Raw genomic sequence first — 54,947 nt, forward strand, 5'->3', positions numbered from 1 at the left:
AGACCGCTGAGGCCGCTGAGGAATTCGGCCTGCCGACGCTGTTTTATGCGCTGATCGCGCTGGCGCTGCCGCTGCGCCATGCCGATCTGGCGATCGTGCTGCTGTCCTGGGTGTTCGTGGTCACCCGCTTCGTCAATGCCGGGCTTCTCCGGGGCGCGGACGGCCGCCAGCGCTCGCTTGCCTGGACCGCCTCGGCGCTGGTGCTGCTGGCGATGTGGTTGTATTTCGCGTTGAAGATGCTGCTTCTTCTCTAGCTTGGATTGTTCAATGACCCCCGCCGCCCGGCTGTCCGCCGCCATCGACATCATCGAGACCATCGAGGCCGACAGGGCACCGGCGGCCAAGGCCCTGAAGGACTGGGGCACCAGCCACCGCTTCGCCGGCTCCGGCGACCGCGCCGCCATCGCCGGCCTGGTCTGGGACGTGCTGCGCCGCCGCGCCTCCAGCGCCTGGGTGATGGAGGACGACAGCGCCCGCGCCCGCGTGCTCGGCATGCTCAAGCTCGAGCGCGGCCTGGATGTGCCGACCATCGGCGCGATGTGCGACGGCAGCCGCTTTGCGCCGCCGCCGCTTACCGACCAGGAGGAGAAGGCGCTGGCCTCGCGCACCACCGAGGGCGCGCCGTCGCCGGTCGCGGGGGACTATCCCGACTGGCTCGACCCGTATCTCGCCGCCGTGTTCGGCGACGACCGCGTCGCCGAGGCCATGGCGATGGCCAGCCGCGCGCCGCTCGATTTGCGCGTCAACACGCTGAAGGCCAAGCGCGAGAAGGTTCAGGCCTCGCTGAAGCATCTCGGCGCGGTGCCGACGCCGTGGTCGCCGATCGGCCTGCGCATCACGCTCGGGGCCGATGCGCGCAATCCCGGCATCCATGCCGAGGAGGATTTCATCAAGGGCGCCATCGAGGTCCAGGACGAGGGCTCGCAACTCGCGGCCTTGTTCACCGCGGCCAAGCCCGGCGAGCAGGTGATCGATCTCTGCGCCGGCGCCGGCGGCAAGACCTTGGCGCTGGCAGCGATGATGGGCGGCAAGGGCCGGCTGATCGCCACCGACGACGACAAGCGCCAGCTCGCGCCGATCCATGAGCGGCTGTCGCGCGCCGGCGTCCACAATGCCGATGTCCGCAGCCCGAAGGGCGACGCCGACCCGCTCGCCGACATCAGGGCCTCGGCCGATCTCGTCGTCATCGACGCCCCCTGCACGGGCACCGGCACCTGGCGCCGCAACCCCGACGCCAAATGGCGCATGCGCCCCGGCGCGCTCGAGATCCGGCTGAAGGACCAGGCCGAAGTGCTTGATCGGGCGGCCGGTCTGGTCAAGCCCGGCGGCCGCATCGCCTACATCACTTGCTCGGTGCTGCAGCCGGAAAACGGCGACCAGGTCCGCGGCTTCGTGGCCCGCCACCCGGAGTTTTCCATCCAGCCCCCCGACCAGACCGCCACCGTCCTCTGGGACAAGGCCGAAGCCTTTGCCGAGGCCGCGCTGAAGTCGGACGAAGGCTGGCTGATGACCCCCCGCCGCACCGGGACGGACGGGTTCTTCGTGTCGGTGCTGAAGAAGGCATAAGCTCTCTCCGCCATCCGAGGTCTCTCCGCGTCAAAGCTCTTTCCTCCGTCATTGCGAGCGCAGCGAAGCAATCCAGGGTGGCGGACGGGACTCTGGATGGCTTCGCTGCGCTCGCAATGACGGGGGAGGTGGTCGCGCCACCCTCGGCTATCGTCGGGTAGGCAAAGGCGCGGCCCCTTCGTCTCCACACGCGAGCTCGCAATGGCGCCGTGCCCTCCGTCTCACCGCGGCGGACGCCGCCCGACGGTGGGCACGGCGCGCGCCAGTGTGGTCCAAACGCCCCATCGTGCCAGGGCCTTTGCCCACCCCTACGGCCCCATCTCTCTCCGTCGTCATGCCCGGGCTTGACCCGGGCATCCACGTCGTTCCAACCGCGTCGATCGACGTGGATGGCCGGGACAAGCCCGGCCATGACGGAGATCTGGGAGGGGGCCTTTCAGTCAACGACAGACCGGTGAATCGCCCGCTGGCAAGGGTTGCGAGTCCCCCCGCCGCGGCGTAATTCCTTGCCATGACAGCCCAGCCCGACACCCCCGCCAGCGCCGCCGCCGAGACCTCCGTGGCCGCGCTCCACGATAAGATCCTGATCGTCGATTTCGGCAGCCAGGTCACGCAGCTGATCGCGCGCCGGGTGCGCGAGGACGGCGTGTATTGCGAGATCGTGCCGTTCCAGAAGGCGGAGGCCGCCTTCCGGCAGATGCAGCCCAAGGCCGTGATCCTCTCCGGCGGCCCGGAATCGGTCCACGAGGCCGGCTCCCCGCGCGCCCCGCAGCTGATCTTCGACTCGGGCGTCCCCGTGATGGGCATCTGCTACGGCCAGATGACGATGGCCGCCCAGCTCGGCGGCACCGTCGAAGGCGGCCACCACCGCGAGTTCGGCCGCGCCGACGTCGAGGTCAAGACATCGAGCCGCCTGTTCGATGGCGTCTGGCAACCGGGCGAGCAGCACCAGGTGTGGATGAGCCATGGCGACCGCATCACCCAGATGCCGCCGGGCTTCTCGGTGGCCGGTGTCTCGCCGAACGCGCCCTTCGCCGTGATCCAGGACGAGACGCGCAAATATTACGGCCTGATGTTCCACCCCGAAGTGGTGCACACGCCTGATGGCGCCAAGCTGATCCGCAACTTCGTGCGCAACATCGCCGGCCTCGGCGGCGACTGGACCATGCACGCCTTCCGCGCCGAGGAGATCAAGAAGATCCGCGCGCAGGTAGGCCAAGGCAAGGTGATCTGCGGCCTCTCCGGCGGCGTCGATTCCGCCGTCGCCGCCGTGCTGATCCACGAGGCGATCGGCGACCAGCTGACCTGCGTGTTCGTCGATCACGGCCTGCTCAGGCTCAACGAGGCCGAGACCGTCGTCGACCTGTTCCGGCACCACTACAACATTCCGCTGGTGCATGTGGACGCCTCAAAACTCTTCCTCGGCGAGCTCGCCGGGGTCACCGACCCGGAGCAGAAGCGCAAGACGATCGGACGACTCTTCATCGACGTGTTCGAGGCCGAGGCCAAGAAGATCGGCGGCGCCGATTTCCTGGCGCAGGGCACGCTCTATCCCGACGTGATCGAGAGCGTCTCCTTCACCGGCGGCCCCTCGGTGACGATCAAGTCGCACCACAATGTCGGCGGCCTCCCGGCGCGCATGAACATGAAGCTGGTCGAGCCGCTGCGTGAGCTGTTCAAGGACGAGGTCCGCGTGCTCGGCCGCGAGCTCGGCCTGCCCGACGTCTTCGTCGGCCGCCACCCGTTCCCGGGCCCCGGCCTCGCCATCCGCTGCCCCGGCGAGATCACCGTCGACAAGCTCGACATCCTGCGCAAGGCCGACGCCATCTACATCGACGAGATCCGCAAAGCCGGCCTCTACGACACCATCTGGCAGGCTTTTGCGGTGCTGCTCCCCGTCAAGACCGTCGGCGTCATGGGCGACGGCCGCACCTACGACTACGTCGTCGGCCTGCGCGCCGTCACCTCGACGGACGGAATGACGGCGGACTTCTATCCGTTCGACATGAAGTTCTTAGGGAACACCGCGACGCGCATCATCAACGAGGTGAAGGGCGTGAATAGGGTGGTGTATGACGTCACGAGCAAGCCGCCGGGGACGATCGAGTGGGAATAATTCGCGGCTAGCCAGAGCTAGCCGGATCTACTCAAATCTACGCCCTAACTGACTGACACGAAAAATAAATTCCGCCGGCTCCTATCGCGGACTATCGGTGGACTAAGGTCGCCAGTGCCGGACTGTTTGACGGCATCGGCTTCCTTATTGCCACCCCGTTTTGTTCGATACCGTCAGCTCGAAATGAGCCCTGACGGTATTTTTTTTGGTCCAACCAATTGAAATGGCGTCGCTTTCCTTCAGATCCGCGGCCGAAACCGGCGTGACGGTATCGAACCCAGAAGGCGGACAAATGCTGACCGATGCTGCGCTTAAGCACCTGAGACCAAAGGAAAAGTCCTACAAGGTCACCGATCGGGACGGCATGTACGTCCTCGTCAGCACGAAGGGCTCGATCTCGTTCCGGCTCGACTACAGGATGAACGGACGCAGGGAGACCATCACCTTCGGCAAATACGGTCCGGCCGACCTGTCGCTTGCACGAGCAAGAGAACTCTGCATCGACGCGAGGCGCGCCATCAAGGAGGGGCGTTCGCCAGCCATCGAGAAGCAGCGCGCCAAACGGCGCCTGATGGAGGCCAAGGCATTCGGAGAGTTTGGTGAGAAGTGGCTCACGGCGGCTCCGATGGCTGACAGCACCCGGGCTATGCGCCGTTCAATCTTCGAGCGGGAGCTGCTGCCGCCCTGGCGCAAGCGACTCTTGTCCGAAATCACGCCGGACGATTTGCGAAAGCACTGTGCGGCCATCGTCGAGCGGGGCGCGCCGGCAACCGCCATTCACGTCCGCGACATCGTCAAGCAGATCTACGGCTTTGCGATTCTGCACGGCGAGAAGGTCGCCAATCCTGCAGACGACGTCGGGCCATCTTCCATCGCGCAGTTCGTCCCTCGCGATCGCTCGCTGTCGCCCTCGGAAATCCGCATCATGCTCAAGCAGCTCGAGCACGTTCCGACGCTGCCGACAATCCGGCTGGGCGTCAGGCTCTATCTTCTGTCGATGGTGCGCAAAAGCGAATTACAGGATGCGACCTGGGACGAGGTCGACTTCGAGAATGCCGTCTGGACCATCCCGAAGGAGAGGATGAAGCGCTCGAAGGCGCACAATGTGTACCTCTCGCGACAAATGCTCGATATCTTCATTGCGCTGAAGACCTGTGCCGGCAACTCGCGATATGTGCTTCCATCTCGATATGATGCCGACAGCCCGATGTCACGGGCGACTTTCAATCGTGTCACCACCGCGGTCGTCGAGCGCGCCCGCAGCGAGGGGCTGCCGCTCGAACATTTCACGGTCCACGACCTCAGGCGGACAGCGTCGACGCTGCTCAACGAGCTCGGCTTCAACAGCGATTGGATCGAGAAGTGCTTGGCGCACGAGGATGGTCGCTCGTCGCGCGGGGTCTACAACAAGGCGGAGTATGAGTTGCAGCGCCGGCACATGATGCAGGAGTGGTCGAACATTATCGACGCGTGGGTCGGGGGGCAAAAGTACGCACCAACCCTCATTCCGCCTTCGATGCCGATCTTCGAGCCTGATCCTGCTCTTTGACCGGACGGCTTCGTCGCAGTTTCACGTCTGGATGTGGAGCGCGGGTGAGGGGGGCGCTCCGGCGCAGCAAAAGCCAGGCTTCCACTTCGCTTAGGTCCCACACGACGCAGCGAGGAGAGAGGGCGAAGCGTCTCGGGAATTCGCCGCGCTGCTCCATTTCGTAGATGGTGCTGTCGGCGAGAGGAACCATTTCACGGAGCTGATGCCGCCGGATTGTTCGTCTTAGTACCGTGCCTTCCCGGTGAGCCATGAGCGATCCCCTCTCTGCCAAACGCAGCAACTGAATTCGATCCAACTCGAATGAACAGCGATACCTTTATCGGTGCAGCAATCGGAAGTGCCTGCCAACGAACGAAAGCAATCGGCTGCTCTAGCGGGTTCGAGGCGGGAGAATCACCGGACTTCATCGAACTCGGCTATTGGACGCCATCCGATCGGATCTGCGATCCATCGCTTGATTTCGGATTCATGCCAACCGGCCCCGTTGGTGCTGATCTTGAGCCGGGCTGGGAACGTGCCCTCGGCGATCTTGCGGTATATCGTCGACCGGGACAGCCCGGTCCTGGCCAGGACGGTCCTTATCCGGATAATGCGGTCTGGTTCGCGCATGGCCTCGCTGCCTCTTGCTGGCTGTTCCTGACGCCTTCTGAGAGTAGACAGGCCAACAGTTGCAGGTGGACAAGAGGATTTAGCACGTCGCCAAGCGTGGAGTAGAGCCGGGGGCAAAAAGGATGGGTCAAATTCCGATGCTCCGGCCTCTGCCGAGATCGATGCCGTGAGTGAAGGCCAGCTCCTGGCCGAGCCGGCGACCTGATTCGAACGCGATGCCAAGGTCGTTCTTGCGGCTGGCGAGGATGGATTCCAGCTGTGGATCGCGTTCGAGGCTTTTGGCCATGTCGCCCATCGCCGAGCGCGTGGCCCTGTAGCCGGACATGTCACCGGCCTGATACTGGCGCTGGCTGGTCTGGCCGAGCTTCTGCCAGCGCTCCACGAAGCGATCGGCGCGGCGGCTCGGATCGGTGCGCAGTTCAGTCTCGAGCTGGAGCGCGCGGACCGCGCGGCTGACTTGGCCGCCAGCCGCTTCGCGTGCCAGTTCCGGGTTCTTCCTGTAGGCGGCTTCGGCATCGTGCGAGCCATAAGGCCGCACCTCTTCGAACGCCTGGCGAGCCGTCTGCAGCTCTTTAAGTTGCGCAGGGTTGACCCCGCCGCTCGTCTCTTGCGCAGCGAAGATCGCATCCACGGCGCGGGCATGGCGCACGAGCGCCCGGGTCCGGACGCGACGCGCTTCCGCTTCGGGATCTTGCGCCACGTTCCTTGCCGGCACGTCGGCTCCACGCCGGTCGGCTACTCTGCTGCCCGCTTCCCTTTCCGGCGATGCCTGCTCCGGCTTGCGTCCGCCATCCGGCCCGGGGGCATCTGCGTGCGAGCGCAGGCCGTCGAACATCTCGCGCAGCTTTTCCGGCACGATCTTGCGCACGATCTCGGCCACGCACTCGCGGAACGTGATCCCGCGCCGCTCGGCATAGCTCTGGACCGGATCAGCCCGATCGTAATCCGAGGCCATATCCTTGGCGCGATCGCGCGACAGGGCGCCGGTGAGCCGGTCCGCATTGGCAAAATCGTCGCGACCATAATTTAGCTCCACCCCGTCGCGGTGCCGCGACAGGGCGACATAGCTGCTGTGGGCATCCATGCCGGGCGTCGCCAGCACATGGGCGCGGTCGACCGTCATGCCCTGTGCCTTGTGGATCGTCGCCGCATAGCCATGGTCAATCCGGTCGTAATCCTTGAGGTCGAAACGCACGGATCGGCCATCGTCGGTCTGCACGGTCATGGATTGTGCGCTGACCTGCTCGATGGTACCGAGCGTGCCGTTCTTCACGCCAAGCCCGCGCTCGTTCTGCAGGAACATGACGCGATCTCCGCTGGCGAAGGTTCTCGCGCCGCGCTCGACCGTCACACGCGCCTCATGCCCCAGATCGCCGGCGGCCCGCATCCGCGCGCGTGCCGCCTCGTTGAGCTCCCGAACTTCGTCATTGGTGTGGGTGAGAATGATCCGGCTGCGATCGGGCGAGGCCTGCCGGTCGCGGTCCCAGCGCTCGATCAGATCGCCGCGCGCTTGTTCGCGACTCTCGGCCTCATGCACCATGCCCTGGGTCCGGTAGGCTCCGAGCGCTTGGGCCACTTTGCCGGTCGCCAGATCGCGCGTGGCGTCGCGCTGCCAGTCCTGGTGCTGACGGCGCACCTCCCCGATTTCCGCCCCGCCGTGACGCTCATAGATCGAGCGGAACGCTGCGCCCGCCTCGATGGCCTGCAGTTGTTGCGGATCGCCGACCAGGACCACCTTTGCGCCAGCTCCAGCAGCATGCGACAGCACGCGCTCGAGCTGGCGCGTGCCGACCATGCCCGCCTCGTCGATGACGAGCACATCGCTCGATTTGAGCAGATCACGGCCTTGCTCCCATCTATGCTCCAGGCTGGAGATGGTGCGGGACACAATGCCCGATCCGCCTTCGAGGTTTTCCGCGGCAATGCCGGACAGCGCCACGCCCCGGACCTCGAAGCCTGCCGCTTCCCAGGCCTCGCGCGCCACCCCCAGCATCGCGCTCTTTCCCGTCCCGGCATGGCCGACCACGACGCTAAGACCGTCTGCCTTTGTGACTCGCGCCAGCGCCGCGGCCTGCTCGGACGACAGGACCAGGCCGCGCGCTTCCGCTCGCATCACAGCGCCTTGGCGAGCCGCGTTACGGACCTCATGGCTCTCCCGGTCCGCTAACAATTCAGCGGCACGGTGCAGGCGCTGTTCCGCCTCGATCATCGCACGCGTTGTGAATCGATCCTCGCCGCGGGAGTCTTTGCCCAGTTCGACCAGATCCGGCGCTCCCTGCATCGCGCCCATGACCGCATTGAACTGGTCGAGCCCGTCACTATGCCGATGCGCGAACTTTGCTAGGTCTCGGCGTGTGAAGGTCGATTGCTGCCGTGTGATGGCGTCCAGTCCAAGCGAGGGATCGGCGATGATCCGCGCGCCATTGTTGCGTGCGATCTCGCGGTGCATCTCGGCGCGGTCCGCCTCACCACCTTCGCCTGCGAAGCCCCGAACCTCGATGCGTTTCGCGGGTGCGCCGATCTGGCTCTGCGGCTCCAGCGCGATGCCCTGGGCTTCCAGACTGCGATGGTCGATCCGCGCGTCGATGTCGAGCTCGGCCAGCCGCTCGTTGGCAAGCTCGGCCCAGCGTTCACGCCAGCGCTCGACCAACTCGGTGCGGTTCCAGTCCCGCACCTTCTGGCCAAATCCGTTCTCGTCGACCGCGCGCATCGTCAGCATGACATGGGCATGGGGCTTCGGCATGCCGTCCTCGGCCCTGTCCCAGTGCACATTGAGGTCGGCGATCATGCCGAGACCCACGAACTCTCCCCGTACGAAGTCCCGGGCCAGCTCGATGCCGTGCGCCTCACTCATCTCGCGCGGAAGGGCGAATTCGACCTCGCGGGCAAGCTGCGCATCTTTCCGGACTTCGGACGCTTCGACAGCATTCCAAAGCCGCTCCCGATCGCTCCACGCCTGTGGCGCGTTCTCCGGCAGGATTACCTCGGAATGGACGACACCGCGTTTGGCGGAAAAATCCTGCTCCCGGCCGAGCCGCTCGTCGCGCAGCCGCGAGCCCGAGCGGTAGGCCGCCGCAGCCACCGCACTACTCCCGGCCTTCCGGCCAATGACTTTGACGTGAAGATGATAGATCGCCATCGCGATCCAATCACTGGCACAGCGAAGCGCACGTCGGAACGACGTATAAGCGCGCCCTCCCTCGAAAAAATCTCGGGAGGGACTACGCCGTCTCAGCGCGTCCTGACGACCTTACAGCATTGTGCTCGGCACTCGACTATCATTTCTCCATCGACAAGATGGAGGCGACCATGCGCAAACCCAGGGACTTTGATGCGGACTTGAAAGCGCTCGACGACAAGGTACGCGGGCTGAAAACTCGCAAAGTGCGCCAGCTCGGCGAACTGGTTATCGCGATCGGAGCCGACGCTCTCACCGTTGAAGAACTGGCCGGCGCGCTGACCGTGCTAGTCGAAACGAAAGAGGCCGGGAAGAGGGAGGCATGGGCCAAACGCGGGGCCGCGTTTTTTCAAGGCCGGGCGCGGCGAACTGCGCCAGCAACTGATCGCAACATGGCGGGCGCTGCAGCGCAACCGAGCGACGCGCAACCAGCATCAGGCCGCAAGGGCGCGGCATGACATGCGCTCGTGGCAGGTCGACCGCCGCAAGCGCACGCGGCATCTCATCGAACTCGGCGGCCCCGTCGTCAAGGCTCGCGTCGTGGAGCTGACCAGTGATGATCGCGCCACTATCTACGGCGCACTGCTCTGGATGGCCGACAAGCTCCAAAGCGATGAGGGCGAAAGGGCGCGGACGCTCTGGGCTGCGAAGGGGAAGCAAACGCTCGAAACAACTGAACCGCGCCGTAGCAAAGCCGATGCCGTTGGCGGTTGACCGCGATCTTTGGCCTATGCGCAATTGCCTTTCCGGGAGTCAAACAAGTCGGAGAGTGAAGCTGCCAAGGCTTGCTATCAGAATGGCCACCAATTTCATGTCGAGCGATCGAGCATTCTTGAAGTCAAAACATCGTTCGTGATCTCGAAGCGGTCGCTTGCGCCATTCAGTAGGAGAGACGATAAGTGCAAGAAATTCGGCTTCTAATGATCTTCTCTCGCCATCCGATATGATACGGCCCCATAAGTGCTCACTGCATAAGGAACAGCGTAAGTCAACATCAATTTGCTCCAGTTCAGTGATAGGTTGCTGATGATAGCGTCGCCCTGATTGATCAGGTTAAGGATCGTGCCGACGACAAGGGCTACGTAGAAGGACCTGGCCGGGATCCCATCCGAGAGGGCATACCGCGCGGCGATCTTGATTCGTGGCATTGCAATACTCCGACATCGGGTGGTCTGTTCTCGTCCAGGTCGCCGGGCACTGCGCGTTGACGATCCAACCGGACGGTCTTGAATATCGTGATCGCGATCGTATCTCGTGCTTGCTCGGGTTCACGCCGGATCGTCCGCAATCTCGTCAGGAATTGCGCAGGTGGTCGATCAGCGGCTGTGCCTCGGGAGCGAGCCAATCTGCAGCTCCCGGCATATAGCCGACGATCCGGCCTGAACGAGCAACGAGATAGGTGATGGGCATTCCGTAGACGAGGAAAGGTGCATTCCTCGGATTGTCGCGGTCCAGGCTGGCAACATAGCCGTTGGGATCCAGGTAAATCGGGAGCCCCTTCAGCTTCAGTCCGTCGACGAAGCGGCTGACGACTTCGCGGCCGCCACGATCGAGTGCGACGGTGACGACCTCGACGTCCCCCCTCTGGTGCAGACGATCGAGGACCGGCAATTCGGTGCGGCAGGCTGCGCACCAGCTCGCCCAGAAGTTCAGCAGAATCGGTTTGCCGCGGAGATCAGCGAGATTGATCGGTCTTCCCCGTAGGCCGAAGAGGCGGAGCGAGGGCAGCTCTTGTGCCGGGCTCAGGAGCGTGAACTGGAATCTGCCGGATTGGAAGGATGGCGGATCTGCCGATGCGGCAAGGGCCGAATTCCGCGTCAGGAGATATGGCAAGAGCGGTGTCATAGCGTGGAGCAACACACGGCGGCTTGTCCATGCGTAATGAGGAGGAGGGGCCGGGGATCGAGATCGGATCATGATCTTATCGCTGGTATGATCGAGCGTGTTTGCGGAGGGGGCAGTCGACTGTCGTCGCCAAGACTGGCCACAAGGTGGCGTTTTTAGCGCGTCCAAGCTAACCTTCGGATTGTATCGAAGCTCAGCAGCGTGCGGAGACGAGGAATGGTCAAGGCGATCTGGAATGGACAAGTGATCGCGGAATCCGATCAGACTGAAGTGGTCGAAGGAAATCATTATTTTCCTCCCGAGCATGTGAGGCGCGAATTCCTGGCGTCCAGCGATCGCCGGTCGACGTGCCCATGGAAGGGAACGGCGCAATACTATGACGTCGTCGTTGACGGTCAGTCCAACCCGGGAGCGGCGTGGTACTACGCCGATCCAAAGCCGGCGGCGCGGTCGATTGCGGGCCGTATCGCATTCTGGAAGGGTGTCCAAGTGAGGTGAAGCCCGCCGTCGCGTGCTGGGCGAACAACCGCGACGGCTTTAAATCCAACCGGCAAGCCTATTCCGGTCGGGCGATCAGCTGATGATGCGCGTCGATACCAATGCGGCCACGCTCCAATCCATGCGTCTGGCCCTCGCTGTTGTAGACCATGAGGACTGCGTTGGCGTGCGTCGGGAGCTCGGGAATGACGACTGAGACGCTGGCGGATCCGTCGGAGCCGGCGGTGAAGCTGTTGGTCTTGCCGGCGCCATCCATGGCCGTGAACGTAATCGGCGTCTTATCGAAGTGGTTCTCGAACAGGCTGTAGCTGCCGTTCGGTTTGAGGCCCTTGAACGTTGCGTCGAGGACGAGTTTTCCGTCCTTTTCAGTGATCGACACCGTGCCGGTGGGAGACAGCCAGGTCTGCAGGTCGAAGCCGAGGGGCTTGCCTTCGGCATTGAACAGCGGCGAGGTCTTGGCGTCCTGCTCGATGAATGGCGGACGAACGCCGGCGACGTGCTTGATGCCCTGCGGACCGGTGGCCTCCGGCGCAGCTGCATCCTTCACGAAGACCTGAGGATCGAGAGGCTTGGCCTGCTTGGTCTCGGCGGAAAAGAAGGCCGCGTGCGTGACGAAGCTCATCTTGAGGGGGAAGCGGCCAGGCTTTTGGCAGTCGGCGCCAGCGCCAGACCCGTCGCCAGGAGAGCCGCGACCAATGACGATTTCAGAAAAAGTCTCATGGAGATGCCTCGTTTGCAAGATGCCGGGACGAACTCTGCCGCACGCCAATGATCGGCCGCGAGTCGCAAAGTGTCCCTAATGGTCTACGTTTCGGCAGAGCCGAACGTTACGTACGCGCGTCAAAAGAATCGTCTGAGGTCCGCGACCGCGGCTTGCAGCGGACGCTTCAGATTGAACGAAGACACGAAGGTGCCCTCACGGTTCATCAGATAGACGGATGCCGTGTGGTCGACGGTATAGTCGCCCGCTGCGAGGGGAACTTTCCTGGCGTAGACCTTGTAGCCTTGAAGCAGGGACTTCAGTTCGTCAGGAGTCCCCGTCAATCCTCTGATGTGCGGATCGAAGCCGGTCAGATATTCAGCCATGACGGCCCGGGTGTCGCGCTCGGGATCCACCGAAACGAACCAGGTGTTGAGCCGATCCGCGTCCGGACCCAAGGCGCGGAGCATCTCGGAAATCTCGAACAGCGTCGTCGGACAGATGTCGGGGCAATGCGTGAATCCGAAGAACAGTATCGTTGGACGCCCTTTCAGCGCGGCCTCGGTTACGGAGATGCCTTGCTGATCCTCGAGATGGAAGGGCCCTCCGATGGCTGCCGCCGCGCGCATGCTGCCGAGAGCGCCGAGCATCAGCCAGAGTCCCACCAGCAGGCTGCCACCGAACATGGCTGCCAGGGCGAGCGGGTGAGTGAGCCGAGATCGGCGCGATAGTTTTTTCGCCATGGGTCGTTGAGCCTTACTCCGTTGGACGCCGGCCCGCTATTTCGCGCTGCAGCTCGCATCACCCAGCACGCAGAATTTCGCGCAATGGGGATGATTGAGGCTGACCTGGCCCGAGGCCTCGGCGAGGGAGGCGCCAAGCTCGAACTGCGGGTCGTAGGGCAGCAAGGTGCAGGCGACGACGGCCGGACGCGATGCGTCTCTTCGCTTCACGACCATGCGCGACGTCGCGCACATGACGTCGGCCGGAGATTTGCTAAGAACGCCCCAGCAGGCCTCTGTAATCTCGGGCACGTCAGCCGTTGCGTCCATCTCGGGAAAGATGACGAGCTCGCCGGGGTCTTGCGCATCGATGTCGTAGGCGGCGAGCTGGCGGGCATAGCCTGCCCGCACGATGGCGTCGGCTTCGCCCGAGTAACGTCTCCCAGCCACATGTGTCCTGAAGCCGTTGTCGAACAGCCAGCTCAAGCCGTCCAGGGCTGGTTGCCAGGTATTGGGACCGCGTTCGAGCTCGTGCAGGCTTTGCGTGTAGTGGTCCAGCGAGACTCTCAATGTCAGGCGTCTGCCGAACTTCGCCTTGAGGTCGAGGAGCGCGCGCTCGTACCGGCGCATCGGCTTCATGGCATTGGTCAGAACCAGGGCTTCGAAGCCCCTTGCCAGCACGTCGTCGAGCATCTCCGGCAATTCCGGATTCATGAACGGCTCGCCGCCGGTGAAGCCGACCAGCCGGGTCGGCAGGCGGTCGCGTTCGATCTCGTCGAGAAAACACCGCACCTCGCTTGCCGTGATGTAGGAGAGGCGGTCGTTGCGCGGCGTCGATTCGATGTAGCAGCTGCTGCACGACAGGTTGCAGAGTGTGCCGGTGTTGATCCACAACGTCTCCAGCGCAGTCAGGCTCACCGTTGCGCGCCGGTCGCCCTGGGCCGTGATGCAAGGATCCTTGAATTTGTCGGTCGGAGCCGTGGCCTGTTGAGCCGCCGCGGGCCACTCCTGGCAGGATCTGCTCTTGCTCCAGTGGAGCGTCCGCTGCGACAAGGAGCGTCCTTTAAGCTTGGCCTCGCTCGGAGGCAGGACGTCGCAATTCGGCCAGAGCCCTGACGATAGGGCGTTTGTGTAGCCTTCCGGAAGTCCCGCCCGGCGCATCGCGCTAGCGGCGGCTTCGTGATCGTACTCGAGGGCGTTGTGCTCGATCGCGATTGAGCGCGGCTCGGGACCCGGCTCGATGACGCTGTACCAGACTCGCGGGGTGCCATCATTGGCGGGCATGCCGACCACCCCAGGATTGTGCCAAAGCCCGTCGCCGATGCTCTGGGTAAACGGAAGCCCGCAATGGCCACCGATGATGCCGTCGGCACCCGCAAGGGTGACGTCCAAGGCCTTGATCCGCGTCGGCGTGGAGGCGAATACGAACCGGCTGATTTCGCCGAGACTGCCATGCACCGCGACCAACCGAAGACCGGCAATCTCGACCGGCAGGCTGCGCGGCAGCGTTGCCATCCAGGCGCGGTCGTCGGCGTCGAGCTCGGACCGGGCGAAGGTAAACCAGGCAGCTGACAGGCGGTCGCACTCGCTGCCCGGGGCAAAGCCGCAGCCGCAATCGTCGGCATCGGCCGCCAATTGCTCCTCGCAGTTTCCCATGACGATTTGGATGCCGGATCGGCGGATCAGGTCGACACAGGCCTTCGGATCGCCGCCATAGGCGACGACGTCTCCCGTGCAGACGATGCGGTGAGGTGGAATATGTCTCCGCCGAGCTTCCGCCAGCACGGCTTCGGTCGCCTGCAGGTTCGAGTACGGGCCGCCAAACAGCAGGAGTGGAGCATCCATTCGTCACTATCCCTCAGTTCCCACGCTGCAATTCGATGGAGCCGTCGAAAAGGTTACAGGTCGCCGGCCGCAGCCCTGAGGGACGGTGCTCCGGGCCGCGGCAAGAGCCGTCACCCTGCGGTCGTCCGAAAAATGTCGTGGTTGCTGTAACCCTTTGGAGCAAGCAAGCGAACCACACGCGAGAGGCAGTTCAATTCTCGTGAGGTTCTGATGACGGTCGATTGCGGCAAGCGCCAAAAAATTGCGATTCTCGGGCTGCTGGTCGCCCTGGTCATGTCGTTGCCGGCGACCGTGGGGCACGCCGCGGAGAAGCTGCGCTTTGCCGTCGGTCCTTTTCAGCCGACCCCGGGGGATACCAGGAAGGCCTATGACCCCTTCTTCAAATACCTGGCCGAGCAGCTTGGATCAGACTACGAGCTGGTCGTGACCAACGACTGGGCCGGCATCTCGACGGCCCTCGCGAACGGCCAAGCCGATATCGCATGGATGGGGCCGTGGGGGTACGTCCTCGCCAACAATGAGGGCGGCGCGCAGGCCGTCGCGACCGTCAAATACGACGGACAGCCGACCTATCACGCCATCATCGTCGCGCGGCCGCAGCTCGAGATCAAGACGTTTCCCGAAGATGCGAAGGGACTGTCGATATCCTTCGCCGACGTAGGATCCACCTCCGGCTGGCTGATCCCGTCCTACTGGTTCAAGTCGCAGCACATCGATCCAAGAACCTACTTCAAATATCGGGACGGCGCCTCGCATCCCGCCAATGAGATGGCCGTGTCCAGCGGGCAGGTCGATCTGGCGACGGACTACGACCGCAACCTCAACAGCATGATCGAGCGCGGATTGATCAAACGTGAGGACGTCAAGATCGTCTGGACGTCGGAGCCGCTTCCCAACGATCCCATGGTGGTGCGCAAGGACCTCGATCAATCCATTGTTGCCAAGCTCAAGACCGTGCTCGGATCCATATCTGAGCAGCAGGCGAAGACGATCATGCCACCGCACTATACTGGCTGGGTGCCCGCGACGGCTGCCACCTATCAGTTGATCCGGGACGCAGGCGTTGCCGTCGGCAAGCTGAAAGTGACGAACTGACGTGTCGGACCGGGTCGACGACCGTTCGGCTGCCGCAGGCGAGCTGTATTCGGGCGGCCGAACGTGGTTGCGGCCAAGATTGCGGCCAGGCCTGGTCCTGCTCTTGCTGGTCGCCGGTGGATGGTTCTGCTTCCACTTCGCGGAAGTGGATCTGCAGCGGCTGGTGCGGGGATTGCCGCGTCTGGCCTCCTGGGCGGCTCGATCCTGGCCGCCTGACTTCTCCGACCTGCAGACTCTGTTGACCCGGGCGGCCGAGACGCTGGCCATGGCGACGCTTGGGACCTCGCTCGGCGCCCTGATCGCGCTTCCGCTCTGCGTCCTCGCAGCCCGCAACACCTCGCATGATCTCACCTATCTCGCGGCCCGGACCGTTCTCAACGGTCTGCGCGGCATCGACAGCTTCGTCTTTGCGCTGCTCTTCGTCGCAGCCGTGGGCCTTGGCCCCTTCGCAGGGGTCCTGGGCATCGGCATCCATTCGGCTGGATCGATCGCCAAACTCTGGTCGGAGACGATCGAGGATGCCGCTCCGGGGCCGGTCGAGGCCGCATCTCTCACCGGCGCGTCAAAGGCGAAGATCATTGTCTTTGCGCTGCTGCCGGATGTTCTGCCGGCCATGATCTCTGGTCTGCTGTATATCTGGGAGTTCAACGTCAGGTCCTCGACCGTGCTCGGCATCGTGGGTGCCGGGGGCATCGGACAGGAGCTGAAGAACAACATCGACCTCCTGGACTTTCCCCGGGTGTTCGCCATCATTCTCGTGATCCTGGCGATGGTGACCGCCATCGATCGCGCCGGTGCCGTGATCCGGAGACGACTGTCGTGACGGCCGGCATTCGCGTGCAGGACCTCGCCAAAGCCTACGATGCGCGGCCCGTGTTCCGGGGCCTGTCGCTCGACGTCGCCCCGGGAGAGTTCGTCGCCCTTCTGGGTCCCAGCGGCGCCGGCAAGACCACCTTGCTGCGTTGCATGACACGCTCGCTGGATGCGGATCGCGGTCAGATCTGGCTGGCAGGACATGCCATGCATGAGCTCCGCAACGGGGCGCTGGCATCGGCGCGGCGCGATATCGGCTTTGTCTTCCAGCAATTCAATCTTGTGCAACGCCGGTCGGCGCTCGAGAACGCCCTGGCAGGACGGCTCGCCTCCGTACCGCTCTGGAGAATTTTGTCCGGCCGCTACGAACGCGGTGACTTGCGCGCAGCAGAGCACGCGCTTGCGCGCGTGGGTCTTCGCGATCGCTCGCAGACGCGCGCCGACTGCCTCTCCGGTGGTCAACAGCAACGCGTCGCCATCGCCCGAGCCCTGGTTCAGGGGAGCAAGGTTCTGCTCGCTGACGAGCCCGTTGCGAGCCTCGACCCGCGCTCCGCAAGGGATGTTCTCGGCATCATGCGGTCGATCGCCCATGACGATGGACTGGCCGTGCTCTGCAGTTTGCACCAGCATGACCTCGCAGCCGAATATGCGGATCGGGTGGTCGCCATCGGCGATCTGCTGCGGCCGGTTGGGCGACCGTCATGATCAGCGTTGTGATACCGACGCTGAATGCCGCGAACGGGCTCGCAGCGACCCTCGCGCGGATCGCACCATCCAGTCATCGGCTGGTGCAGGAGGTGATCGTCTCCGATGGCGGGTCGCGCGATGCGACCATTGACCTCGCGACGAGCGCCGGATGTCGCGTGGTGACGGGTCCAGCGGGACGCGGCCACCAACTGCTGCGGGGCGCAGCACAGGCGAGGGCAGAGTGGCTGCTGTTCCTGCATGCGGACACGCGACTGTCGGACGGGTGGGCTGCGACAGCGCGAGCCTTCATCGACCGGACATCGGGGCAGAGGCGGGCAGCTGCGTTCCGGTTTGAGCTCGATGATCCATCCGGGTTCGCGCGCCTGCTGGAAAGGATCGTGGCCGTTCGGGTCCGAATGTTCGGCCTGCCCTACGGTGATCAAGGGCTTCTGCTGTCGCGCGCGTTCTACGACGACATCGGTGGTTACCGTGAGCTGCCGCTGATGGAGGACGTCGACATCGTCCGTCGTATCGGCCCGTCAAGCATCGAGACGCTCCCGATCGCTGCGGTGACGAGCGCGGATCGCTATCGCCGAAACGGCTATGCGCACCGTGTCCTGCGCAATGGCTGCTGCCTTGGTCTCTACATGGCCGGCGTGCCGCCCCGAATGATCGCGAGGCTGTATGGCTGATCGCTGGTCCAACCCGACGGTCTACGTGATGGTCAAGGCGCCGGTGGCCGGCGGCGTCAAGACTCGTCTTGCCGCCCGCATCGGTAGCATCGAGGCTGCACGGTTCTATCGGACCGTCACGGCCTCGGTGTTGCGCCGCGTTGCGTCCGACGGCAGGTGGACCACCGTTCTTGCGGTCAGTCCGGATTGCGCCGTGAACGCGAGCTTCTGGCCAGCAAGCCTACCGCGCGTTGGCCAGGGGGGCGGCGACCTCGGCGCTCGCATGCAGCGGTTGCTGGATCTTGGACCCGGTCCGAACATTCTGATCGGATCCGACATTCCGGAGATCCAGACCCGTCATCTGGCGACGGCCTTTGCGATCCTGAAGCATAAGAAGGTGGTGTTCGGACCCGCTGAGGATGGCGGGTTCTGGCTGGTCGGAAGCCGCGGCGGGTTCGGGGCGCCACGTCTGTTCAGGAAGGTGCGATGGTCGACGGAGCACGCGCTCGCCGACAGCCTGGCGGGTCTCGGCAGCCAGGCGGGCCTCGCGCCGATGCTGGCGGATGTTGATGGCGAGCCGGATTGGCAGCGCTGGCGCCGGCGACGTGGCCGTGACCGGTCGGGGATGTGTTTCTGATGCGCCGGCGGACGGCCTACCTGCTTGTTGCCGCCTTCGCTGCGCTCGCAATAGCTCTGCACGTCGGAGGTTTCACGGATGCATTGACAACGGACCACCTGCTGAGCAGGCGGGAGACTTTGAAAGCCGTCGCAAGCGCGCACCCGGTGCTGGCACCACTGGTCTTCGGGCTGGTGTATATCGCCGTGGCCGCGTTCGCGCTGCCGGTCGCGGCCATGCTCAGCATGCTCGGTGGCTTCCTGTTCGGCACCTGGGGCGGCGCCGCCCTCGTCCTGATATCGGCGACGATCGGAGCCACCATCGTCTTCCTGCTGGCGCGTAGCGCCTTCGGAGAGACCCTGCGCCGCAAGGCGGGTCCGCTCCATGCGAGGATCGCGGCGAACATGGACGATAACGCATTTGGCTATCTGATGTTCATGCGCCTAGTCCCACTCTTTCCATTCTTCCTGGTCAATCTCGTTGCGGCGCTGTTTGACGTGAGGTTGCGGCAGTTCGTCGTGGCGACATTGATCGGCATGGCTCCTGCGACCGTCGTGTACGCCAATATCGGCCGACAGATTGGCGAGATCAGCAATCCCAAGGATCTGGTTTCGTCGGGTGTGATCGCGGCCCTGACCGCATTGGGTCTTCTGGTGCTGACGCCATCGATCTACCGGCAATGGATAGCAGCCCGGTCCAAGCCTCGGCCGGACAGGGAGGATTGAATGGCGGGACACAGCACTTGCGATGTCTGTGTGATCGGCGCCGGTGCGGCCGGATTGTCGGTCGCCGCGGGGACGGCACGGCTTGGGCTGCGCACGGTGCTGATCGAACGCGCCAGGATGGGCGGGGAATGTCTGAACACGGGTTGTGTGCCCTCGAAGGCGCTCCTCTCGGCTGCCAAGGCCGCGCACCAGCGTGAGACGCTCCGATCTCCAGGGCGTTCGGAGCTCACGAGTAGCCCAATCGACTTCGCTGGCGTGAAGGACGGTGTTCAGGCCGTGATCGATGCGATCGCACCGCATGATTCCGCCGAGCGCTTCGAGGCCCTGGGCGTCACCGTCATCGCGGATACGGCGCAGTTTGTGGACGCGCGCACCGTCAGGGCCGGACAGCGGCACATCACTGCAAGATGGTTCGTGATTGCCACGGGGTCAAAGGCCTTCATTCCAGCTATTCCGGGGCTCGATGCAGGCAAGGTTCTCACCAACGACTCGATCTTTCAGTTGCGCGAACGGCCGGATCATCTCGTGATCATCGGCGCCGGCCCGATCGGCATCGAGATGGCCGTCGCGCATCGGCGGCTTGGCTGTCAGGTCACGGTCATCGATCGCGCCAGCATGCTCGTCAACGACGAGCCGGAGCTGGTTGCGATGCTGCGCGATCGAATGCAGCAGGACGGCATCACCCTGGTCGAGGGAGCCGATCTGATTGCGGTGGATCACCGCAAGGACGGCGTTGCCGTCAGCCTTGATCTCGGCGGAGCTCGACAGACGATCACGGGCTCGCAAGTATTTGTTGCTGCGGGACGCGCACCGGTGGTCGATGGCCTCGGGCTCGAAGCTGCCGGCGTGTCATATGATCGAAAGGGCATCGCCGTCGATCGCCGGCTGAGAACCAGCCAACGCCATATCTTTGCGCTCGGCGACGTCATCGATGGACCGCGTTTCACCCACGTTGCCGGCCATCAGGCAGGCGTCGTGGTTCGCAACCTGGCTTTCCGCCTCCCGGCCAAGGTGAACTATGATGCCTTGCCGTGGGTCACGTTCAGCGATCCGGAGCTTTCTCATGTCGGGTTGACCCAAGCGCGAGCAAGAAAGGAAATGGATGGTGACGTCGCGGTCCAGTTCGTGCGTCTCGAGAAGAATGACCGGGCGGTGGCAGAGCATCGGACGGATGGTGCCATCAAGGTGGTCACAGGACGTGGTGGCCGCATCCTCGGCGCCTCGATCCTGGCGCCGGCGGCCGGCGAGATGATCAGCCTGTGGTGTCTGGCTGTCCAGCGGCGGATGACGATGAAGGCCATCAGCGATCTGATGCTGCCTTATCCGACGATGGGAGAGATCGCGAAGGCTGCGGCCGGCCAGCATTTCGAGCCGATCATATTCGGAGCGAGGGTCCGGAAATTCGTGAGAGCGCTGCGATGGCTGCCGATCTAGCGCCGCTCGCATTGTCGGTCCGAGACGTCGTCCTGGTGGGCGCTGGTCATGCCCATGTCGAGGTGTTGCGAAGCTTCGCCCGCGAGCGGCCTGCCAATGTCCAGCTCACGCTGATCACTCGCGCGGATAAGACTCCCTATTCCGGCATGCTGCCGGGGCTGATCGCCGGTCACTACCAGCCAGACGACATGCAGATCGATATTGGCCCGCTTGCACGGCAATCGGGAGCACGTGTCATCTTGACCGACGCGGTCGGGCTCGATGCGTCGGTCGGACAGGTTCTGTGTCGCAACGGACTGAGAATTCGCTACGACGTGGTCTCGCTCGACATTGGTTCGACGCCAAATACACAGGGCGTTCCTGGCGCCGGCGCGCATGCCATTCCGGTCAAGCCGATCGATGCATTTCTCGCGCGATTCGATGATGCATGCGGGCGCATCAGCGAACGCCGTAGCGGATCCGGCATCGTTGTTGTCGGCGGTGGCGCCGCGGGAGTCGAACTGATGCTCGCGATCCATCATCGCTTTCAGACGATGTTTTCGCGAGACCGGTTCGAGACGCTGAATTTCTCGATCATCACCGGATCGGCCAAAATTCTGCCGGCCTTTCCGCGGCGATTCCGGGCTCGGCTCAGAGCCATCCTGGCGGGCCGCGGAATCGGTATCGTCGAGGGGGCTCGCGTGACCAGCGTCTCGTCGAACGGTATCGGAGTCGAGGGCTCCCCGGCGATTCCCGCGGACGAGGTCTTCTGGACGACGGAAGCCACCGCGCCGGGCTGGCTGAGAGAGACCGGCTTGGCACTCGATGGGCGTGGATTCATCGAGGTGGAGGCGACGTTGAGGGCGCGCGATCAGCAGGCGGTCTTTGCCGTCGGGGATGTCGCCGCGTTCATGCCGCGCGCCTTGCCCAAGTCGGGTGTCTTTGCGGTCCGACAGGGGCCCATGCTGGATCGCAACTTGCGTCGACTGCTGGCCGGCGAGTCCCTGATCGATTTCCGGCCGCAATCCGAAGCCCTGTATCTGCTTGCGACGGGAGCGCGTCACGCGGTCGGAACGAGAAACGGTCTCGTGTTCGAAGGCAATTGGGTTTGGCGGTTCAAGAATTGGCTGGATACGAGGTTCATGAGCAAATACAAGCTTGCGGCGGGCCCCAGCGCGTCGGCATGCGTGAACGCTCCGAGCGATGCGGGATAGATCGGACACTGGATTGATTTGATGTCTGGCGCGGACCGGGGCAGATCGGATCTGGGGCACCTGATGCAGCTCGCCCAGGCCGGCGACGACATCGCCTATTTCCGCCTGCTGAAGGACATCACTCCGATCATTCGCGCAGCCGTACGGCGAAGATTACCAAGGTCTCAGCCTGCCGACCTTGAGGACGTCGTGCAGGATGTGCTGGTGTCAGTGCATGCCGTTCGAGCCACCTACGATCCGGCGCGTCCGTTCCTGCCGTGGCTGCTGACGATCACCCATAACCGGGCCATCGATCGCTTCCGGAAGATGAGTCGTATCGGGGTGAATGAAACGAATGTCGGCGAGATGCTTGAAACCTTTCCGCAGCAGCCGACGAACCTGTCTGCGGAAGGTTATGGCGATGAAGAATTCCTGCAGCGGGAAATAGCTGCTCTGCCGGCCTCCCAGAGACGCGCCATCGAGCTGCTGAAGATCAAGGAGCTTTCCTTGAAAGAAGCCGCAGCCGAAAGCGGGATTACGATCGCGAACCTGAAGGTACTGGTGCATCGCGCGATGAAGACCCTACGCAGCAGGATTGCCAACGACCATGACGACTGAGCTTCATGTCACGATAGGCCGTCTGGTATGGGACCTCGGTCCTGTGACCCGATTGTCCTCGCCATCGCGGCGGACGGCGCTCTGGTTGATCGGCGCGCTGCCTTCGGTGGCGGCCATGGTCCATTTCTTCTCCATCCGCCCCGATCTATCGGTCAAGGCCCTGGAGATTGGCTTTGTCCTCGAACTCGGTGCGGCCTTCGTCACCGCCATCGTGGCAGCATGGTCGGCCTTTGCCATGACGGTGCCAGGTTATGATCGACGCTACCTGATCTGGCCAATCGGTCTGGCATCTGCTTGGATGGCGAGCCTGCTTGGGCCGTGCATCCGAGATGTGATGGCGCATGGCTGGACGGGAATTCGCTTCGAGGCGGACTGGGTCTGCCTGCCCATGATTGCGGTCTTGGGGGCTTGGCCCGCGGTCCTTCTGGCGGTGATGCTGCAGCGCGGCGCGCCCTTGGCGCCGGTTCGGACGATCGCGATGGGAGCATTTGCCTCGGCTGCCCTGGGGGATGTGGGGCTCCAATTGTTTCATGCCCAGGACGAGAGCCTCGCCGTCTTCGTATGGCAGCTGGGCAGCGCGTTGCTATTGTCCTGGCTGGCCGCCCGGGCCGGTCACCTGATCCTGAAATGGCCGACAGAGCGGCTCCGGAAGCGGCTCTTGTTCGACCAGCCTCCCTTGTGAGCTCGTTGGCGTGAGCTGGGCTGGCGCCGGGCGGACGATTTTCCCGCTGATCGTGTAACCTCGGCGCGGTATGGAGCGAATGGGCTTGAGAGCGCCGTACCACCGGGGACGGCTTCAACTCTGAAGGACACCGCCGATGATCGATCGACGTTTGATGATAGTGGGTCTCGTATCCGCCATGGCTCTGGTAGCGGGCCCTGTGCGAGCCTTCGATGCGAAGGCGTTTGATGCAAAGGCATTCGAGGCTGCGCAGAAGGAGGGCAAGCCGATCCTGGTCGAGGTCACGGCCCCCTGGTGTCCGACCTGCAAGGCGCAGGCGCCGATCCTGTCCAATCTGGCAAAGGACCCGAAGTTCAAGAACGTCGTCGCGTTCCAGATCGACTTCGATTCGCAGAAGGATCTGCTGCGCAAGTTCGATGTCCGGATGCAGAGCACGCTCATTTCGTTCAAGGGCGCGAGCGAGGTCGGACGGTCCACGGGTGATACCAACCCGGCATCGATCGAAGCCCTCGTGGCGAAGTCGATCTAGACCGCGGCCGTCCCATGCTGGCGATCCTCGGCTTCGCCTTTCTGGCGGGCGTGTTCTCCTCGCTGTCGCCCTGCGTGCTACCGCTTCTCCCGCTGGTGCTCGGGGCGGCCGTCTCTGAACATCGCCTCGGTCCCGCTGCGCTATCGGCCGGGCTTGCATTGTCGTTCGCACTGGTCGGTTTGTTCGTCGCAACGATCGGCTTTGGACTGGGCCTCGACAGTGGCGTCTTCCGCAACGTCGCCGCGGTCATCATGCTGGCCATTGGTCTGGTGATGATCGTCCCGCGCCTGCAGGCAGGGTTTGCGGTCGCCGCCGGACCGGTCGGCAACTGGGCCGAGCAGCGTTTCGGCGGGTTCTCACGAAGCGGCATTTCGGGGCAGTTTGCGGTCGGCCTTCTGCTTGGCGTGGTCTGGGCTCCTTGCGTCGGTCCGACGCTTGGAGCCGCCTCGCTGATGGCTGCACGCGGAGAAAACCTGTCCCAGGTCGCGCTCACGATGATCCTGTTCGGGATCGGCGCATCGCTTCCCCTTCTGGCTTTGGGCATGCTGTCGCGCGAAACCATGATCCGGCTGCGCGGCCGTCTGCACGCTGCCGGTCATGGCGCAAAGATCGGCATGGGCGTTGTTCTGCTCGCGATCGGTGTTCTGATTCTATCCGGATCGGACAAGCGGCTCGAAGCAGCTCTCGTTGCAGCGTCTCCCGCGTGGCTTACAGAACTCAGTACGCGGTTCTGAGTCCGGCGATTCTCCGGCTGTCGACTTCGTGAACGACGAATATCCATTCGCTGTAACCCGGCGGCTGCCGCGCACGAAACGGTCTGCGTGCGCAACGTTGCGCTCGCGACAGCGGAGAGACACCATGCATTCTCGCTCCACCTATCTGATCCTGGCCGGATCGCTTGCATCCGCCTTGGCCATGTCCACCGTTCCCGGACGGGCCGCCGACGAAGGCAAGGAGAAGTGTTTCGGCGTGGCCTTGAAGGGGCAGAACGACTGTGCCGCTGGTGCCGGCACAACCTGCGCCGGAACGTCGAAGATCGACTATCAAGGCAACTCCTGGAAGCTCGTGCCCAAGGGCACCTGCCTGTCAATGAAGCTGCCGGGCAACCGCAAGGGTGCGCTCGAGGCCCAGAGCCGCGATGTCCCGAAGGGCTGACATTCACCCTCGCTGGCTTAGCGCGACAGCTACCGGAGAGCAGACATGATCGGCCACGCGTTGCCGTGCAATTGTCCTGACGCCATCCCCGCGCGCGCAGGGGTCGGATTGAAGCCGTCTCACTACCAGGAGATTCTCGGGACCCGACCGTCGGTCGGGTTTTTCGAGGTTCACGCCGAGAACTACATGGGAGCGGGCGGGCCTCCGCACCGCTTCCTCGAGGCGATCAGGTCGCACTATCCGCTATCCCTGCACGGCGTCGGACTTTCCATCGGTGGCAGGGATCCGCTCGACGAGGATCACCTGCTGCGTCTGAGGAAATTGATCGATCGATACCAGCCTGGCCTATTCTCCGAGCACCTGGCCTGGTCGAGCCACGAAACTGGCTATTTCAACGACCTGCTGCCCTTGCCCTACACGCCGCAAACGCTCGCGCGAGTGTGCGAGCACATCGATCGGACGCAATCCGCGTTGCGGTGCCGGATGCTGCTCGAAAATCCGGCCACCTACGTCACCTTCGCGGCGAGCACAATCCCGGAGGTCGATTTCCTCGCCGAGGTTGCGAGACGGACCGGGTGCGGGCTCCTGCTCGACGTCAACAATGTCGTGGTGTCGGCGACCAATCATGGCTTCGACGCGGTCGCATATCTGAATGCGTTTCCTCTGTCGGTGGTGAACGAGATCCACCTCGCAGGTCATGCGGAGGCCCGGGACGATCTCGGCCAGCCCATGCTGATCGATGCGCACGGAACGCCCGTCTGCGCAACGGTCTGGCAGCTCTATGCCGCTGTTCTCGGTCGGACCGGCCGGCAGCCGACCCTGATCGAGTGGGATAACGACGTGCCGGCGTGGCACGTGCTGATGCGCGAGGCCGAATCCGCCGAGCATCTGCTCTGCAATGTCGCGGCCGTTGGAGAGCCTTTGCGGAGACACGAAGATGCCGCCTGACATGCTGCACACGCAGGCGCTGTTCGCCCGAGGGCTACTTGCAAAGTCGCTCTCAAAGGACATGCTCGGCGGCCTGCTGTCGAGGCCGGACCGGATCGCGGTCCACCGCAACAACAACATGATGAGTCTGATCGGCGTTCTCGAGGCGCATTTTCCCGTAACGCGCCGCATCGTCGGCGATGAATTCTTCCAATGGCTTGCCCGGGAGTTCATCGGGCAGCATAGGCCGTCATCGCCAGTGTTGATGACATATGGAGCGGAACTGCCGGCGTTCATCGCGCGCTTCGCACCGGCTGAGGAGCTGCCCTATCTGGCCGATGTCGCGCAACTCGAGTTCGCGTGGATCTCAGCCTATCATTCTGCGGAGCACGACGCGACCGAGCTGGCTGTCCTCAACGGCATGACCCTCGAATCTCTGATGGCGGCGCAATTGGTCCTGCATCCGTCGCTTAGGCTGCTCGGCTCCTCCTATCCGGTGGCGAGCATCTGGCAAGCGCATCAGCCCGGCCATGCTCCGGACGAGATCGCCGCATGGGCCCCCGAGCAGATCATGATCCTGCGTCCAGCGGGAGATGTCGTCGTCAGCCGGATCGAGCCAGACGCCATGGCGTTCCTGTCCGCATTGCAGGACGGTCGGTCGGTCGCCACGGCCGGATCACAGGCGCTCGTGGCCAGCCCGACGTTTGATCTGGGACCTACGCTGATGCAGCTGCTGGCGTCCGGAGCGATCGTCAAGATCATCGAACCTAGCGAAGACCTCATCACACGATGCGAGGCTGGGGCATGACTCTGTCTGTGACACCGATCGAATTGCGCAGGGCGTTGCCCACGCGGCTGATTGACGGCGGGCGTCGTCTGTTGGCGCGGTTTCCCGTGTCTTTGACCCAGCTTGCTCTGAGAGTGGCTCTCGCCGCTCCGTTCTGGCGGTCGGGTCTGACCAAATGGGATGGCTTCCTGCACCTGTCCGACTCGGCGGTCTATCTGTTCTCCGAGGAATTTCGCCTGCACCTGTTCGGAGCGGAGCTTGCCATGCCGGCGCCGCACCTGATGGCCTTCCTGTCGGCCTGCGGTGAGATCGCGTTTCCGGTCTTGCTGGTCATGGGACTGGGAACGCGCTTTGCGGCGCTGGGGCTGTTGCTGATGACGGCGATCATCCAGCTGACCATTCCGGATGGCTGGGCCAATTTCCATCTGCCATGGGCCGCGATGGCGCTGGCCATCCTGACCCACGGGCCAGGACGATTGTCGCTGGACGAACTCGTCGCGCGCAGGTTCGGATCTTAGGCCGGGATCGCCTACGGCTTGGTGGAGGCGGAAGCAGTGATGCGCTTCATGGCCGCGCTCATCTGGGATAGCACCGGAAGATCGGCCTCGATGCCGTGCCGACGCGCGATCTCGGCAGGATCGGTGTAGGTCAGACTGACTGTTCCAGCTTCCTCCCAAACCAGGATCTTTAACGGCAGGTCGATTCCCGATGTGCGTTTGGCCTGCATGAGAACGGTGCCGGCCTTGGGATTTCCAAAGATGTAGACGACCGTTGGGGCAAGCTCGAGACCGGCTGCCTTGGCACCGGCAGAATGATCGATGCGGGCCGCGACCTTCAGCCCGGCGGCGTCCAGTGCATCGGTGAGCCGCTTTTCCGTCTCGGCCATCGTGTTGGCGCTCGGGACGGTGACGAGGCCCGCCTGGGCTGCTGTCGATTGCGCGTGCGCGAGCGGAGCCCCGCAGCCAACGGCAAGGCTCGCACTGACGATCGTTGCCCGAAGATGTCGTTTCATCGGATAAGTCCTGCACTCTGGTGGAGTCGACCGGCTTTGAATGCGTGACAACGGCCGGCCCTCGCCATATCGCGCGCGGCCGCCTGTTTCCGGTTCGTTGCGGCTCGAAAATGGTTACATCCCGACCAGATGTTCGGTTGATCGGGCGTGCACTCGATTGCAATGGCGACACCCTCGTCAGGGAACGATCTTGGCGGTGATGCCCTTCCGGATCGATGCCAGGGGCGCATCGTCGTTGATCGCGATGACGTCTTTGCTATCCTGCTTCAGTCCCAGATCGCGCCAGAGCGTCGCGAGATCAGGAGTGACCGGCGCGTTGCTCCACTCCCGATACATGCGCGTGAGCACGTCGAGTCCAACGGCCTTGTTGGCGACCGTGAGGATTCGTTCGACCGGCCAGTCGACCTCGTGATTGCCTCCGGCCGCCAACACGCCGCGCATCCCATGCTGCAATCCCAACCGGTTGGCCGTGGCCTGTCGGATCGCCACATCCGCAAACAGACAGAACATTGCGCCACCCCAGTAGCGACGGCCCCAGGTCGGCGTGTTGTCGAGCCCGCGGTCGCCCGGCTGCGGCAGGCCCTTCGGCATGTCGCGCATCATCGCCGCCCAGATCTCGGCTTCGGAGAGATCGCCGCTCTGCACCCGCGCGATCGGCTCGATATAGACCGCGAGCCCTTCCGACAACCAGGCTTGGCGGTTACCCAGGTCGGGCAGAGCAAGGTGCACCATTTCGTGCACCATCACCCAGTCGCGTTTCAGACCCGGGCGATCAGTGTCGCGGCCGATGCGTAGCCGTATCGCAGCTCCCCGGTAGCCCCAGGTGGTGCCCCCGCGGACGCCGGCTGCCTCCACCGGCACCAGCAGCAGCCGCAGCGTGGCGACGGGGAAGCGCCCGTAATAGGTTGTAACGGCCCTTGCCGACGCCTCGATCCACGACACGATGTCGGCCGTCGGCAGTTTCAATTCACCAGGCGCGAAACCGAGTCGGATCGTCGCATTCCCAAGCCTGATGTTCGTCGTGGTGAGCCGGTCGAAGGCATCATAGGGCATCCGTTCACCGTCGAAGCTCTCCGACTGCGTCCGCCCTTTGCGGGGAAGGAGCACGGCGGGCACCACGGCCCAAGCCAGCAGCGGTACGCCTAGATCTCGGCGGCGAAGCATGTACCGTCCTTTCGCCGGGGCGGCCGTACCGTTCAGCTCAGGCCAGCCAGCAAGTCTGTGGTGACCCATTGCTGCAGATATCCTGCGGCTCGTCCCGCCGCACCATCGGGATCATCGTGCACTGCCAGCATCGAGCAGAGGACGCCGAACGGGAGCCCGCGCGCCGCCTCGTCCCACATCATGGCTTCCTCGTCCGTCAATTCGCGAAAGCGAGGCGTCACGTCCTGCCGCCAGATCAGAAGCCGACAGGCGGAACCGAGCCTGACGGCGTCGGGCGGCGCTTCATCCGACTTGAGCGCGAGCCAGATGTCCGCGGCGTTCGTCGAAAGATCGAGGCGCCGCGCGCTCGGATGCGGCACGAAGCGCAGGTCTGTCCAGCGTTCGGCGGCAATGCCGGCGAAGTCAGCAGCTGCGAGAACGGGGGCGTCCGGTGCATCGAAGCAATCGTTCAAGTCCCTTTCCAAGGCCGCCAGGTCGGCGATCTCAGGATATTCGGCGAAAGGAGGGGCGGTCCGGAGAAGATCGGGAAGCTCGCGCGAGAACCAGCGCAGGTTCGGCTGCTGCGAGGGGTGCTCGGCGATATAGAGCTTGCTCATCTGATCGAACATCTCGTCGCCGAGATAGGCGTGGAGATATTCGTGGTCCTTGCGCAGCACCTCGGTGAGCCGGGACGCGTAGCCGTTCTTGTAGACGCCGAAGAGCACATCCCTTTGCTCGCGTGGTCCATCCATGACATGCTCGAGCACCGCCGAGTCCTGGCCCAGGATGCTTCGCTGAAACTCGGCCTGCAATCGCTCGAGCTCGCTCATGATGCGCGGTCCCGGTCGTCGGCCGAGAGGATCTCCGCCGCAATCTCGCGTGTCCGCTGCACCTCGGCGAGCAGTTCATCGAGCGGCGGAATGTTGTCGTCGCGCTCGACCATGGTCGAGACCGCCCCGAAGCGCTTCAGCGCAGCGCGATAGAGGTCAAAGACGTCATCGCAGACGGGATGGTCATGGGTATCGATGATATGCGTTCCCATGTGACTGTGTCCGGCCATGTGGAACTGGACCACCCGATCGGTGGGAATGCCTTCGAGAAACTCATGGGGTTCGAAGCCATGGTTGAAGGCGCTGACATAGACGTTGTTGACGTCGAGCAGCAGGAAGCAGCCTGAGCGCCGCGTGAGCTCGGTCAGGAATTCCCATTCGGTCATGTCCTGATGCCTGAACTGGACATAGGTCGAGGCGTTCTCCAGCACCAGCGCCCGTCCGAGATAGTCCTGGACCAGTTGCACCCGGTTGACGACATGATCGAGCGCCTCATGGGTGTAGGGGATCGGCAGCAGGTCGTGCAGGTTTTGCCCGTGAACACCGGTCCAGCACAGGTGATCCGAAACCCAGCGCGGCTCGACCCTCTGGGCGAGATCCTTCAGCATCTGGAGATAGTCGAAGTCGGGCGGAGAGGTGGAGGCGATCGAGAGCGACACGCCATGCATGACGACGGGGAAGCGCTCCCTGATGCGGTCGAGGATACGCAGCGGCTGACCGCCCGGGATCATGTAGTTCTCGCTGATGATCTCGAACCAGTCGACCGGCGGATCGCCATCGAGGATGTCAGCGTAATGCTGGGCGCGAAGGCCGAGGCCGAAGCCGAGAAAGTCTGGCTTCTGCCCATGCCGCGTAGTCCGCGGATCGCGGCCCAGGGCCGGATCAATCCGTTGAGGTGAGATGGTCATCTGATCTGTTCTCGCGGATCGGCTTCCATTGGTGTGCGATCGGCGCACGCGAATGCGGGAGAAACCTAGCGTCCAGGCTTCTCCCGGTTCGTCGGCGAACGCTAGGCCGCCTGGAATTTGCCCTTGGCGACCTTGCACTGGGCCTTCGTCATCGCCGCAAAGCCCTGGCCCTTGCAGGAGTTCAGGCCCTTGCACTCGTGGTTGCCGCCCTTGCAGGCGCTCTGGCCTTTGCAGGCATTGGCACCGATGCACTTGCCCATCGCATCCGCCGCATGCGCGGTCGTTGGCGCCGCCGACATCGTGGCGCCAGCGAGGAACAGGGTGGCAGCAGCGGCTGCCAGGGTGGCTCCCGACTTGGAATTCAATTTCATGGTCGTCTCTCCTGAGGGTGTGCTTTGACGCTGAACCGGTTGCGCCCGTCGACGTCCATCTCCCCACGGATCGGAGGATTGGTCGGCGCGGACCGTGATTGGTCGCCAGCGGTTCGGCTCGGGCCGGATCGCTGAGCGGATCACTGAGGGCTGTTTCGAACCAACGCGCCGTTAGGTTACAAAGCGTGAGGCGGCATTCGCAAAAAGGCGTTGCCGCAAGGCCGTTCCAACGGTATCCGCGCCGGCCGGATGTCAGGTTGCGCAGCTGTAACCTTTTGGCGCTCAACGACGAACTGGTCTGGCGGCAGGCAGAGCTGTTCGCGAATGAGGGCCTCCTGTATAGTTTCGGGTCTGAGACACGCTTCGGTGAGTGAATGGAAACCGATCATCTGGTGCATCAGCTGGCACGTGGTGCAGGGCGAGCGACGCGGCTGCGGCCACCACTCGTTCGGACTCTGACGTGGTTGTTCATTGCTTTGCCCTATGTGGTCATGGTCGTGCTCGTGATGCGCCTGCGTCCCGATCTGTCGGGCAAACTCTCGGACGTCAGCTACATCATCGAGCAATTGGCCGCCTTGACGACAGCCGTCACAGCAGGCTTTGCGGCCTTTGCCAGCACAATCCCTGGATATGATCGGAGGACCGTTCTGCTGCCGCTGGTCCCATTTTTGGTGTGGGTCGGCAGCCTTGGCGCCGGCTGCCTTCGATCGTGGATCGTCATGGGGCCAGACGGGCTCTCGCTGCATCCCGACTGGCTTTGTTTCCCGGCCATCGTTATCGTCGGGTTGGTGCCGGCCATCGCATTGGTCATCATGCTACGCCGCGGCGCGCCTCTAGCTCCCCATGTCACGTCGGTCTTGGCCAGCCTTGCCGCGGCTGGTCTCGGAGATTTTGGCCTGCGGTTTTTCCATCCCCAGGATGCGAGCTTCATGGTGCTCATCTGGCAGATGGGGACGGTCCTCCTGCTGATGCTGCTCGCAAGTCAGTGCGGCAGGCTGCTCTTCAACTGGCGGCGCCTTCTGCGGCGCGCCGGTGGAGCGGGCTGACCGCTCGCAGAGGGAGGGCTACTTCAAGAACATTGGCGGCCCGAACCCGGACCGCTTCTGCGCGAACAGGGTAAGCGACGTCCAACTGTAGACGCCCAATTATAGATGACTCGTGGATCTGCTGTTAGTCCGGGAATGAACTTGGCGGGACCATCGGTGCACGCATTGTGACATGGACGGCCAGTGTTTGGTCAGGGCGGGCTACAAGCTGAGTTTGAGCTGCAGACTGCGGATCGGCGATCGGCTTAAAAACAGGCGGCTTCGTCACTTCCAGCATGGCATCTGCCTGATTTTTCTTCCCGGAACACCTTTTCGCAGCTCGAGCATTGATATATTCGAAAATGACGACCTGTGCGTGGGTCCGCCAGCGAGGTTCGAAACGAGGATGGGCACTCGCAATTTTCGCAGCTGGGAGCTCCCTTGATTCTCGTGCTTTCATGCATATGATGCATTCCCCCTCGTGCACCGAAGCGCGTTACGGCCTCATAGTCGCAATACGCTCTTCTCCGATACGCGGCATTCATCCACGTTAACACAATTGAACGTCAAAATTGGTTGACGTGTACTGGCTGAGTGATCAGCGGAGCCGGTACGCACACGTTCGCGAATTGGCAGAATTCCGAAGCTCACCGCTTAAATATCGCTCAAGCTCCGGCGGCCTTGTCGCTGCTGGTTTCGGCGATTTTTGGTCTTCAGGTTATCCATCCACAGGATGCGAGCAACATGGATCGCTCTGAAATTCTGCGCAGGCTCTGTCGACCGACAGGACTCAAGGCCTGACTCTTTTCCGGTGGCTCAATCGTCTTCTCTTCATCTGGAGAGTGGAGCATGATCATGAGTATGAAAGACAAGAGCGTCATCGTCACCGGCGGAAGCCGCGGTCTCGGCCTCGGACTGGTAGAGGCCCTGGTCGAACGCGGCGCCAGGGTGACCGTGGTGGCGCGCGGAACCGAGGCGCTGGACGTGGTCGCCGCGCGTTTGGGCGTCGCCCCGATCGTGGCCGATGTCACTGACGAGGCCGCCTCGCGGCGCATCGTCGGCGATATCAGTCCCGACATTCTGGTGCTGAATGCGGGCACGACGCCGCCGATGGGCCGGCTGGACCGTCTGAGCTGGACGGAGTTTTCCGCCGCCTGGGAGACGGACGTCAAGGCGGGCTTGTATTGGATCCAGGCGGCGCTCAGGCTGCCGCTTCGGCCGGGGAGCCGTGTCCTGGTCGGTTCGAGCGGCGCCGCGGTGACGGGATCGCAGATGTCGGGCGGTTACGGGGGCGCCAAGCGCATGCTCTGGTTCATGGCAAAATATGCCAATGGCGTGTCGCAGGAGGCGAAGCTCGGCATCCGTTTCCAGGCGATCGTGCCGCGGATGATGATCCTGGGCACGGGGGTGGGGGATACGGCCGCGGGCGCCTATGCCGGGTCCATGGGCATTACGCCGGAAGCATTCGTCGCCCGCTTCGGCGCGGCGATGCCGCCCCGAGCGTTCGGCGATCACGTGGTCTCGGTGCTGGAGGACCCGCGCTTTGCCGACGGCGTCGTATTCGGTCTGAATGGCGACGCGGGCGTGACTGTGATGGAAGGAGCAACAGCTTGAGTGATGGCACGCTGCGCCGCGCGCCCAGGACCGAGCTGATGGCCCTGGCAGAGGGACTCCGGCCCGAGCTGCATCGCTATTGCGCGCGCCTGATGGGCTCGGTGGTCGACGGCGAGGACGTGGTGCAGGACACTCTGGCGAAGGCTCTGGTGGCGGTGGACGATATAAAGGAGATCACGATGCTGCGCGGCTGGCTGTTCCGCATCGCGCATAATCGCGCACTGGACCTGCTGAGAAGCCGCGCGATCCGGGCTGCCGAACCGATCGAAGCGGCCGACGACATCGCCGATGACGCCGCAGCCGACTCTTTGGAGCGCATGATGCGCGACGAGGCGATCAGGACGGCCGTCTCGCGTTTCGCGCAGCTTCCGATCCCTCAGCGGAGCATTCTGATCTTGAAGGATGTCCTCGACGAGCCGCTCGCCGACATCGCGGCTCTGCTTGATCTCACGGTCGACTCGGTGAAGGCCCATCTCGCCCGCGCCCGCGCGCGGCTCTCGGAGATCAACGCCAAGGCGGGGGCGCGGCCCGCGGCGCAAGTGACGTCCGAGCTCGTGGCCCAGTATGTGACCCTGTTCAACCAGCGAGACTGGGATGGCCTGCGCGCGCTGCTGGCCCACGACGTCAAACTGCAGCAGTCCGGTCATCCCATCCGGATCGGCTCGGCTGATGTCGGCATGTTCTTCGGCATCTATGCCGGGGTCGGGGGCGTGTGGCTGGCGCCCGCCTGGCTCGAGGGCCGGGAGGTGATCGCCGTGTTCGAACGCAGCGATGATCAGACGCCCGGCTACGTCATGTGGCTCGACTGGCGCGACGGCAAGATCAGTTACATCCGCGACTATCGCTACGTCCGCTATGTCACCGCCGACGCCGAGCTGGTGCTCGGACCGCTTGCTCACATAGCTTGACCAGCGACTGGTACATCACATCCCAGGCGGCATCTTGTCGAACACCGGAAGCTCGCTGGACGGGGCATCCCAACTCGGCGCCCGCATCGCCCAGACGTGCATCTGCGGCTTGAACACTTCAAGGTCATCCAGGCTCGATGCCCGGAGGAACAGAAGGCCGGGCATCGCCGGGTTCTTCGAGAACACCGGTGCGCCGCATTCCGGGCAGAACGCGCGCGTCACGAGATTGCCGCTGGCCGACGGCCGGACATAGGCCTTCGTCTCCCCTGTGATGGCGATCTCATCCGCTGAAACCGCGAGGTGGGATGAATGCCCGGTGCCGCTGGTGCGCCGGCAGTCTTCGCAATGGCAGTGGCCCGCCATGATCGGCTCGGCGCTGCAGGTATAGCGGACGCTGCCGCAGAGGCAGCCGCCGGAAAATGTCGTCGTCAAGGCGTGGGCTCCCATTCGAGATTTGTTGATGGACCTCCACTGATGCCTTCCGGCAGAATATGTTCAAGAACATATTCAGCGCTGGTGCTAGTGCTGCGACCGGAGGCGTCTCACCTTGCCCTATCGACCGGAACACAAGGCGGAAACACGTGCACGTATCGTCGAGAACGCGCGCCTGCTCTTCAATCGCCATGGCTACGACAACGTGACTATCGACATGGTGATGGAAGCCGCGTCGCTGACGCGCGGTGGATTCTACAGTCATTTTCGAAATAAGCAGGAGCTGTTCGCGGCGGCGGTCTCCAGCTTCCTGATGGGACGCGGCGCGCGCTGGCGCGCCGAGGCTGGAGTCAATCCTGTCGACCCGGTGCTGGAGGATGCCGCAAACATGCTCCGAAGCTATCTTTCGCCGGCGCACCTCGATGACCTCGAGGGCCAATGTCCGATGATCGCGCTGCCGTCGGATGTCGCGAGGGCAGAGCCGCAGGTTCAGACGGCCTACCAGGATCTGCTGCAGGCCATGATAGGGCTCTATGAGCGGTCCATGCCCGAGGCACGTCAGGACCGCCGGACCACGGCCCTGGCACTGGCGGCGCTGAGCGTCGGCGGCATGGTGCTCGCCCGGACGATCCCCGACGTGGCGCTGGCCGCAGAGGTCCGCGGGGCCGCGTTCAAGAAGGCGCTCGGGATGCTATCGGTCAACGCGGAGATCGTCCGTTGAAAGCGTCGAGCCGCGTGCTGGAGGGGAGCGGCGAGCTTACAGTTCAACCTGCCGCGGTGATTGCGAAGGAAGGTCATCGCTCCGGTCTCATTTGCTAGCTGTAGCTGTAGGCGTTGAGGTGGAAATGACTCATTGCCGTGCGGGCAATAGCATCCGATAGTCGCGGACAGCGCGGTGAGCATCAGCGCTAAAAATATTCCTGTGGAATCAAGACGAAAGAAAATCGTCGGTCGTGCCATCGGCGTACTGAAGTGGCATCTCAGAAAAGACCTTCAAAATCAATGTGTTACGCGCTCGCAAGATAATCGAGTGGGAGTAGGGTAGGCCGTCATGAGCGGGATACCGCGACGTCATCTGTTGGCCATCCTCAGTGGCGCCGTCATTCCGGCCCCGGCGTTCGCGGGGAGCGTGTTCGCCCCGCCCCAGCATTTCTTCTCGGTCGAGTTTCCGACCCCGCCGGAGGAAAAGTCGAGCGGCCTGCTTGGACTTTCGTCGACGACGTTTCTTGCCAAGGACGGCAACAAGGCGTTCGCCGTTTTCCATGCGGCGTGGCCGATCCAAGGCAAGCCGGCCCTGATGATGCAGTCCATGCTCGATGGACTGGTGGAGCGCGTGTCGGGCGAATTTCTCTCGATCGACAAGACCGAGTTCAAGTCGTCCAGCGGCGCCATGCTCCCCGCCAAGCGCTTCACCTTCAGCAGTGACAAGGTATGGGGAGGCGGCCTGACGACGGTCTCCGGACCGCACACCTTCCTCGTGCAGGTCATGAAGCGCAAGCCGCTAGAGGGCTGGGACGCGGCCGACCGGAAGTTCATGGCGTCGTTTAAGGTGCTGATCTGACGGCGCTGCGGGGCGGGTGTTTAATTTTATGCACTGTCACCGTAATGCGAATTGTCCTGCGGGCGACATGCTGCGCGGCGCTCATACCGTATCTCCAGTGTTTTGATATTTGGAGATAGAAGACGAAAGATCTTCGATTTGAAGCCCCAGCGTGAATGCATGCGGTGATATCGGGCTATAGCGTACAAATCAGATAGCTTCTCATGGCAGTTATTCAGTGGCTACGGGTCGTGCGGGCACGTTTTGGCGGCGCGGCGAGTGTATGCAGCGTGCCGCGGATTTCTTCCAATGATGTAGCCGTCGTCGCCAAATTTGCACGCCAGAGATCAAGCAGGTTCTTTGTGCGGGGCGGCTTGACGCTCGGCTGGACCGAAGAGGCGATGAGCGCCAAACGTTCTGCGTTGTCCCTCAAGCGGTCGATGGTTTCAGAAATTAGGGACTTGGCTTCGGCTGCCGGTAGGCATCCGACGAACGCGATGCCCGCGCTCAACTCGATGAGGTCGAAGCTGGCCAAGGCCTGTCGCAACTGGTCGTGAAACTCGACTTCTCCGGCCTCGTTTATCGCGAAGGTCAGCTTTCCTGGGCCTCGGTTGCCCGGTTCGGGAGCGCCGCTTTCTAGCAGGCCCTCTTTTGTGAGCTGCTGCAGCGCGTGATAGATGGAGCCTGAATGCAGCCGGCTCCACGTTTGCACCTGCCATTCCTCCAACGTCTGCCGAATGGCGTAGCCGTGGCAACGCCCGAGTTCCCGGATCACTCCCAGCACCAGCAGTCTAACTACATTCATCATACGCACCTTTCGCCTCCAGACTAGACAAATTTGACTTCCCGCGCTAGATAGGTAGCCAAACTTGGCTACCTGAGGAGATCGTTGTGGAGATTGCGCTCAAAGACATTTGCGACTGGATTCAAACGGAATTCGAAGACGTCGAGGTTCATGACACCACGCCTGACCTGTATTTCCTTGCGGACGGCAACACAAAATTCCCTTTCGCGACTATCGTGACCCGTGACGAAGATCACGATAGTTCCTCGCAACTGAACCGCGAGGGCAGATACCGCCTGAATTTTGCGACCGACAAGGAGACCTTTCAAAGTCTCTTTCCGGAAATCAGAGGTAAGGCTGATCTCCAAAAAGCGAGCTTTGACTATCAGGCGTCAGACACGTTCTTCCCTCATCCGGTTTATGGCGCGATGCGCTGGGTGAGCGTGATAAACCCAGACTCTGTGTGGCCAAAGTGCAAGACGCTATTGGCCCGAGCACGCAAAATTCGAGAGCTTCGGCCGAATAACTGGTGACTGCAGCGCAGTGGGTCGGAGAGGGGCAAGGACCTGCTTTGATTTGGCTCGGCACTGCCATGCGTCCGCGAGGCGCAATAAATCCTAATCAACAGGAGGCACGCCCTTCGGCAATTCCAATACCTCAAGATCGCCGCGCAGGAAGGCAGCTTGAGGCGCACGGCCGCGATCTGCGAAGTGAATCAATCCAATGTTAGCCGCGAGACGGCTCAGCCATACCCGCTGTTTGAAACGTATACAGCGCACCCGTGCCATGTCCTGATCAGGTGGACAGTCGCAGGCTGATCTGCGGTTTATCCAGTGGCGTCAAAAGCACTGCGCGGCAGCGTCGCCAGGGCCCGGGTTACGGTGACAGTGCATGAAATTAGTTGACGTTCGCCGCGATTGAGAGATGTTGGCTTCGGTAGTGCACTTTGCGCGCCGCCGCTTAGTCGAACAAGACGAACAGGAGTTGCGGCAGAGGATGGTCGCGCCGTCTTGGCAGGTGGCCGACCATCAGTTGCGCTTCAGCCGCGCGTGCGGCTTTCACCCCTCACCCTGAGGAGCGCGCCGAAGGCGGGCGTCTCGAAGGGCGAGGCCCCGTCTGCGGCCTCATGGTTCGAGACGCGCCGCCTTGGGAAGCCGTGATGTGGCGGCTGAGGAGCGAGGCGCTCCTCACTATGAGGATCGGGCGCCGGGGGCGGTGCTGCACGTGAGGCCATGAACACGTTGATCGTCCAACTAATCATCTGCCCGACGGGCAATCATCGGATGCCCCGCATGCGCCAACTGCCTGTCGTGCCAGTTTGTCGCGCACTTATCCCTTGTCACGTCGGGCAAATCACCTCCACATATCAGCGCATCCCGGCTCGCTGAAGAGGGACGTTTCGCGATCGTCATGAAGCGTCGAGCCGGGGAGGCGACGGGCGCGTTGCTCTGCAGCCGGGTGTCAAAAGCCCGCGCCGACGAACGGAGCGAGGCGACGGCGAAATGGTGTGGTCCTGGCATCGCGGTGCTGATGCCAAGCCGGCGGTGATGATGATCTGCGGGCGACGGGGGCAAGACAGCCGATCCCCGGGGAGAGCGCCTATAACCCGAAAAACCGTTGCGCAGGGAAGGCCGGATATTGGGCTGAACCTGTGGTTCTACCGCGTGCTTATTTGCTGCACGCGGACCGCGGGTATCAGTCGATACCCGGCCTTCCCTGCGCCTCTTCATTAAGGGAGAGGTTCTCTCGGGGCGACAACTCGGGCGGAGTCCGCCGCGAGACACCTCAGCCATGCCCGCTGTTTGAAGCGTATAATAGGCGTCGTGCGATGCCGCGCAGCAAACGGGCGGGTCATGGTGATCTGCGGCCTGTCACCAACTCATCTGCTGCGTTTGTCGCTCTGGCTCAAAGTGATCTGCAGCGGCGGTGAAGCATGCCCGAGCCCGGCCCGTCGATCATCGCGGGCCAATTCGTTCATTAGCGAGCGCAGATTGCTGCTTAAGCCATGATTCAAGTCGAGACGCAAAGAGCATGGCTGTTTCGCACTAACAACATCGGGCGATCCGATTTCGACTTGTTCTAGATCACGACGTAGAAGATCTCTATGTCACAGCGCCGCGCGTTGACTTGCATCGGATGGCTGCGCAAATGAGATCAAACAGCACGGTGCACACGACTTGTATTCGCGATCACATCGCACATGTCGAAACAGGGTCAGTCGTCGATCTCATCGGGGTAGGATGGTGAATTCGGATAACGCTATCAAAAGTGAGGCCGACGGCCTCATGACTGTCGACATCAGCGGGCGATTGCTCATCTGGGGGGTCCGCGTCGTCGCTCATTCGCGACGTCTCGGACGAGCGAGCGTAGGCGATCTGCGTCAGGTCTATGAGCAGTTCAAGGTGGCAGACGCCGTGCATTCGCTTGAGGCGATGCTCGACGTGTTCGCGCGCACAGCCCGTGCTCCAGTTGAGCTTCACGCCTCCGGCTGCCGGTGTGTGTCGCTGAGCGAATGCCGGTTGCTGCAAGCCGTAGCCGCTGTCCAATACGGCTGCTTTGACATCGCTCGGAGGCGCTTCGAACAGTGGCTTCCGCCGTCTGCTGCTAGTTGGATCATGGGGCCGGCCTGCGGGTTTGGACGGATTTTCGCCAATGCCGGGTTGATGCTTCCTATTCAGGATGCGGACGACACCGAACGGCAAGCCACGATGGCCATGCGAAGTTGGCAGGTCGGATCGCTCACTTTGCACTAGGACCGCTCATGACGGCCTTTCAACGACCTCGGGATCTGCTCGGCGCCACACATGTCGATGAGTGTGCCGCCACATGCGGGTTTGCGAGATACGAAAGATGGAAGCGCTCAGGCGATTGCGGCCGTGAGGACTGGAAGGCGGTCGTCCTGTCTGTGTTGCGGTCGATTGCGGCGGGCTATGCGACCGGCCATGTGGATTGCTGGGACGCGGCTTTTGATGTCGCCGAGCGGGAGCTGGGCGGTGAGCGCGCGCCGCTCGTTGTCGCCCATGTGGCCGCGCTGGTCCGGCGGATCCGAAAGCATCGTGATCTCGTCTGTCTGCCATCATCGTGCAATCGCCTCTCGGCTGACGAGAGAGCCATTTTGACGGTGATCGCTGGCGGACAGGTTGACGCCCAGCTGCAACAAGCCGGTGCTCACCTTGGCCTGGATTGGCGAGGGATGTCGGCGGTGGCGATGGCGATCCGATCGGCTGCGAATGCCGATCCGGTCGTTACGCTGTCGGCCGGCGAGTGATCTCCATGCTGCGTTTGCAAGGTTAGCCCCCAGGTGGCCCGTTCAAGACAAGAGCCAATGCAACCGCGGTGCGGCGGGGCGGCCAGGACTGTCGGCGCTCAGCGGCGCTGGTCAGCTGCGTCGCCCGGATGAATAGCGTTTGGGGGACGCAGTTCCCGTCCTGAGCCGAAGACGCCGCCGCTCGTCAGCCCGGGGAGCCTGTGGCGCATCGAGATCGGCATAATCGTCCTTTCCGACATGGAACGTGACGCCACCAAGAGCCTTGTTCTTCCGAGATTGGGAGGTTGGCATGCGAAAGTCATCTATCAGGATCCTCATCATCAGCCTTCTGGCGGCCGCTTCGGTGCACGCCTCTCAGGCCCAAGGTGGCGGAGGGGCTGGCGGTGGGGCGGCGGGGGCCGGCGCAGGTTCGGGATCGGCTGCGGCGGGAACAGGGGCCGGTCAAAGCGTTGGCGGCGGCCCTCCCGCCGGCCAGATAGGCGGAGGGCCGCCTGCTCCGAACACTGCTTCGGGTGCCAACGCCGCGCCCAAACGGGTCAGCCCTGATCATCCAGCCGCCGGCCTGGAACATGCGCCGACCGTTGGCGGTGTGATCGGCGGAACCACCGGCGTGCCGCCCAAGGGCAGCGAACGGGGTGGGACGGCTCCATCCACCTTGGGTCAGAGTGGCCCCTCGAACGCGACGTCGGCTCAAGATGCGACGGCGGCAGCGACAAAGTCCGGCGGGGCTCAGCCGGAGATCGTGGACAAGCCTGTGAAGCCGCGGCCCTGCAGCGTTTCAGCCCGCGAGACCGATGGTACGACAACCTGCATTGGCGTTCAGCCTCGCTAGCAGCTCGGAGAGGCCAGTACCCTTCCGCTCCGCCGCGGAAACGTGATCACCGGCCGGCGTGCCGAGCCGCGTCCGCCGCCTGCAGCTTGTCGAAGATCGTCCCATTCATCAGCAGCAGGATTTCGCTGGCCGGCATCGGCTTCTGGCATTCGGACAGCGGATTGAACCAGAAATTCGCGTCGGGCAGCATCGTGAACAGATCGCGGGCCGTGGCGCCCAGGCAGGCCTCCGGTGCCTTGACATAGTCGGAGATGCGCTTCCTCGAGGTGAACGCCGGCAGCCAGGTCAGACCCTGGAATTCGACGCTCGCGACGTTGATGCGTTCCTGGCGCGCCAGCGAGCGGCGTTGCCCGGGCTCGATCCGGGCCTCCGGTGTCAGGACATAGATCTCGGCCTCGAGCAGCGCGCGGTAGAACCGCGGGATGATCGCGGGGTCGCGTCCGGCCGCCTGCATCAGCGCTTCGAGACTGTTCTCCGGTTCGAACATCGTGGCCTCCCTTGGATTGATCGAGCCTTTGTCATGCGCGCGTCAGCCCGGCTTGCCGCGCAGCGCGCGATAGACGGTGTTGCGCGAGATGCCGAGCCGCCGCGCCGTCTTGCTGATATTGTTGCCGGTCTCCGCGAAGGTGGCGAGCACGAGGGCGCGTTGGATCTCGTGCAGGTCGGCCGGTGCGCTTTCGTCCATCTTGATCTTTGGCGCGACGGGCTCGGCGCTGCCGGGTCCGATGGCGGCGTCGACGGTGGCGGCGTCGATTACCGGGCCGGTCTCGCTGAGCGAGAGCCGCGCCAGGACGTTGCGAAGCTCGCGGATGTTGCCGTCCCAGCTCCGCTGTGCAAGCCGCTGAATAGCAGCCTCGGACAGTGCGATCGACGGATCGATCTTCGTCATCAAATGGCGGGCGATGTCGGCGAAGTCGGTGCGCTCGCGCAGCGGCAGCAGCGTCACTTCGAGCGTGTTGAGGCGAAACAGCAGGTCGGATCGGAAGCGGCCCTTGGCGATCGCGTCGTCGAGATTGGCGTTGGTGGCCGACACCAGGAGCACGTCGACCTCGCGCTTGCTGCCGCCGACCGGCCGCACCGTCCAGTCGTCGAGGAAGCGCAGCAGCACCGCCTGCAACGTCACCGGCATGTCGCCGATCTCGTCGAGAAAAAGCGTGCCGCCGTCGGCCTCCTTGAACAGGCCGGCCGAGCCGCCTTTCCTGGCACCGGTGAAGGCGCCTTCTGTATAGCCGAACAGCTCGGCCTCGATCAGGCTGTCGGGAAGGGCGGCGCAATTGACGGCGACGAAGGAGCCGGCGCGCCGGCTCGCCGCATGGGCGTGCCGTGCCATCTGCTCCTTGCCGGTGCCGGTCTCGCCGCGAATGAGGATCGGCATCTTGCGCGCGGCCGCGATGGCAACGCGCTGTACGATCGCAGCGATCCTCGGATCGGCGGAGACGAACGCCGCCGCCGGGCTCTTCGGCGGCGCGGGCCGTGGTGCCAGCACGCGATGCGTCATTGGGAACTGGCGGCTGTTCTCGATCGTCGCGACGAACTGGCTCCCGACATCGTCCTCGAGCCGCTGTCGCTCCTTGCGCCGGCCCTCGTCGACGAAGTCACTGAACCGGCCACGGAAGACATCGCCGAACAGGCGGCCGGCGAAGGCCGGCAGGCCGTGCAGCAGCACGCGCGCCGCGCGGTTGGCGGCGAGAATCCGGCCGTCATTGTCGACGGCCAGCAGGCCGGCGCTCAGCGTGTGCAGATATTCGCCGCGGTTGTGGAAGGCGATCAGTATGTTGCCGCGATGCTGCTCGCGGAACAGCCCGTTCTCGATCTGGGTCGCGGCCATCGCCACCAGCGCCTGTGTGTGCGCCTGGCGCGACATGCAATCGGACGACGCGTCGAGGATGCCGGCGACCTCGCCGTCAGGCGCGAAGATCGGCGCCGCCACGCAGGTCAGGTTGTTGTAGCGGGCGAAAAAGTGCTCGCGGCCGTGCACGACGATCGGCCGCTTCAGATAGGCCGCCGTGCCGAGCCCATTGGTGCCGCAGATGCTCTCGGTCCAGATCGAGCCCGCACGGATGCAGGCGGCATCTGACGCATCGCTGAAGCTGGAATCCGAGATGCTGTCGAGCAGAAGCCCTTCGGCGGTGGCAAACGCGATCATGAAATTGGAGCCGGCGATCTGCTGATGCAGCGTGTGCATCTCGGCCAAAGCGAGGCCGCGCACCAGCGAGCAGCGTTGCTGCTCCTGCCGCAGCACGGCGGCATCGACGAATTCGGGCGAGGGCGGACGCAGCGCATCGAGACCCAACGTGATGCAGCGCATCCAGCTGTCGTAGATGTCGGCCGACATCAGACCGGCTGGCGGATGCCCCTCATCGTCGAGCTTCAACCACGCGCCATCGAGGCGCCGGCTGGCAGGCAGCATCGTCCATCCTCCCGGTCCGCGGCTTTGCCTTATTCGGGCCGCCGCGGCTGTTTGATTGTTCGTGATCTGGTGCTGCTTCGATCAGCATAGAGCAATCGCGCGAAAAGCAAAAATGCGCCGCTGCCGTCGCAAGCTGTTCTTGCATCGCGAAAACTGTTCCGTCCCGGAACAGTTGTGCAATCAGCATTGATCCGCGGCGGACCGAAGACCGGCGCAGGCGCGGCTGAGAAGATCCGGATTATCAGCCTGTTAGCTCGCTGGCATAGCTCTTGCTCAACTCTCGTCAACGACGGCTGCGACACGTTGACGTCGAAACGAAAAATATCCGGGGGGAGTTCATGAAGGCCGCGGTTCTCCATGCATTCGATGAAAAGCTGACGGCGAAGGAGTTCGTCAGATACGAAGAGGTCGCCGACCCGAAGATCTCGCGTCCGATGGACGTGATTGTGCGCATCGGTGGCGCCGGAGTCTGCCGTACCGATCTTCACATCGTCGAGGGCATCTGGCGCAGCAAGGTCGATGTCAAGCTTCCCTACATCATGGGTCATGAGAACGCAGGCTGGGTCGAAGCTGTTGGCCCTGGCGTCGAAGGCGTCAAGGTCGGCGACAGCGTGATCTGTCACCCGCTGGTGACCAGTGGCCATTGCCTGGCGTGTCGGCGCGGCAACGACATGCACGCGCTCGACAGCTCCTTTCCTGGCATCAACGCCAATGGCGGCTACGCGCAATATCTGCTGACCGGACAGCGCTCGCTGATCAAGCTGCCAAAGTCGCTGGCGCCGAAGGACGTCGCGCCCTACACGGACGCCGGCCTGACGGCCTATCGCGCGGCCAAGAAGGCGTCGCGTCATCTGCTGCCGGGCGAATACGCCGTGGTGATCGGGGCCGGCGGCCTCGGCCATATCGGCATCCAGGTTCTCGCGGCGCTATGTGCGGCGGAGATCATCGTCGTCGACCGCTCCGACAAATCGCTGGAGCTCGCCAAGACCTGCGGGGCGCACCACCTGGTGAAGGCCGATGGCGGCGAGGTCGAGGCGGTGCTGGCGCTGACCGGCGGTCGCGGCGCGGAGGCCGTCATCGACTTCGTCGGCGAGGGCGATGCCATCGCCAAGGGTCTCGCGATGACCGCCAATGGCGGCTCCTATTACATCGTGGGCTATGGCGGCAAGATCGATCTGCCGACCATCGACATGATCACCACCGAGAAGACCATCGTCGGCAATCTGGTCGGCACCTATGCGGAGCTGGTCGAGTTGATGGCGTTGGCCGACCGCGGCCTCGTGAACCTGCATACCAAAGAATACCGGCTGAGCGAGGCCAATGACGCGCTGCATGACCTGCATCATGGGCGTATCCACGGACGCGCCGTGCTGATCCCGTAAGGCGGGCGCGGCCAGATGCGCGGTGTCCACCCCAATCGTCGAACGAGAGTGATGCTCGTGACCAAGTCCAGCGAAAGCGGGCCACAGATCACGGCCGAGGAAGCGGCCCGGCTGCAGCAGGCGCGCGACCGCATGATCGCGCGGCATAGGCTGATCGAGGGCATCATCCGCAATAACGAAATGCAGCTCCGGAACGAAAGTGCGCGCGGCGGCGCCGAGATCGAGCTGGAATGCGCGCGGCGCGATGTCGCGCGCTCGGACAGCGGCCGCGCTGCGCAGGACGAACTCGCCAGGGTGACGGAGCGCCTGAGCCAGCTTCGCGACGAGCACACCCGCCTCGTCGCCGAGCGCGAATGGCTCAATCACGCGCTGTTGGAGTTCGACAGCTCACCCACCGAGGATGACCACAAACGGACGGGACATGCATGATGAGCAAGGTCGACATGAGCAGGCTCAATCTCAGGACGTCCGGTGCGCCCGTCTCGGCGGTGCCGCCGGTTCGCAGCCAGACACACCCGCCGCCAGCGGAGCCGACCGAGGAGGACCGCTCGAAGGACGCGTTCTTCGCGACGGTCGGCGAGGTCGCCGAGGCGATGATCGTGCGACACGGCAAAGAGTTTGCCATCGGCACCTTGGTGCTGGCGGCGAAGTTCGTCGCGGAAGGCCGGCCTCTGGTCAGCCGCGGCACGGAAGCGGGCGGGGCGGCGGACGCCGCCAAGCCGGTCTGAAATGCCAATTCATTGCGGGAGTCAAAGTCAATTTTCGGACCTCAAAGTTGATGGGCAGACGTGAATTTGCAGGAGACGTCGCGGGAGTCGTCGTTTGGCGTAGCTCCTTCGATCGAACGATCAAGGCCTGACCAAGAAGCTGATGCAACGTTCAAAGGAGAAGGAAATGTCTGCAAGTCTGACGCTCAATAAGATTACCGCCCAGAAGGGCATCACGATTGCCGAGGCTGCCAATCGCGTCGCGGATCTCGGCTGGACGCCGAGCTACGTCCAGGAGGCGATGACGTTCCCGACCGACTACAAGATTTCGAAAACTCCCCGCGATCCGATGAAGCAGGTCCTGCGCTCGTATTTCCCGATGCAGGAGGAGAAGGACAACCGCGTCTATGGCGCGCTCGACGCGGCGCTGCGAGGCGACATGTTCCGCAATGTCGAGCCGCGCTGGGTCGAATGGATGAAGCTGTTCCTGGCCATCATCCCGTTCCCGGAAATCTCAGCGGCGCGATCGATGGCGATGGTCGGCCGGCTGGCGCCGGGCGAGGAGCTGCGTACCGGCTTCACGATGCAGATGGTCGACGAGTTCCGGCACTCGACGATCCAGATGAACCTCAAGAAGTGGTACATGGAGAACTATATCGATCCGGCTGGGTTTGATATCACCGAAGCCGCGTTCGGCAAGTGCTACGCCACCACCATCGGGCGCCAGTTCGCCGAGGGCTTCCTGACTGGGGACGCGATCACCGCCGCGAACGTCTATCTCACGGTGGTCGCCGAGACGGCCTTCACCAACACCCTGTTCGTCGCGATGCCATCGGAGGCCGCCCGCAACGGCGACTACGCACTGCCGACCGTGTTCTTGTCGGTGCAGTCCGATGAATCGCGCCACATCGGCAACGGCCACTCGATGCTGATGGCGATGATCAACGATCCGTCGAACCATCAGCTGCTCGAGCGCGACCTGAAATACGCGTTCTGGCAGAACCACGCCATCGTCGACGCCGCGATCGGTACCTTCATCGAATACGGCACCACAAACCGCGACAAGAACAAGGAGTCCTATGCGGAGCTCTGGCACCGCTGGATCTATGAAGATTACTATCGCACTTACATGCTGCCGCTGGAAAAGTACGGCATCAAGATCCACCATGACGACGTCGCCGCCGCCTGGGACCGGATCGTCAAGAAGAACTATGTCCACAAGACCGCGCAGTTCTTCGCGGTTGGCTGGTCGGCGAACTTCTGGCGCATCGAGGCCCAGACCGAGAAGGATTTCGAGTGGTTCGAGCACAAATATCCGGGTTGGTACGCTGAGTTCGGCGACTTCTGGAAGTGGTATGCGAAGCTGAGCGTGCCGGGCGAGACCAACATCCTGTTCAACAGCGACGTTGGCTACGTCTATCCGCACCGCTGCTGGAGCTGCATGGTACCTTGCCTGATCCGCGAGGACTTCGTCTGTGACGAGGTCGACGGCAAGATCTATACTTATTGCTCGGAAGGCTGCCGCTGGACCCATAAGGTGGCATTTGCCGCCGAGTATGAAGGCCGTGCCACGCCGGCAATGGGTCGTTTCAGCGGTCGCCGTGAATGGGAAGACTGCTACCACGGCTGGGACATTGCCGACGCCATCAAGGATCTCGGCTTCGTTCGTCCGGACGGCAAGACCCTGACGGCCCAGCCGCATCTGCGGTTCGACGCCAAGGACATGTGGACGCTCGATCACGTGCGCGGCCACCAGCTTGGCAGTCCGCTGCGCGGCTTCCGCGCGCTCTCGCCGATCGAGCGCGAGATCGCGGTCGCCGACTATCGCAAGGGCTTCACCATCAATCCTTGCCATTGACGATACGAGAGCAGGGGGCCGGCGCGCCGGCTCCCTGCGATCATCTGCTTGAGGTGCCGGGGAGGATGTCGATGTCGGTTGGTACGAAGGCTGTGGTGACGGACGTGCAGGTTCACAAGGTGCGGTTCGAGCCTGTAGGGATCGAGATGGAGGTCGAGGAAGGAGAGACCGTGCTCGATGCGGCGTTCCGCCAGGGCATCTCGCTGATGCATGGCTGCAAGGAGGGCCAGTGCGGAAGCTGCAAGTCGAAGCTCGTCGATGGTGACATCGAGCTCCTGAAATATTCGACCTTCGCGCTGCCGGATTACGAGAGCGAGAACGGGCATGTTCTGCTGTGCCGGACCCACGCCTATAGCGACGTCAGCTTCGAACTGCTGAATTACGACGAGGATATGCTGCGGCGATCGATCGCGGTCAAGGCGTTTCGCGGCCGCGTCGCGGCGATCACGGCGCTGACGTCTGACATCCGTCTGCTGGAGATCGAGATCGACAAGTCGATGAAGTTCTGGGCCGGCCAGTATGTTGACCTGACGATCGACGACGGCCGCATCACCCGTGCCTTCTCGATGGCTAATGCGCCGGGCGAGGGCACGCGGCTGAGCTTCATCATCAAGAAATATCCGAATGGCGCGTTTTCCGCCCAGCTCGACGGCGGACTTGGTGTCGGCGATGTCGTGATGGCGAAGGGTCCCTATGGCACCTGCTTCCGGCGCGAGGAACGGCCTGGCCCGATGCTGCTGATCGGCGGCGGCTCGGGGATGTCGCCGCTGTGGTCGATCCTGGCCGACCATATCGCCAGCGGCGAACAGCGGCCGGTCCGCTTCTTCTACGGCGCCAGGACGCGCGCCGATCTGTTCTATCTCGACGAACTGGCCGCGATCGGCCGGCAGCTCAACGATTTCAAATTCGTCCCGGCGCTGTCGCACGCCTCGCCCGAGGACGGTTGGGACGGCGAGACCGGCTTCGTGCACGAGGTCGTGGCCCGTCACCTGAAGCAGGAGAACCTGGCCGGGGCAATCGACGCCTACGCCTGCGGCCCGACGCCGATGATCGATGCTGTGCTGCCGGTCCTGCAGATCAATGGCGTCGAGCCGGACCACATCTATTTCGACAAGTTTACGCCGGCGGTGCGATGACGGCGTTCGGACATCGTCGCAACACAACAGCAAAAGAGGGAGGTCGTCATGAGTGCACAAGCAAGCGGAGCCACTGTGGAGCCGGGTGTCGTCAAATCCGGCGCGGCGGGATCGGCCGTGTTTCCAGGCTCCGACAGCCGCAAGTATAATTATTTCGAGCCGAAGGGCCGCAAGGCGACCCATTACGAGGACATGACGGTCGACGTCCAGCCCGACCCTGAGCGCTATCTGCTGCAGGACTGGATCATCTCGTTCCCGGACGGCACGCCGACCTACAGCAAGGACTGGACGGCGGCGAAGAGCTCCAACTGGCACAAATTCCGTGCCGTCGACCAGGAATGGGAGCGGACGCATTATCAGCGCCAGTCGACGATCTGCGGCATGGTGCAGAACACCATCGAGAACGGCCGCAAGTCCGGCGCACCCGCGCGCTTCGACCCCGCCTGGGTGAAGATCCTGCAGAACCATCTCGGCGCCTACAAGCATGCCGAGTTCGGCCTGGGAACGTCGACGATGCAGGCCCAGCGTTATGGCTACACCCAGATGGTCAACAATGCGATCCTGACCAACTCCTCCTACAAGCTGCGCTTCGCCCAGGATATCACGCTGTATCTCAGCGAGATCGCGCTCGACCTTCCCGGCTTCGACGTCAACGCCGGCAAGCAGCACTGGCTGGAGGATCCGATCTGGCAGGGCGTGCGCAAGTCGATCGAGTCGGTGATGGGATCGAACGACTATCTTGAACAGTATTTCGCCACCAACGCGGTGTTCGAGCCTGTTGTCGGTGAGCTGTTCCGGTCCGGCTTCCTGATGCAGGCCGCATCGGCCCAGAACGACTTCATCACGCCGGCCGTCGTGTCGGCGGCGGAGGCCGATTACGAGCGCAATCTCGCCAACACGGTCGAGCTGTTCCACATCCTCGGCACCGATGCCCAGCATGCGGCGCACAACATCGCGCTGTTCAACAAATGGCTGGCCAAGCACGCCGAGCTCGCGCTCGACGCAGCCAACCGGCTGCAGCCGATCTGGTCGCAGCCGCGGGTCAAGGTCGTGACCTTCAGCGATGCGCTCGCTCAGGCCAAGAACCGGATCAGGGGCATTGCCGCCGAGCTGGGGCTGACGGTTCCCGCCATCCTGTCCTAGCCGAAGCCAACACGTTTCACTCAATCCGTCAGGAGAGCCACCATGATGCAGGAAGCCGACAACATCTTCAAATCGATGAAGGACATCAAGTTCGAGGACACGGTGTCCCACCAGTGCGGGGTCACGATGAACGACAGCGTCGAGGCGCGCGCCATTGCCGACGTGATGAGCCGTCACGACCACATCACCGTGACCTACATGCCGGCGATGATCCGGATCGACGGCATCGGCAAGATGGAGTTCAAGATGGACGAGATCTCCGAGGAGCTCGGCCGCGAGATGACGCCGCATCTGTTCGAGATCGCGACCTCGACGCATTACGGCCGGATGGTGATGATCGACGACAACACCGTGATGCTGTTCGGCGACATGAACGAGATGATGAAATACATCGTCTGAGCGGGAATGAACGGCGTCCGGCCGGCTTTGTGCCGGCCGGATCAACAGGGCGCCGCCAGCAACGGCAGGCCGCATCACAATCAATCTGGGAGCGGGAGAAGCGCGATGTACAGGACGGCCAACGGCGAAGAGATATTCGTGATCGATGGGCATACCCACTTCTGGGACGGCAGCCCGGCCAATCAGAAGAACATTCACGGCAAGCAGTTCATCGAGTGCTTCTATGCCTACCACTCCAACCTCAGCCCGCCGTCGGAGAGGTGGGAGAAGGAGAAATTCGAGAAATACGATGCCAAGACGATGTTCGACGATCTGTTCGTGTCGGGCTATGACGACATGGCGATCCTGCAACCCACATACCTGACGGACTTCTACAAGAACGGTTTCAACACCACCGAGCGCAATGCCGCGATGAAGAAGAGCCATCCGGATCGCTTCATCCTCAACGGCGCGTTCGATCCGCGTGACGGCAGCAAGGGGCTGGAAGATCTGCACGCGCTGGCGGAGAAATACAAGCTCCAGGGCGTGAAGCTGTATACGGCGGAATGGCGCGGCGAGTCCAAGGGCTACAAGCTCTCGGACAAGGACTCCTACAAATATCTCGAGGCGGCGCAGAAGCTCGGCATCAAGAACATCCACGTCCACAAGGGACCGACGATCATTCCCTTGAACCGTGATGCTTTTGATGTGGCCGATATCGACGACGTCGCGACCTCGTTTCAGGATCTCAACTTCATCGTCGAGCATTGTGGGCTGCCGCGGCTGGATGATTTCTGCTGGATCGCGACCCAGGAAACCAACGTCTATGCGGGCATCGCCGTGGCGTTGCCGTTCATCCACTCGCGGCCGGGCTATTTCGCCCATGTGATGTCGGAGCTGTTGTTCTGGCTCGGGCCGGACAAGATCCTCTATGGCAGCGACTACGGCATCTGGACGCCGAAATGGCTGATCGACAAGTTCATGGCGTTCGAGATTCCGGAGGACTTGACCAAGGAAACCGGCTCGGTTCTGACCTTGGAGAACAAGACCAAGATTCTCGGCCTCAACGCCGCGCGGCTCTACGGCATCGATGTCGAAGCCCAAAAGAAGAAGATCCGGGCTGGCGGCGGCTACGCCCATCTGTCCGAACCCGTGCCGGCGTGAATGCCATGAGCGGGCATGTTGCAAGGAGCCTGCCGGAACGGGACCGGCAGGCGGAGCACTGGCAGGCCGGGCAGAGCCAGGTCGAGACCAGGCAGACTGAATTGTGGGGCGCTCTGCAGAGCGTCATGGATCCGGAGCTCGACGAATCCGTGGTCGAACTCAACTTCGTCACCAAAGCGGATATTGACGCTGCGAACCATGTCCAGATCGAGTTCCGGCTGCCGACCTATTGGTGTGCCGCCAACTTCTCGTTCCTGATGGCGGATGACATGCGCCGCGCTGTGGCGGCGCTCGCCTGGGTCACCGGCGTCAGCGTGGTGCTCGGCGAGCACATGTATGCGGACACCATCAATGCCGGGCTGGCGCGGGGCCTGTCGTTCCAGGAGACGTTCGGCGTCGAGGCCGATGGCGACCTGGATGATCTGCGGCGGACGTTCCTCGTCAAGGCGTTCCAGCGCCGTCAGGTCGCGCTGCTCAATCATCTCACCGGGACAGGACATTCGCCGGAGACGATTGCGGCGCTGACCTTGTTCGAGCTTCGTGGCCTGCCTGTCGACGACGAGGGCGACCGGCTGCGGCGGCGTTATCTCGAGCGGCGTGGCGTCGTGGCGGCCGCGGACGACGAGATGCCGGCCTTCGTCGACGCCGCGGGCCTGCCCCTGAGCGCCGAGCGCTTTGCCGCCTACGTCTCGGGACTGCGGCGTGTCGGCGTCAATGCCGAGTTCAACAGCGCGCTGTGCCGCGGCCTGCTGTCAGTGCGGTTCGATCTGGAGACGCCCTTCGTTCCAAAAGCACGCGCCTCGGCCTGACCGGCCGGGGGGATAACAAAGTCGCGCCGGCGAAGACGGCGAGCGATCAGGCCAATGGGAGGTTGAGAACATGCCGAAGATCATGCTGCATGACGAGGCGGCGCGGGCCGCATTGGGGCGGGGCGTTGCCAAGCTCGCCAAGGCGGTGCGCGGCACCCTGGGTCCGAAGGGAATGAACGCGATCATGGACCGTCCGATCGGAACGCCGATCGTGTCGCGCGACGGCGTTAGCATTGCCAGCGAGATCGAGCTGGAGTGTCCGTTCGAGAATATGGGCGCGCAGGTGCTGCGCGAGGTGTCGAAGCAGACCAATGACACCGCTGGCGACGGCACCACCACGGCGACGGTGCTGGCCGACGTGCTGGTGCAGGATGGACTGAAATGCCTCGCCGCCGGCGCCAACCCGGTGGAATTGGTTGAGGGACTCGAGCTTGCGGTGGCCGAGACGATCAAGAATCTGAAGCGCTCGGCGATCGCCCTGCAGGGCTCGGCGGGTCTGCGGGCGGTCGCAAGCATCGCGGCCAATGATGCCGCGCTCGGCGACATGGTCGCCGAAGCGTTCGAGCGCGCGGGCACGCACGGCATCGTCGCCGTCGAATATGGCAGCACGGTCCAGACGACGCTGGAAGTCGTCGAAGGCATGGCGTTCGAGCGCGGCTATCTCTCGCATCACATGGTGACGGATGTGGAGCGCATGCAGGTCGTGCTCGACAACCCGTTCATCCTGATGACCGACCACAAGATCCACAGCGGCGAACAGCTCGCCGGCGTGATCTCCCTGGTGGAGAAGAGCGACCGGCCCTTGCTGATCATCGCCGAGGAGGTCGCGCCGGTCGTGATCATGCAGCTGTTGGCGCGCCGGGAGAAGACCAACTTCAAGGTCGCCGCGATCCACCCGCCGGAGTTCGGCCATTGGCGGAAGGCCATGCTGGAGGATATCGCGATCACGACGGGCGGCCGCGTGATCTCGATCGATCTCGGCGGTCGGCTGGAAAAGGTCGAGCTGCAGGATCTCGGCGCCGCCCGCCAGGTGCGGATCTCCGCCTCCAAAACGCTGATCACGGCGGGCGCCGGCGATCCGGACAGGATTGCCGCGCGCCGCGCGCAGGTGATGCGCCAATATGAGGCGGCGCCGGAGAATATCGAGCGCGACAAGTTCCAGGAGCGCATCGCCAAGCTCTCGGGCGGCACGGCGATGATCCTGGCCGGCGGAGCGACGCCCGTCGAGCAGAAGCGCCGCACACAATTGATCGAAGACGCGATTAATGCGACGCGGGCGGCGATCGAGGAGGGCATCGTGCCGGGCGGCGGCTTTGCGCTGCTGAAGGCGGCGCCGAAGCTCGACGACCTGATCAAGGGGCTGGATGGCAGCGTGCGGCAGGGGGCTGAGCTTCTGCAGCGTGCATTAAGCCGCCCGCTGTTTCACATCGCGGCCAATGCCGGCCTCGACGCCGAGGCCGAGGTCAAGAAGGTCGCCAAGGGCGCCAACGGCCACGGCCTCGACGCCCGCAACGGCGCCTCGGTCGATCTCGTCAAGGCCGGCATCGTCGATCCCGTCAAGGTCTGCTACAGCGCGGTGCGCAATGCCGCTTCCGTTGCCGGGCTGATCCTGACGACGCAGACCTTGATCGCGAAGAAGCCGGACGATTACGACCCGACCGCCGGTCCGGCCCTGGGCGGGGGCGCCGAGTTGCTGTGAGCCCGCGCGGCTTGCGCCGATGATGAGCCGGGCATGGGCCCGGCTCTCGTTGTCCGCCGATCGTGTGAAGCACTGCGCTGGCGATTATGGCCGCGGCTGGCCGAGCGCGCGATAGATCGTGTTCCTGGACACGCCGAGACGGCGCGCGGTTTCGCTGACATTGCCATTGGTCTCCGCATAGACCATCAGGATGCGGGCGCGCTGGACGTCGTGCAGCGATCCTGTGTCCTGCGGCGGCCGCGCGATCACCTGACCGATGACGTGGCCGATCATGGCATCGACGCAGGTCTCGTCGATCAGCCCGTTGGAGACGCCGAGCGTGAGCCGCGCCAGCATGTTGCCGAGCTCGCGGATGTTGCCGTGCCAATGGTTCGACGCCAGCCGCGCCAGCGCCTCCGCCGTGATGTCGCAGCCCGGATCGATCTTGTGCAGCAGCTGCCGCGCAATGGCGTCGAAATCGCAGCGCTCGCGCAGCCGCGGCAGCCGCACCTCGAGCGTGTTGAGCCGATAGAGCAGGTCGGACCGAAAGCGTCCCTCGGCGATCGCCTTGTCCAGCGCAGCGTTGGTCGCCGACACCAGGAAGACGTCGACCTTGAACGCGCTGCCGCCGACCGGCCGCACCGTCCAGTCATCGAGCAGGCGCAGCAGTACGCCCTGCAGCGCAACCGGCATGTCGCCGATCTCGTCGAGAAACAGCGTGCCGCCATCGGCCTCCTTGACCAGACCAATGGCGCCGCCGGACCGCGCGCCCGTGAACGCGCCATCGGCATAGCCGAACAGTTCGGCCTCGATCAGGCTGTCGGGGAGGGCGGCGCAATTGACCGCGACGAAGGCGCCGGAACGGCCGCTGGCAGCGTGGGCATGGCGCGCCAGCTGCTCCTTGCCGGTTCCGGTCTCACCGCGGATCAGGATCGGCATCTTGCGCGCCGCCGCGCTCTCCACGCGCCGCACGATCGCGAGCACGTTCGGGTCTTCGGCAACAAATCGGGGCCTCTTGTTCCCGGCTGACGTCGCCGGCGGCTGAGAGGCCTGCGCGTGGTGCGACGGTGCCGCCG

Annotated in this window: 59 protein-coding genes (2 of these 59 cut by a window edge); 41 read left to right on the forward strand and 18 right to left on the reverse strand. The window is 63.5% G+C overall.

Annotated elements, in window-relative coordinates; all coding sequences use genetic code 11:
• The 4 genes from HL671_RS13535 to HL671_RS13550 all read left to right on the forward strand — a co-directional run.
• On the forward strand, positions 1–254 hold the 3' portion of the coding sequence (locus HL671_RS13535; protein WP_172236668.1) for an MAPEG family protein. 85 nt of this gene lie to the left of the window's left edge; 254 of the gene's 339 nt are visible here — the last part of the coding sequence; the start codon falls outside the window, past its left edge; its stop codon occupies positions 252–254.
• Positions 255–267: 13 nt separating this feature from the next.
• Positions 268–1,566: an RsmB/NOP family class I SAM-dependent RNA methyltransferase gene (locus HL671_RS13540; RefSeq protein WP_012043711.1), complete on the forward strand. Its 1,299-nt coding sequence runs from the start codon at positions 268–270 to the stop codon at positions 1,564–1,566.
• A gap of 511 nt (positions 1,567–2,077) precedes the next feature.
• A complete protein-coding gene (gene guaA, locus HL671_RS13545) occupies positions 2,078–3,682 on the forward strand; it encodes a glutamine-hydrolyzing GMP synthase (protein ID WP_172236669.1) in 1,605 nt (534 codons plus the stop codon).
• A 292-nt stretch (positions 3,683–3,974) separates the two neighbouring features.
• On the forward strand, positions 3,975–5,231 hold the full coding sequence (locus HL671_RS13550) for a tyrosine-type recombinase/integrase (protein ID WP_172236773.1): 1,257 nt from the start codon (positions 3,975–3,977) through the stop codon (positions 5,229–5,231).
• Here HL671_RS13550 and HL671_RS13555 read toward each other — a convergent pair.
• The 3 genes from HL671_RS13555 to traA all read right to left on the reverse strand — a co-directional run bounded on the left by HL671_RS13555 (position 5,185) and on the right by traA (position 8,979).
• Positions 5,185–5,481, reverse strand: coding sequence for a helix-turn-helix transcriptional regulator (locus tag HL671_RS13555; protein WP_172236670.1), 297 nt, complete (start codon positions 5,479–5,481; stop codon positions 5,185–5,187). The two genes, HL671_RS13550 and HL671_RS13555, sit on opposite strands and share 47 nt — an antisense overlap.
• Before the next feature lie 143 nt (positions 5,482–5,624).
• Entirely contained in the window at positions 5,625–5,840 is a 216-nt protein-coding gene (locus tag HL671_RS13560) for a helix-turn-helix transcriptional regulator (RefSeq protein ID WP_172236671.1), read from the reverse strand.
• 127 nt (positions 5,841–5,967) lie between these two features.
• Entirely contained in the window at positions 5,968–8,979 is a 3,012-nt protein-coding gene (gene traA, locus HL671_RS13565) for a Ti-type conjugative transfer relaxase TraA (RefSeq protein ID WP_172236672.1), read from the reverse strand.
• A gap of 170 nt (positions 8,980–9,149) precedes the next feature.
• On the opposite strand from traA, the gene HL671_RS13570 reads away from it, so the two are divergent.
• Positions 9,150–9,476, forward strand: a complete 327-nt coding sequence (locus tag HL671_RS13570; protein ID WP_172236673.1) for a conjugal transfer protein TraD — start codon at positions 9,150–9,152, stop codon at positions 9,474–9,476.
• Position 9,477: 1 nt separating this feature from the next.
• Entirely contained in the window at positions 9,478–9,732 is a 255-nt protein-coding gene (locus HL671_RS13575) for a conjugal transfer protein TraD (RefSeq protein WP_172236674.1), read from the forward strand.
• Between the two features lie 203 nt (positions 9,733–9,935).
• Here the strand turns inward: HL671_RS13575 and nrtS are convergent, their stop codons facing one another.
• A complete protein-coding gene (gene nrtS / locus HL671_RS13580; RefSeq protein ID WP_172236675.1) occupies positions 9,936–10,166 on the reverse strand; it encodes a nitrate/nitrite transporter NrtS in 231 nt (76 codons plus the stop codon).
• A gap of 145 nt (positions 10,167–10,311) precedes the next feature.
• The gene (locus HL671_RS13585) at positions 10,312–10,851 is read right to left on the reverse strand and encodes a TlpA family protein disulfide reductase (RefSeq protein ID WP_172236676.1); all 540 of its coding nucleotides are present in this window, start codon (positions 10,849–10,851) and stop codon (positions 10,312–10,314) included.
• 228 nt (positions 10,852–11,079) lie between these two features.
• Here HL671_RS13585 and HL671_RS13590 point away from each other — a divergent pair, with 228 nt between their 5' ends.
• The gene (locus tag HL671_RS13590) at positions 11,080–11,361 is read left to right on the forward strand and encodes a DUF427 domain-containing protein (protein ID WP_172236677.1); all 282 of its coding nucleotides are present in this window, start codon (positions 11,080–11,082) and stop codon (positions 11,359–11,361) included.
• Positions 11,362–11,419: 58 nt separating this feature from the next.
• Here HL671_RS13590 and HL671_RS13595 read toward each other — a convergent pair whose 3' ends face one another.
• The 3 genes from HL671_RS13595 to HL671_RS13605 form a co-directional block, all read right to left on the reverse strand.
• A complete protein-coding gene (locus tag HL671_RS13595) occupies positions 11,420–11,983 on the reverse strand; it encodes a hypothetical protein (protein ID WP_246579665.1) in 564 nt (187 codons plus the stop codon).
• A gap of 218 nt (positions 11,984–12,201) precedes the next feature.
• Positions 12,202–12,804 carry an SCO family protein gene (locus tag HL671_RS13600; protein WP_172236678.1) on the reverse strand — a complete coding sequence of 201 codons (603 nt, stop codon included), beginning with the start codon at positions 12,802–12,804 and terminating at the stop codon, positions 12,202–12,204.
• A 36-nt stretch (positions 12,805–12,840) separates the two neighbouring features.
• Positions 12,841–14,628, reverse strand: a complete 1,788-nt coding sequence (locus HL671_RS13605) for a radical SAM protein (protein ID WP_172236679.1) — start codon at positions 14,626–14,628, stop codon at positions 12,841–12,843.
• A gap of 210 nt (positions 14,629–14,838) precedes the next feature.
• On the opposite strand from HL671_RS13605, the gene HL671_RS13610 reads away from it, so the two are divergent.
• The 16 genes from HL671_RS13610 (at position 14,839) to HL671_RS13685 (ending at position 27,057) form a co-directional block, all read left to right on the forward strand.
• Positions 14,839–15,723, forward strand: a complete 885-nt coding sequence (locus tag HL671_RS13610) for a phosphate/phosphite/phosphonate ABC transporter substrate-binding protein (protein ID WP_172236680.1) — start codon at positions 14,839–14,841, stop codon at positions 15,721–15,723.
• Position 15,724: 1 nt separating this feature from the next.
• On the forward strand, positions 15,725–16,546 hold the full coding sequence (gene phnE, locus HL671_RS13615) for a phosphonate ABC transporter, permease protein PhnE (protein ID WP_172236681.1): 822 nt from the start codon (positions 15,725–15,727) through the stop codon (positions 16,544–16,546).
• Positions 16,543–17,241, forward strand: a complete 699-nt coding sequence (locus HL671_RS13620; RefSeq protein WP_172236682.1) for a phosphonate ABC transporter ATP-binding protein — start codon at positions 16,543–16,545, stop codon at positions 17,239–17,241. Before phnE ends, HL671_RS13620 begins: the two co-directional genes overlap by 4 nt.
• The gene (locus HL671_RS13625) at positions 17,238–17,915 is read left to right on the forward strand and encodes a TIGR04283 family arsenosugar biosynthesis glycosyltransferase (protein WP_172236683.1); all 678 of its coding nucleotides are present in this window, start codon (positions 17,238–17,240) and stop codon (positions 17,913–17,915) included. The genes HL671_RS13620 and HL671_RS13625 overlap by 4 nt, the downstream gene beginning before the upstream one ends.
• Positions 17,908–18,531: a TIGR04282 family arsenosugar biosynthesis glycosyltransferase gene (locus HL671_RS13630; RefSeq protein WP_172236684.1), complete on the forward strand. Its 624-nt coding sequence runs from the start codon at positions 17,908–17,910 to the stop codon at positions 18,529–18,531. The genes HL671_RS13625 and HL671_RS13630 overlap by 8 nt, the downstream gene beginning before the upstream one ends.
• Positions 18,531–19,235: a TVP38/TMEM64 family protein gene (locus HL671_RS13635; RefSeq protein ID WP_172236685.1), complete on the forward strand. Its 705-nt coding sequence runs from the start codon at positions 18,531–18,533 to the stop codon at positions 19,233–19,235. The genes HL671_RS13630 and HL671_RS13635 overlap by 1 nt, the downstream gene beginning before the upstream one ends.
• Positions 19,236–20,669, forward strand: a complete 1,434-nt coding sequence (locus tag HL671_RS13640) for a dihydrolipoyl dehydrogenase family protein (RefSeq protein ID WP_172236686.1) — start codon at positions 19,236–19,238, stop codon at positions 20,667–20,669.
• Between the two features lie 35 nt (positions 20,670–20,704).
• On the forward strand, positions 20,705–21,862 hold the full coding sequence (locus HL671_RS13645) for an FAD-dependent oxidoreductase (protein ID WP_172236687.1): 1,158 nt from the start codon (positions 20,705–20,707) through the stop codon (positions 21,860–21,862).
• 63 nt (positions 21,863–21,925) lie between these two features.
• The gene (locus HL671_RS13650; RefSeq protein WP_148221449.1) at positions 21,926–22,459 is read left to right on the forward strand and encodes a sigma-70 family RNA polymerase sigma factor; all 534 of its coding nucleotides are present in this window, start codon (positions 21,926–21,928) and stop codon (positions 22,457–22,459) included.
• Complete coding sequence (locus tag HL671_RS13655) at positions 22,449–23,141, forward strand: NrsF family protein (protein WP_172236688.1); 693 nt, start codon at positions 22,449–22,451, stop codon at positions 23,139–23,141. Before HL671_RS13650 ends, HL671_RS13655 begins: the two co-directional genes overlap by 11 nt.
• 136 nt (positions 23,142–23,277) lie before the next feature.
• The gene (locus HL671_RS13660) at positions 23,278–23,670 is read left to right on the forward strand and encodes a thioredoxin family protein (protein ID WP_012043501.1); all 393 of its coding nucleotides are present in this window, start codon (positions 23,278–23,280) and stop codon (positions 23,668–23,670) included.
• Positions 23,671–23,684: 14 nt separating this feature from the next.
• The gene (locus tag HL671_RS13665; RefSeq protein ID WP_172236689.1) at positions 23,685–24,404 is read left to right on the forward strand and encodes a cytochrome c biogenesis CcdA family protein; all 720 of its coding nucleotides are present in this window, start codon (positions 23,685–23,687) and stop codon (positions 24,402–24,404) included.
• Between the two features lie 124 nt (positions 24,405–24,528).
• Positions 24,529–24,825: a BufA1 family periplasmic bufferin-type metallophore gene (locus HL671_RS13670; protein ID WP_012043503.1), complete on the forward strand. Its 297-nt coding sequence runs from the start codon at positions 24,529–24,531 to the stop codon at positions 24,823–24,825.
• Positions 24,826–24,870: 45 nt separating this feature from the next.
• Entirely contained in the window at positions 24,871–25,773 is a 903-nt protein-coding gene (bufB, locus tag HL671_RS13675; RefSeq protein ID WP_172236690.1) for an MNIO family bufferin maturase, read from the forward strand.
• The gene (locus HL671_RS13680; protein ID WP_172236691.1) at positions 25,763–26,560 is read left to right on the forward strand and encodes an HvfC/BufC N-terminal domain-containing protein; all 798 of its coding nucleotides are present in this window, start codon (positions 25,763–25,765) and stop codon (positions 26,558–26,560) included. Before bufB (HL671_RS13675) ends, HL671_RS13680 begins: the two co-directional genes overlap by 11 nt.
• Positions 26,557–27,057, forward strand: a complete 501-nt coding sequence (locus HL671_RS13685) for a DoxX family protein (RefSeq protein ID WP_063719786.1) — start codon at positions 26,557–26,559, stop codon at positions 27,055–27,057. Before HL671_RS13680 ends, HL671_RS13685 begins: the two co-directional genes overlap by 4 nt.
• Positions 27,058–27,068: 11 nt before the next feature.
• Here the strand turns inward: HL671_RS13685 and HL671_RS13690 are convergent, their stop codons facing one another.
• The 5 genes from HL671_RS13690 to bufA2 form a co-directional block, all read right to left on the reverse strand.
• Positions 27,069–27,425, reverse strand: coding sequence for a DUF302 domain-containing protein (locus tag HL671_RS13690; RefSeq protein WP_210263885.1), 357 nt, complete (start codon positions 27,423–27,425; stop codon positions 27,069–27,071).
• Between the two features lie 303 nt (positions 27,426–27,728).
• On the reverse strand, positions 27,729–28,715 hold the full coding sequence (locus tag HL671_RS13695; RefSeq protein WP_210263886.1) for a hypothetical protein: 987 nt from the start codon (positions 28,713–28,715) through the stop codon (positions 27,729–27,731).
• A 32-nt stretch (positions 28,716–28,747) separates the two neighbouring features.
• Positions 28,748–29,524 (reverse strand): HvfC/BufC N-terminal domain-containing protein, encoded by a 777-nt coding sequence (locus tag HL671_RS13700; protein WP_172236692.1) that lies wholly within the window; start codon positions 29,522–29,524, stop codon positions 28,748–28,750.
• On the reverse strand, positions 29,521–30,432 hold the full coding sequence (gene bufB, locus HL671_RS13705; RefSeq protein ID WP_246579664.1) for an MNIO family bufferin maturase: 912 nt from the start codon (positions 30,430–30,432) through the stop codon (positions 29,521–29,523). The genes HL671_RS13700 and bufB (HL671_RS13705) overlap by 4 nt, the downstream gene beginning before the upstream one ends.
• A gap of 101 nt (positions 30,433–30,533) precedes the next feature.
• Entirely contained in the window at positions 30,534–30,797 is a 264-nt protein-coding gene (bufA2, locus tag HL671_RS13710; protein ID WP_012043511.1) for a BufA2 family periplasmic bufferin-type metallophore, read from the reverse strand.
• Between the two features lie 380 nt (positions 30,798–31,177).
• Between bufA2 and HL671_RS13715 the strand changes: the two genes are divergently transcribed.
• The 3 genes from HL671_RS13715 to HL671_RS13725 all read left to right on the forward strand — a co-directional run bounded on the left by HL671_RS13715 (position 31,178) and on the right by HL671_RS13725 (position 34,350).
• Positions 31,178–31,849, forward strand: a complete 672-nt coding sequence (locus HL671_RS13715) for an NrsF family protein (RefSeq protein ID WP_172236694.1) — start codon at positions 31,178–31,180, stop codon at positions 31,847–31,849.
• Between the two features lie 834 nt (positions 31,850–32,683).
• Positions 32,684–33,442, forward strand: a complete 759-nt coding sequence (locus HL671_RS13720) for an SDR family oxidoreductase (RefSeq protein ID WP_172236695.1) — start codon at positions 32,684–32,686, stop codon at positions 33,440–33,442.
• Positions 33,439–34,350, forward strand: a complete 912-nt coding sequence (locus HL671_RS13725; protein ID WP_246579663.1) for a sigma-70 family RNA polymerase sigma factor — start codon at positions 33,439–33,441, stop codon at positions 34,348–34,350. The genes HL671_RS13720 and HL671_RS13725 overlap by 4 nt, the downstream gene beginning before the upstream one ends.
• A 15-nt stretch (positions 34,351–34,365) precedes the next feature.
• Here HL671_RS13725 and HL671_RS13730 read toward each other — a convergent pair whose 3' ends face one another.
• Complete coding sequence (locus HL671_RS13730) at positions 34,366–34,797, reverse strand: GFA family protein (RefSeq protein ID WP_470287771.1); 432 nt, start codon at positions 34,795–34,797, stop codon at positions 34,366–34,368.
• Positions 34,798–34,897: 100 nt separating this feature from the next.
• Here HL671_RS13730 and HL671_RS13735 point away from each other — a divergent pair, with 100 nt between their 5' ends.
• Both HL671_RS13735 and HL671_RS13740 read left to right on the forward strand, forming a co-directional pair.
• The gene (locus HL671_RS13735) at positions 34,898–35,503 is read left to right on the forward strand and encodes a TetR/AcrR family transcriptional regulator (RefSeq protein ID WP_172236697.1); all 606 of its coding nucleotides are present in this window, start codon (positions 34,898–34,900) and stop codon (positions 35,501–35,503) included.
• Between the two features lie 330 nt (positions 35,504–35,833).
• Complete coding sequence (locus HL671_RS13740; RefSeq protein ID WP_172236698.1) at positions 35,834–36,343, forward strand: hypothetical protein; 510 nt, start codon at positions 35,834–35,836, stop codon at positions 36,341–36,343.
• 214 nt (positions 36,344–36,557) lie between these two features.
• On the opposite strand, the gene HL671_RS13745 is transcribed toward HL671_RS13740, so the two are convergent.
• Positions 36,558–37,130 (reverse strand): PadR family transcriptional regulator, encoded by a 573-nt coding sequence (locus HL671_RS13745; RefSeq protein ID WP_246579667.1) that lies wholly within the window; start codon positions 37,128–37,130, stop codon positions 36,558–36,560.
• 83 nt (positions 37,131–37,213) lie between these two features.
• Between HL671_RS13745 and HL671_RS13750 the strand changes: the two genes are divergently transcribed.
• The 3 genes from HL671_RS13750 to HL671_RS13760 all read left to right on the forward strand — a co-directional run bounded on the left by HL671_RS13750 (position 37,214) and on the right by HL671_RS13760 (position 40,374).
• The gene (locus HL671_RS13750) at positions 37,214–37,639 is read left to right on the forward strand and encodes a DUF6194 family protein (RefSeq protein WP_172236700.1); all 426 of its coding nucleotides are present in this window, start codon (positions 37,214–37,216) and stop codon (positions 37,637–37,639) included.
• Positions 37,640–39,346: 1,707 nt separating this feature from the next.
• Positions 39,347–39,859 carry a hypothetical protein gene (locus HL671_RS13755; protein WP_172236701.1) on the forward strand — a complete coding sequence of 171 codons (513 nt, stop codon included), beginning with the start codon at positions 39,347–39,349 and terminating at the stop codon, positions 39,857–39,859.
• Between the two features lie 8 nt (positions 39,860–39,867).
• On the forward strand, positions 39,868–40,374 hold the full coding sequence (locus tag HL671_RS13760; protein WP_172236702.1) for a hypothetical protein: 507 nt from the start codon (positions 39,868–39,870) through the stop codon (positions 40,372–40,374).
• A gap of 878 nt (positions 40,375–41,252) precedes the next feature.
• Here the strand turns inward: HL671_RS13760 and HL671_RS13765 are convergent.
• Together HL671_RS13765 and HL671_RS13770 are read right to left on the reverse strand one after the other, a co-directional pair.
• Positions 41,253–41,693, reverse strand: coding sequence for an SseB family protein (locus HL671_RS13765; RefSeq protein ID WP_012043720.1), 441 nt, complete (start codon positions 41,691–41,693; stop codon positions 41,253–41,255).
• 42 nt (positions 41,694–41,735) lie between these two features.
• Positions 41,736–43,616, reverse strand: a complete 1,881-nt coding sequence (locus HL671_RS13770; protein WP_172236703.1) for a sigma-54-dependent Fis family transcriptional regulator — start codon at positions 43,614–43,616, stop codon at positions 41,736–41,738.
• A 338-nt stretch (positions 43,617–43,954) separates the two neighbouring features.
• Between HL671_RS13770 and HL671_RS13775 the strand changes: the two genes are divergently transcribed.
• The 10 genes from HL671_RS13775 (at position 43,955) to groEL (ending at position 53,892) form a co-directional block, all read left to right on the forward strand.
• Positions 43,955–44,998, forward strand: a complete 1,044-nt coding sequence (locus HL671_RS13775) for an NAD(P)-dependent alcohol dehydrogenase (RefSeq protein ID WP_012043722.1) — start codon at positions 43,955–43,957, stop codon at positions 44,996–44,998.
• Between the two features lie 51 nt (positions 44,999–45,049).
• A complete protein-coding gene (locus HL671_RS13780) occupies positions 45,050–45,427 on the forward strand; it encodes a hypothetical protein (protein WP_172236704.1) in 378 nt (125 codons plus the stop codon).
• The gene (locus HL671_RS13785) at positions 45,427–45,726 is read left to right on the forward strand and encodes a hypothetical protein (RefSeq protein ID WP_246579662.1); all 300 of its coding nucleotides are present in this window, start codon (positions 45,427–45,429) and stop codon (positions 45,724–45,726) included. Before HL671_RS13780 ends, HL671_RS13785 begins: the two co-directional genes overlap by 1 nt.
• A 166-nt stretch (positions 45,727–45,892) precedes the next feature.
• Complete coding sequence (locus tag HL671_RS13790; protein ID WP_012043725.1) at positions 45,893–47,563, forward strand: aromatic/alkene/methane monooxygenase hydroxylase/oxygenase subunit alpha; 1,671 nt, start codon at positions 45,893–45,895, stop codon at positions 47,561–47,563.
• Between the two features lie 65 nt (positions 47,564–47,628).
• Positions 47,629–48,699, forward strand: a complete 1,071-nt coding sequence (locus HL671_RS13795; protein WP_172236706.1) for an NADH:ubiquinone reductase (Na(+)-transporting) subunit F — start codon at positions 47,629–47,631, stop codon at positions 48,697–48,699.
• A gap of 48 nt (positions 48,700–48,747) precedes the next feature.
• Positions 48,748–49,842 (forward strand): aromatic/alkene monooxygenase hydroxylase subunit beta, encoded by a 1,095-nt coding sequence (locus HL671_RS13800; protein WP_012043727.1) that lies wholly within the window; start codon positions 48,748–48,750, stop codon positions 49,840–49,842.
• A gap of 42 nt (positions 49,843–49,884) precedes the next feature.
• Positions 49,885–50,241, forward strand: a complete 357-nt coding sequence (locus tag HL671_RS13805) for an MmoB/DmpM family protein (protein WP_012043728.1) — start codon at positions 49,885–49,887, stop codon at positions 50,239–50,241.
• Positions 50,242–50,346: 105 nt separating this feature from the next.
• The gene (locus HL671_RS13810) at positions 50,347–51,384 is read left to right on the forward strand and encodes an amidohydrolase family protein (RefSeq protein WP_172236707.1); all 1,038 of its coding nucleotides are present in this window, start codon (positions 50,347–50,349) and stop codon (positions 51,382–51,384) included.
• Positions 51,385–51,389: 5 nt separating this feature from the next.
• Complete coding sequence (locus HL671_RS13815) at positions 51,390–52,193, forward strand: metal-sulfur cluster assembly factor (protein ID WP_012043730.1); 804 nt, start codon at positions 51,390–51,392, stop codon at positions 52,191–52,193.
• A 70-nt stretch (positions 52,194–52,263) separates the two neighbouring features.
• Complete coding sequence (gene groEL, locus HL671_RS13820; protein WP_172236708.1) at positions 52,264–53,892, forward strand: molecular chaperone GroEL; 1,629 nt, start codon at positions 52,264–52,266, stop codon at positions 53,890–53,892.
• An 84-nt stretch (positions 53,893–53,976) separates the two neighbouring features.
• Here the strand turns inward: groEL and HL671_RS13825 are convergent, their stop codons facing one another.
• Positions 53,977–54,947, reverse strand: partial view of a sigma-54-dependent Fis family transcriptional regulator gene (locus HL671_RS13825; protein ID WP_172236709.1) — the 3' portion only. The gene runs 970 nt beyond the window's last position; the window shows 971 of its 1,941 coding nt (coding positions 971–1,941); its start codon lies off the right edge, out of view; the stop codon is at positions 53,977–53,979.

The organism is Bradyrhizobium denitrificans (assembly GCF_013179005.1).
GTDB lineage: Bacteria > Pseudomonadota > Alphaproteobacteria > Rhizobiales > Xanthobacteraceae > Bradyrhizobium > Bradyrhizobium denitrificans.

What these genes read in the sequence shown, in the direction of transcription:
- HL671_RS13775 (WP_012043722.1), top strand. Translation starts at nt 43,955, where the DNA reads ATGAAGGCCGCGGTTCTCCATGCATTCGATGAAAAGCTGACGGCGAAG.
- HL671_RS13550 (WP_172236773.1), top strand. Translation starts at nt 3,975, where the DNA reads ATGCTGACCGATGCTGCGCTTAAGCACCTGAGACCAAAGGAAAAGTCC.
- nrtS (WP_172236675.1), bottom strand. Translation starts at nt 10,166, where the DNA reads ATGCCACGAATCAAGATCGCCGCGCGGTATGCCCTCTCGGATGGGATC.
- HL671_RS13720 (WP_172236695.1), top strand. Translation starts at nt 32,684, where the DNA reads ATGAGTATGAAAGACAAGAGCGTCATCGTCACCGGCGGAAGCCGCGGT.
- HL671_RS13685 (WP_063719786.1), top strand. Translation starts at nt 26,557, where the DNA reads ATGACTCTGTCTGTGACACCGATCGAATTGCGCAGGGCGTTGCCCACG.
- HL671_RS13625 (WP_172236683.1), top strand. Translation starts at nt 17,238, where the DNA reads ATGATCAGCGTTGTGATACCGACGCTGAATGCCGCGAACGGGCTCGCA.
- HL671_RS13715 (WP_172236694.1), top strand. Translation starts at nt 31,178, where the DNA reads ATGGAAACCGATCATCTGGTGCATCAGCTGGCACGTGGTGCAGGGCGA.
- HL671_RS13810 (WP_172236707.1), top strand. Translation starts at nt 50,347, where the DNA reads ATGTACAGGACGGCCAACGGCGAAGAGATATTCGTGATCGATGGGCAT.
- HL671_RS13605 (WP_172236679.1), bottom strand. Translation starts at nt 14,628, where the DNA reads ATGGATGCTCCACTCCTGCTGTTTGGCGGCCCGTACTCGAACCTGCAG.
- HL671_RS13755 (WP_172236701.1), top strand. Translation starts at nt 39,347, where the DNA reads ATGGTGAATTCGGATAACGCTATCAAAAGTGAGGCCGACGGCCTCATG.
- traA (WP_172236672.1), bottom strand. Translation starts at nt 8,979, where the DNA reads ATGGCGATCTATCATCTTCACGTCAAAGTCATTGGCCGGAAGGCCGGG.
- HL671_RS13570 (WP_172236673.1), top strand. Translation starts at nt 9,150, where the DNA reads ATGCGCAAACCCAGGGACTTTGATGCGGACTTGAAAGCGCTCGACGAC.
- HL671_RS13665 (WP_172236689.1), top strand. Translation starts at nt 23,685, where the DNA reads ATGCTGGCGATCCTCGGCTTCGCCTTTCTGGCGGGCGTGTTCTCCTCG.
- HL671_RS13630 (WP_172236684.1), top strand. Translation starts at nt 17,908, where the DNA reads ATGGCTGATCGCTGGTCCAACCCGACGGTCTACGTGATGGTCAAGGCG.
- HL671_RS13660 (WP_012043501.1), top strand. Translation starts at nt 23,278, where the DNA reads ATGATCGATCGACGTTTGATGATAGTGGGTCTCGTATCCGCCATGGCT.
- HL671_RS13670 (WP_012043503.1), top strand. Translation starts at nt 24,529, where the DNA reads ATGCATTCTCGCTCCACCTATCTGATCCTGGCCGGATCGCTTGCATCC.
- HL671_RS13760 (WP_172236702.1), top strand. Translation starts at nt 39,868, where the DNA reads ATGACGGCCTTTCAACGACCTCGGGATCTGCTCGGCGCCACACATGTC.
- HL671_RS13635 (WP_172236685.1), top strand. Translation starts at nt 18,531, where the DNA reads ATGCGCCGGCGGACGGCCTACCTGCTTGTTGCCGCCTTCGCTGCGCTC.
- groEL (WP_172236708.1), top strand. Translation starts at nt 52,264, where the DNA reads ATGCCGAAGATCATGCTGCATGACGAGGCGGCGCGGGCCGCATTGGGG.
- HL671_RS13650 (WP_148221449.1), top strand. Translation starts at nt 21,926, where the DNA reads ATGCAGCTCGCCCAGGCCGGCGACGACATCGCCTATTTCCGCCTGCTG.
- HL671_RS13690 (WP_210263885.1), bottom strand. Translation starts at nt 27,425, where the DNA reads ATGGCCGAGACGGAAAAGCGGCTCACCGATGCACTGGACGCCGCCGGG.
- guaA (WP_172236669.1), top strand. Translation starts at nt 2,078, where the DNA reads ATGACAGCCCAGCCCGACACCCCCGCCAGCGCCGCCGCCGAGACCTCC.
- HL671_RS13590 (WP_172236677.1), top strand. Translation starts at nt 11,080, where the DNA reads ATGGTCAAGGCGATCTGGAATGGACAAGTGATCGCGGAATCCGATCAG.
- HL671_RS13805 (WP_012043728.1), top strand. Translation starts at nt 49,885, where the DNA reads ATGATGCAGGAAGCCGACAACATCTTCAAATCGATGAAGGACATCAAG.
- HL671_RS13765 (WP_012043720.1), bottom strand. Translation starts at nt 41,693, where the DNA reads ATGTTCGAACCGGAGAACAGTCTCGAAGCGCTGATGCAGGCGGCCGGA.
- bufB (WP_172236690.1), top strand. Translation starts at nt 24,871, where the DNA reads ATGATCGGCCACGCGTTGCCGTGCAATTGTCCTGACGCCATCCCCGCG.
- HL671_RS13540 (WP_012043711.1), top strand. Translation starts at nt 268, where the DNA reads ATGACCCCCGCCGCCCGGCTGTCCGCCGCCATCGACATCATCGAGACC.
- HL671_RS13815 (WP_012043730.1), top strand. Translation starts at nt 51,390, where the DNA reads ATGAGCGGGCATGTTGCAAGGAGCCTGCCGGAACGGGACCGGCAGGCG.
- HL671_RS13700 (WP_172236692.1), bottom strand. Translation starts at nt 29,524, where the DNA reads ATGAGCGAGCTCGAGCGATTGCAGGCCGAGTTTCAGCGAAGCATCCTG.
- HL671_RS13745 (WP_246579667.1), bottom strand. Translation starts at nt 37,130, where the DNA reads ATGATGAATGTAGTTAGACTGCTGGTGCTGGGAGTGATCCGGGAACTC.
- HL671_RS13640 (WP_172236686.1), top strand. Translation starts at nt 19,236, where the DNA reads ATGGCGGGACACAGCACTTGCGATGTCTGTGTGATCGGCGCCGGTGCG.
- HL671_RS13785 (WP_246579662.1), top strand. Translation starts at nt 45,427, where the DNA reads ATGAGCAAGGTCGACATGAGCAGGCTCAATCTCAGGACGTCCGGTGCG.
- HL671_RS13575 (WP_172236674.1), top strand. Translation starts at nt 9,478, where the DNA reads ATGCGCTCGTGGCAGGTCGACCGCCGCAAGCGCACGCGGCATCTCATC.
- HL671_RS13800 (WP_012043727.1), top strand. Translation starts at nt 48,748, where the DNA reads ATGAGTGCACAAGCAAGCGGAGCCACTGTGGAGCCGGGTGTCGTCAAA.
- HL671_RS13555 (WP_172236670.1), bottom strand. Translation starts at nt 5,481, where the DNA reads ATGGCTCACCGGGAAGGCACGGTACTAAGACGAACAATCCGGCGGCAT.
- HL671_RS13730 (WP_470287771.1), bottom strand. Translation starts at nt 34,797, where the DNA reads ATGGGAGCCCACGCCTTGACGACGACATTTTCCGGCGGCTGCCTCTGC.
- HL671_RS13680 (WP_172236691.1), top strand. Translation starts at nt 25,763, where the DNA reads ATGCCGCCTGACATGCTGCACACGCAGGCGCTGTTCGCCCGAGGGCTA.
- HL671_RS13595 (WP_246579665.1), bottom strand. Translation starts at nt 11,983, where the DNA reads ATGAGCTTCGTCACGCACGCGGCCTTCTTTTCCGCCGAGACCAAGCAG.
- HL671_RS13780 (WP_172236704.1), top strand. Translation starts at nt 45,050, where the DNA reads ATGCTCGTGACCAAGTCCAGCGAAAGCGGGCCACAGATCACGGCCGAG.
- HL671_RS13610 (WP_172236680.1), top strand. Translation starts at nt 14,839, where the DNA reads ATGACGGTCGATTGCGGCAAGCGCCAAAAAATTGCGATTCTCGGGCTG.
- HL671_RS13695 (WP_210263886.1), bottom strand. Translation starts at nt 28,715, where the DNA reads ATGCTTCGCCGCCGAGATCTAGGCGTACCGCTGCTGGCTTGGGCCGTG.
- bufB (WP_246579664.1), bottom strand. Translation starts at nt 30,432, where the DNA reads ATGACCATCTCACCTCAACGGATTGATCCGGCCCTGGGCCGCGATCCG.
- HL671_RS13560 (WP_172236671.1), bottom strand. Translation starts at nt 5,840, where the DNA reads ATGCGCGAACCAGACCGCATTATCCGGATAAGGACCGTCCTGGCCAGG.
- HL671_RS13795 (WP_172236706.1), top strand. Translation starts at nt 47,629, where the DNA reads ATGTCGATGTCGGTTGGTACGAAGGCTGTGGTGACGGACGTGCAGGTT.
- HL671_RS13600 (WP_172236678.1), bottom strand. Translation starts at nt 12,804, where the DNA reads ATGGCGAAAAAACTATCGCGCCGATCTCGGCTCACTCACCCGCTCGCC.
- HL671_RS13770 (WP_172236703.1), bottom strand. Translation starts at nt 43,616, where the DNA reads ATGCTGCCTGCCAGCCGGCGCCTCGATGGCGCGTGGTTGAAGCTCGAC.
- HL671_RS13790 (WP_012043725.1), top strand. Translation starts at nt 45,893, where the DNA reads ATGTCTGCAAGTCTGACGCTCAATAAGATTACCGCCCAGAAGGGCATC.
- HL671_RS13655 (WP_172236688.1), top strand. Translation starts at nt 22,449, where the DNA reads ATGACGACTGAGCTTCATGTCACGATAGGCCGTCTGGTATGGGACCTC.
- HL671_RS13740 (WP_172236698.1), top strand. Translation starts at nt 35,834, where the DNA reads ATGAGCGGGATACCGCGACGTCATCTGTTGGCCATCCTCAGTGGCGCC.